Source organism: Pseudomonas sp. I8001 (genome assembly GCF_013385345.1).
GTDB lineage: Bacteria > Pseudomonadota > Gammaproteobacteria > Pseudomonadales > Pseudomonadaceae > Aquipseudomonas.
Genome location: NZ_JACAQC010000011.1, coordinates 1 through 56569, shown reverse-complemented (window position 1 = coordinate 56569; position 56569 = coordinate 1). Strand labels below are relative to the sequence as shown.

Annotated in this window: 54 protein-coding genes (1 of these 54 cut by a window edge); 20 read left to right on the top strand and 34 right to left on the bottom strand. The window is 59.9% G+C overall.

The features are described 5' to 3' along the window. Nucleotides 1–568 carry the 5' portion of a 23S rRNA pseudouridine(1911/1915/1917) synthase RluD gene (rluD, locus tag HX839_RS11305; protein ID WP_003215899.1) on the bottom strand. It extends 395 nt beyond the left edge of the window, so 568 of the gene's 963 nt are visible here — the first part of the coding sequence; the start codon lies at nt 566–568; the stop codon falls past the left edge of the window. 149 nt (nt 569–717) lie between these two features. On the opposite strand from rluD, the gene HX839_RS11300 reads away from it, so the two are divergent. Further along, entirely contained in the window at nt 718–1743 is a 1026-nt protein-coding gene (locus HX839_RS11300) for an outer membrane protein assembly factor BamD (protein WP_102369923.1), read from the top strand. Nucleotides 1744–1869: 126 nt separating this feature from the next. After that, nucleotides 1870–2103: a PP0621 family protein gene (locus tag HX839_RS11295; RefSeq protein ID WP_026078011.1), complete on the top strand. Its 234-nt coding sequence runs from the start codon at nt 1870–1872 to the stop codon at nt 2101–2103. On the opposite strand, the gene thiO is transcribed toward HX839_RS11295, so the two are convergent. The 5 genes from thiO to pilV all read right to left on the bottom strand — a co-directional run bounded on the left by thiO (nt 2090) and on the right by pilV (nt 5391). Beyond that, nucleotides 2090–3199, bottom strand: a complete 1110-nt coding sequence (thiO, locus tag HX839_RS11290; RefSeq protein WP_003215894.1) for a glycine oxidase ThiO — start codon at nt 3197–3199, stop codon at nt 2090–2092. The two genes, HX839_RS11295 and thiO, sit on opposite strands and share 14 nt — an antisense overlap. 62 nt (nt 3200–3261) lie before the next feature. Further along, a complete protein-coding gene (locus tag HX839_RS11285; RefSeq protein ID WP_003215892.1) occupies nt 3262–3663 on the bottom strand; it encodes a type IV pilin protein in 402 nt (133 codons plus the stop codon). Between the two features lie 12 nt (nt 3664–3675). Beyond that, on the bottom strand, nt 3676–4203 hold the full coding sequence (locus HX839_RS11280; RefSeq protein WP_003215890.1) for a PilX N-terminal domain-containing pilus assembly protein: 528 nt from the start codon (nt 4201–4203) through the stop codon (nt 3676–3678). 7 nt (nt 4204–4210) lie between these two features. Further along, nucleotides 4211–4918, bottom strand: a complete 708-nt coding sequence (locus HX839_RS11275; RefSeq protein WP_134327338.1) for a PilW family protein — start codon at nt 4916–4918, stop codon at nt 4211–4213. Further along, on the bottom strand, nt 4915–5391 hold the full coding sequence (gene pilV, locus HX839_RS11270) for a type IV pilus modification protein PilV (protein WP_003215885.1): 477 nt from the start codon (nt 5389–5391) through the stop codon (nt 4915–4917). The genes HX839_RS11275 and pilV overlap by 4 nt, the downstream gene beginning before the upstream one ends. Before the next feature lie 218 nt (nt 5392–5609). Between pilV and HX839_RS11265 the strand changes: the two genes are divergently transcribed. Further along, nucleotides 5610–6191, top strand: coding sequence for a GspH/FimT family pseudopilin (locus HX839_RS11265; RefSeq protein WP_177067055.1), 582 nt, complete (start codon nt 5610–5612; stop codon nt 6189–6191). On the opposite strand, the gene ispH is transcribed toward HX839_RS11265, so the two are convergent. The 6 genes from ispH to murJ form a co-directional block, all read right to left on the bottom strand. Further along, on the bottom strand, nt 6145–7092 hold the full coding sequence (gene ispH, locus HX839_RS11260; protein ID WP_003215881.1) for a 4-hydroxy-3-methylbut-2-enyl diphosphate reductase: 948 nt from the start codon (nt 7090–7092) through the stop codon (nt 6145–6147). The genes HX839_RS11265 and ispH overlap by 47 nt on opposite strands. 116 nt (nt 7093–7208) lie before the next feature. Then, entirely contained in the window at nt 7209–7646 is a 438-nt protein-coding gene (fkpB, locus tag HX839_RS11255; protein ID WP_003215879.1) for an FKBP-type peptidyl-prolyl cis-trans isomerase, read from the bottom strand. A 7-nt stretch (nt 7647–7653) separates the two neighbouring features. Beyond that, nucleotides 7654–8163, bottom strand: a complete 510-nt coding sequence (gene lspA / locus HX839_RS11250; RefSeq protein WP_003215877.1) for a signal peptidase II — start codon at nt 8161–8163, stop codon at nt 7654–7656. Beyond that, on the bottom strand, nt 8156–10987 hold the full coding sequence (ileS, locus tag HX839_RS11245; protein WP_087695246.1) for an isoleucine--tRNA ligase: 2832 nt from the start codon (nt 10985–10987) through the stop codon (nt 8156–8158). Before ileS ends, lspA begins: the two co-directional genes overlap by 8 nt. 13 nt (nt 10988–11000) lie before the next feature. Then, on the bottom strand, nt 11001–11939 hold the full coding sequence (gene ribF / locus HX839_RS11240; protein ID WP_003215874.1) for a bifunctional riboflavin kinase/FAD synthetase: 939 nt from the start codon (nt 11937–11939) through the stop codon (nt 11001–11003). A gap of 118 nt (nt 11940–12057) precedes the next feature. Beyond that, nucleotides 12058–13596, bottom strand: a complete 1539-nt coding sequence (gene murJ, locus HX839_RS11235; protein ID WP_008432837.1) for a murein biosynthesis integral membrane protein MurJ — start codon at nt 13594–13596, stop codon at nt 12058–12060. Nucleotides 13597–13850: 254 nt separating this feature from the next. Here murJ and rpsT point away from each other — a divergent pair, with 254 nt between their 5' ends. Beyond that, entirely contained in the window at nt 13851–14129 is a 279-nt protein-coding gene (gene rpsT, locus HX839_RS11230) for a 30S ribosomal protein S20 (protein ID WP_003215870.1), read from the top strand. Between the two features lie 100 nt (nt 14130–14229). On the opposite strand, the gene HX839_RS11225 is transcribed toward rpsT, so the two are convergent. From HX839_RS11225 to rplU, 5 genes are all read right to left on the bottom strand, one after another. Next, nucleotides 14230–14694 carry a CreA family protein gene (locus HX839_RS11225; protein WP_008432835.1) on the bottom strand — a complete coding sequence of 155 codons (465 nt, stop codon included), beginning with the start codon at nt 14692–14694 and terminating at the stop codon, nt 14230–14232. An 18-nt stretch (nt 14695–14712) separates the two neighbouring features. After that, on the bottom strand, nt 14713–15831 hold the full coding sequence (gene proB / locus HX839_RS11220) for a glutamate 5-kinase (protein WP_003215866.1): 1119 nt from the start codon (nt 15829–15831) through the stop codon (nt 14713–14715). A gap of 123 nt (nt 15832–15954) precedes the next feature. Then, nucleotides 15955–17178: an Obg family GTPase CgtA gene (gene cgtA / locus HX839_RS11215; RefSeq protein WP_003215864.1), complete on the bottom strand. Its 1224-nt coding sequence runs from the start codon at nt 17176–17178 to the stop codon at nt 15955–15957. Nucleotides 17179–17371: 193 nt separating this feature from the next. Beyond that, complete coding sequence (gene rpmA / locus HX839_RS11210) at nt 17372–17647, bottom strand: 50S ribosomal protein L27 (RefSeq protein WP_003215862.1); 276 nt, start codon at nt 17645–17647, stop codon at nt 17372–17374. Nucleotides 17648–17681: 34 nt separating this feature from the next. Next, entirely contained in the window at nt 17682–17996 is a 315-nt protein-coding gene (gene rplU, locus HX839_RS11205; RefSeq protein WP_003176051.1) for a 50S ribosomal protein L21, read from the bottom strand. A 239-nt stretch (nt 17997–18235) separates the two neighbouring features. Between rplU and HX839_RS11200 the strand changes: the two genes are divergently transcribed. The 3 genes from HX839_RS11200 to HX839_RS11190 all read left to right on the top strand — a co-directional run bounded on the left by HX839_RS11200 (nt 18236) and on the right by HX839_RS11190 (nt 20189). Then, nucleotides 18236–19204, top strand: coding sequence for a polyprenyl synthetase family protein (locus HX839_RS11200; RefSeq protein WP_003215860.1), 969 nt, complete (start codon nt 18236–18238; stop codon nt 19202–19204). 188 nt (nt 19205–19392) lie between these two features. After that, entirely contained in the window at nt 19393–19734 is a 342-nt protein-coding gene (locus HX839_RS11195) for a zinc ribbon domain-containing protein YjdM (protein ID WP_003215858.1), read from the top strand. Nucleotides 19735–19931: 197 nt separating this feature from the next. Further along, the gene (locus HX839_RS11190) at nt 19932–20189 is read left to right on the top strand and encodes a hypothetical protein (protein ID WP_003215856.1); all 258 of its coding nucleotides are present in this window, start codon (nt 19932–19934) and stop codon (nt 20187–20189) included. Between the two features lie 54 nt (nt 20190–20243). Here HX839_RS11190 and HX839_RS11185 read toward each other — a convergent pair whose 3' ends face one another. Then, entirely contained in the window at nt 20244–20861 is a 618-nt protein-coding gene (locus tag HX839_RS11185; RefSeq protein ID WP_003215854.1) for an FKBP-type peptidyl-prolyl cis-trans isomerase, read from the bottom strand. A 113-nt stretch (nt 20862–20974) separates the two neighbouring features. Next, nucleotides 20975–21463: a TIGR00645 family protein gene (locus tag HX839_RS11180; protein WP_003215853.1), complete on the bottom strand. Its 489-nt coding sequence runs from the start codon at nt 21461–21463 to the stop codon at nt 20975–20977. Between the two features lie 166 nt (nt 21464–21629). Between HX839_RS11180 and HX839_RS11175 the strand changes: the two genes are divergently transcribed. Further along, the gene (locus tag HX839_RS11175; RefSeq protein WP_003215851.1) at nt 21630–23465 is read left to right on the top strand and encodes a hypothetical protein; all 1836 of its coding nucleotides are present in this window, start codon (nt 21630–21632) and stop codon (nt 23463–23465) included. Nucleotides 23466–23522: 57 nt separating this feature from the next. Here HX839_RS11175 and HX839_RS11170 read toward each other — a convergent pair whose 3' ends face one another. Beyond that, nucleotides 23523–23849, bottom strand: a complete 327-nt coding sequence (locus HX839_RS11170; protein WP_003215849.1) for a hypothetical protein — start codon at nt 23847–23849, stop codon at nt 23523–23525. Nucleotides 23850–24049: 200 nt separating this feature from the next. Continuing rightward, nucleotides 24050–26488, bottom strand: coding sequence for a Lon protease family protein (locus HX839_RS11165; protein WP_003215847.1), 2439 nt, complete (start codon nt 26486–26488; stop codon nt 24050–24052). A 267-nt stretch (nt 26489–26755) separates the two neighbouring features. Here HX839_RS11165 and HX839_RS11160 point away from each other — a divergent pair, with 267 nt between their 5' ends. From HX839_RS11160 to HX839_RS11145, 4 genes are all read left to right on the top strand, one after another. Continuing rightward, complete coding sequence (locus HX839_RS11160; protein ID WP_003215845.1) at nt 26756–27244, top strand: DUF3015 domain-containing protein; 489 nt, start codon at nt 26756–26758, stop codon at nt 27242–27244. Nucleotides 27245–27338: 94 nt separating this feature from the next. Beyond that, on the top strand, nt 27339–29192 hold the full coding sequence (locus tag HX839_RS11155) for a DUF4105 domain-containing protein (protein WP_087695249.1): 1854 nt from the start codon (nt 27339–27341) through the stop codon (nt 29190–29192). A gap of 149 nt (nt 29193–29341) precedes the next feature. Then, the gene (locus HX839_RS11150; protein ID WP_003215840.1) at nt 29342–29638 is read left to right on the top strand and encodes a chorismate mutase; all 297 of its coding nucleotides are present in this window, start codon (nt 29342–29344) and stop codon (nt 29636–29638) included. Between the two features lie 389 nt (nt 29639–30027). Continuing rightward, complete coding sequence (locus tag HX839_RS11145; protein WP_177067054.1) at nt 30028–31113, top strand: type I restriction endonuclease; 1086 nt, start codon at nt 30028–30030, stop codon at nt 31111–31113. A gap of 67 nt (nt 31114–31180) precedes the next feature. On the opposite strand, the gene HX839_RS11140 is transcribed toward HX839_RS11145, so the two are convergent. Next, complete coding sequence (locus HX839_RS11140) at nt 31181–31477, bottom strand: DUF3077 domain-containing protein (protein ID WP_177067053.1); 297 nt, start codon at nt 31475–31477, stop codon at nt 31181–31183. 428 nt (nt 31478–31905) lie between these two features. On the opposite strand from HX839_RS11140, the gene HX839_RS11135 reads away from it, so the two are divergent. After that, on the top strand, nt 31906–32262 hold the full coding sequence (locus HX839_RS11135; RefSeq protein WP_003215838.1) for a hypothetical protein: 357 nt from the start codon (nt 31906–31908) through the stop codon (nt 32260–32262). 70 nt (nt 32263–32332) lie between these two features. Beyond that, the gene (locus HX839_RS11130; protein WP_177067052.1) at nt 32333–32830 is read left to right on the top strand and encodes a GreA/GreB family elongation factor; all 498 of its coding nucleotides are present in this window, start codon (nt 32333–32335) and stop codon (nt 32828–32830) included. On the opposite strand, the gene gdhA is transcribed toward HX839_RS11130, so the two are convergent. Both gdhA and ettA read right to left on the bottom strand, forming a co-directional pair. After that, the gene (gdhA, locus tag HX839_RS11125) at nt 32827–34164 is read right to left on the bottom strand and encodes an NADP-specific glutamate dehydrogenase (protein ID WP_003215835.1); all 1338 of its coding nucleotides are present in this window, start codon (nt 34162–34164) and stop codon (nt 32827–32829) included. The two genes, HX839_RS11130 and gdhA, sit on opposite strands and share 4 nt — an antisense overlap. 349 nt (nt 34165–34513) lie before the next feature. Next, entirely contained in the window at nt 34514–36178 is a 1665-nt protein-coding gene (gene ettA, locus HX839_RS11120) for an energy-dependent translational throttle protein EttA (RefSeq protein ID WP_003215833.1), read from the bottom strand. Nucleotides 36179–36463: 285 nt separating this feature from the next. On the opposite strand from ettA, the gene HX839_RS11115 reads away from it, so the two are divergent. Then, nucleotides 36464–40315 carry a bifunctional diguanylate cyclase/phosphodiesterase gene (locus tag HX839_RS11115; RefSeq protein WP_023659180.1) on the top strand — a complete coding sequence of 1284 codons (3852 nt, stop codon included), beginning with the start codon at nt 36464–36466 and terminating at the stop codon, nt 40313–40315. Between the two features lie 277 nt (nt 40316–40592). Next, the gene (gene glyA / locus HX839_RS11110) at nt 40593–41846 is read left to right on the top strand and encodes a serine hydroxymethyltransferase (protein ID WP_003215829.1); all 1254 of its coding nucleotides are present in this window, start codon (nt 40593–40595) and stop codon (nt 41844–41846) included. A 197-nt stretch (nt 41847–42043) separates the two neighbouring features. On the opposite strand, the gene yjiA is transcribed toward glyA, so the two are convergent. The 3 genes from yjiA to HX839_RS11095 all read right to left on the bottom strand — a co-directional run bounded on the left by yjiA (nt 42044) and on the right by HX839_RS11095 (nt 45430). Next, a complete protein-coding gene (gene yjiA, locus HX839_RS11105; RefSeq protein WP_003215828.1) occupies nt 42044–43003 on the bottom strand; it encodes a GTPase in 960 nt (319 codons plus the stop codon). Nucleotides 43004–43150: 147 nt separating this feature from the next. Next, nucleotides 43151–43348, bottom strand: a complete 198-nt coding sequence (locus tag HX839_RS11100) for a YbdD/YjiX family protein (protein WP_003176208.1) — start codon at nt 43346–43348, stop codon at nt 43151–43153. 15 nt (nt 43349–43363) lie between these two features. After that, nucleotides 43364–45430: a carbon starvation CstA family protein gene (locus HX839_RS11095; RefSeq protein WP_003215826.1), complete on the bottom strand. Its 2067-nt coding sequence runs from the start codon at nt 45428–45430 to the stop codon at nt 43364–43366. Nucleotides 45431–45603: 173 nt separating this feature from the next. On the opposite strand from HX839_RS11095, the gene HX839_RS11090 reads away from it, so the two are divergent. Next, nucleotides 45604–45972: a PilZ domain-containing protein gene (locus HX839_RS11090; protein WP_003215824.1), complete on the top strand. Its 369-nt coding sequence runs from the start codon at nt 45604–45606 to the stop codon at nt 45970–45972. A 115-nt stretch (nt 45973–46087) separates the two neighbouring features. Here the strand turns inward: HX839_RS11090 and radA are convergent, their stop codons facing one another. The 3 genes from radA to katB all read right to left on the bottom strand — a co-directional run bounded on the left by radA (nt 46088) and on the right by katB (nt 49677). Beyond that, the gene (gene radA, locus HX839_RS11085) at nt 46088–47455 is read right to left on the bottom strand and encodes a DNA repair protein RadA (RefSeq protein ID WP_003215821.1); all 1368 of its coding nucleotides are present in this window, start codon (nt 47453–47455) and stop codon (nt 46088–46090) included. Nucleotides 47456–47490: 35 nt separating this feature from the next. After that, entirely contained in the window at nt 47491–48030 is a 540-nt protein-coding gene (locus tag HX839_RS11080) for an ankyrin repeat domain-containing protein (RefSeq protein ID WP_023659179.1), read from the bottom strand. A 105-nt stretch (nt 48031–48135) separates the two neighbouring features. Next, nucleotides 48136–49677 carry a catalase KatB gene (katB, locus tag HX839_RS11075; RefSeq protein ID WP_003215817.1) on the bottom strand — a complete coding sequence of 514 codons (1542 nt, stop codon included), beginning with the start codon at nt 49675–49677 and terminating at the stop codon, nt 48136–48138. 286 nt (nt 49678–49963) lie between these two features. Between katB and mscL the strand changes: the two genes are divergently transcribed. Beyond that, entirely contained in the window at nt 49964–50380 is a 417-nt protein-coding gene (mscL, locus tag HX839_RS11070; RefSeq protein WP_003215816.1) for a large-conductance mechanosensitive channel protein MscL, read from the top strand. A 40-nt stretch (nt 50381–50420) separates the two neighbouring features. On the opposite strand, the gene HX839_RS11065 is transcribed toward mscL, so the two are convergent. Beyond that, a complete protein-coding gene (locus HX839_RS11065; protein ID WP_177021863.1) occupies nt 50421–51197 on the bottom strand; it encodes a ferredoxin--NADP reductase in 777 nt (258 codons plus the stop codon). Between the two features lie 404 nt (nt 51198–51601). Here HX839_RS11065 and HX839_RS11060 point away from each other — a divergent pair, with 404 nt between their 5' ends. Both HX839_RS11060 and HX839_RS11055 read left to right on the top strand, forming a co-directional pair. Beyond that, a complete protein-coding gene (locus tag HX839_RS11060; RefSeq protein WP_177054418.1) occupies nt 51602–52312 on the top strand; it encodes a LuxR family transcriptional regulator in 711 nt (236 codons plus the stop codon). A gap of 128 nt (nt 52313–52440) precedes the next feature. Further along, nucleotides 52441–53565 carry a methyltransferase gene (locus tag HX839_RS11055; protein ID WP_003215811.1) on the top strand — a complete coding sequence of 375 codons (1125 nt, stop codon included), beginning with the start codon at nt 52441–52443 and terminating at the stop codon, nt 53563–53565. A 41-nt stretch (nt 53566–53606) separates the two neighbouring features. On the opposite strand, the gene HX839_RS11050 is transcribed toward HX839_RS11055, so the two are convergent. The 3 genes from HX839_RS11050 to HX839_RS11040 are packed head-to-tail and all read right to left on the bottom strand — an operon-like array spanning nt 53607 to nt 56237. After that, nucleotides 53607–53774, bottom strand: a complete 168-nt coding sequence (locus HX839_RS11050) for a DUF2474 domain-containing protein (RefSeq protein ID WP_003215809.1) — start codon at nt 53772–53774, stop codon at nt 53607–53609. A 12-nt stretch (nt 53775–53786) separates the two neighbouring features. Continuing rightward, a complete protein-coding gene (gene cydB, locus HX839_RS11045; protein WP_008432810.1) occupies nt 53787–54794 on the bottom strand; it encodes a cytochrome d ubiquinol oxidase subunit II in 1008 nt (335 codons plus the stop codon). 3 nt (nt 54795–54797) lie between these two features. Further along, a complete protein-coding gene (locus HX839_RS11040; protein WP_008432808.1) occupies nt 54798–56237 on the bottom strand; it encodes a cytochrome ubiquinol oxidase subunit I in 1440 nt (479 codons plus the stop codon). Nucleotides 56238–56569: the final 332 nt, after the last annotated feature.

The following is a 56569-nucleotide window of genomic DNA, read 5'->3' as shown; positions in this document are numbered from 1 at the left end:
GGCCGATCGGGGCATTGATTTTGCCACCGGCGGTTACCACGCCGATCACGATGCATTCGTAGATCCGGCTGACGCTGCGGCTCTGCAGTTGTGTGACCAGCTGCGTCTGCGCCTGAATGGTCTTGGCTACCACCATGAGGCCGGTGGTGTCCTTGTCCAGGCGGTGCACGATGCCGCAGCGCGGGACATTGATGATGTCCGGCACGTGGTGCAACAAGGCATTGAGCAGCGTGCCATCAGCGTGCCCGGCGGCCGGGTGAACCACCAGGCCGGCAGGTTTGTTGATCACCAGGATGTCGTCGTCTTCATAGACGATGTCCAGTTCAATGTCCTGGGCGATCCATTCTCCCTGGGCTTCCTGCTCGGCAGTCAGCTCAAGAATCGCACCACCATGGACTATGTCTCGCGGGCGGATAACCGCTCCATCCACAGTCAGGCGGCCGTCTTTGATCCAGGCGGAAAGGCGCGAGCGCGAGTGCTCAGCGAATAATTGTGCGGCGACTTGATCGAGGCGTTGGCCGCCCAATTCGGACGGCACCTCTGCGCGAAGTTCAATTTTATCGGACATGCTCAGACTAGGCGTGGCACAGCCTTTGGTTTCGGCTGCGCGCTTGTGGTTAAATACGGCGTCTTTTGCCCCGAGGCTTTCCAAGGGGCGCTCATCATAACAGGACGGCCCCGCCCAAGACAGCGGCCGTCATAGGGACGCAAGCCGCCATGCAAGTGAAACACCTGCTGCTGATCGCCATCCTCGCCATGACTGCTGCTTGCTCGTCAACAAAGGAAGTCGTCGACGAAAACCTGAGCGAGGTCGAGCTGTACCAACAAGCTCAGACCGACCTGAACAACCACAGCTACACCAGCGCCACGGCAAAACTGAAGGCACTGGAGTCGCGGTATCCGTTCGGGCGTTACGCCGACCAGGCCCAGCTCGAGCTGATCTACGCCAACTACAAGAACGCCGAGCCGGAAGCTGCCAAGTCCGCCGCCGAGCGTTTTATCCGCCTGCACCCTCAGCACCCGAACGTGGACTACGCCTACTACCTCAAGGGCCTGACCTCGTTTGACCAGGACGTTGGCCTGCTGGCGCGCTTCCTGCCGCTGGACATGACCAAGCGTGACCCGGGCGCTGCCCGCGACTCCTACAACGAGTTCGCCCAGCTCACCAGCCGCTACCCCAACAGCCGCTACGCGCCGGACGCCAAGCAGCGCATGATCTACCTGCGCAACCTGCTGGCTTCCTACGAGATCCACGTAGCCGACTACTACCTGACCCGCCAGGCGTATGTCGCTGCCGCCAACCGTGGCCGTTACGTAGTGGAAAACTTCCAGGAAACCCCATCGGTGGGTGACGGCCTGGCCGTGATGACCGAGGCTTACCAGCGCCTGCACCTGGACGCCCTGGCGGCCACCAGCCTGGAAACCCTGAAGCTCAACTACCCGGACCACCCAAGCCTGAAGGACGGCCAGTTCGTACCGCAGGTTGCCGAAGCCGACAACCGCTCGTGGTTGAGCAAGTACACCCTGGGCCTGATCGAGTCCCGTCCACCGCTGCCGCCGGGCGAAACCCGCGCCAACCAGGACATCATCAAGCAATACCAGGACGCCAAGGATTCGATTCCATCGGACCTCAAGCCGCGTGACGAAAACGGCGACATCATCGAAGAGCAAGGGCCTCAAGCCCTGGGCAACAACGAAGATCGCTCGTGGTTCAGCTACATGACTTTCGGTATCTTTGACTGATTGTTCGCCGCGATGCAAAAAGGGAGCTCTTCGGAGCTCCCTTTTTTATTGCGCTGCATAATTGCGCTGTGCGCCCATCACGTCCTTGGCTAAACTGCGGGATTCCTTGTCGAGAAGCTGCCCACCATGGTTCGTCTACTGTTCTGGATCGCCGTTATTGCTGCCGCGGTATGGTTTTGGCGCAAATTCAAAAGTCCGGCCGCCAAACAGCAGCGGCCCAGCGAACAGGGCCCGATCCAGATGGTTCGTTGCGCCCACTGTGGCCTTCACCTGCCACAGGATCGAGCCTTGAGCCTGCGCCAGGAATGGTATTGCACCCAGGCGCATCTGGAGCAAGGGCCGAAATCTATCCAGCGTTGATTCGGCCTGCCGGCGCATACGGGGCCGGATCAATGATCGGCTCATGTCCCAGCAACAAATCGGCAAACAGTTGGCAGGACGCCGGCGCCAGCACCAGGCCATTGCGGTAATGCCCGCAGTTGAGCCACAGCCCGTCGAAACCTGGCACCTTGCCAATATACGGAATGCCCTCCGGCGAGCCGGGCCGCAAACCGGCCCAATGCCCCACCACTTCGGCATCGGCCAGGGCCGGAATCAACTCGACGGCAGAGGCTTTCAGGCTTTCCAGTGCAGAGTCGGTGGGCGTCTTGTCGAACCCCTCGTGCTCCAGCGTGCTACCAATCAGAATGTGCCCATCCCGCCGGGGAATCGCATAACGCCCCTTGGCCAGGACCATGCACGACAAGAAGTCCGACGCACACTTGTACAAGATCATCTGCCCCTTGACCGGCTCCACGGGCAACTCAAGCCCCAGGCGGCCCAGCAACTCACCGCTCCAGGCGCCGGCGGCCAGCACTACCTGATCGCCATGGATCGGCCCGAGCGCCGTATTCACCCCAACAACCTTGCCGCCCTGCTGAATAAACCCATCAACCGCACACTGCTCGTGAATCGTCACGCCCGGCAGGGCCAACAAGGCCGCCTTGAGGGATTTGACCAACCGCGGATTACGCACATTGGCCACATCCGCCATATAGATCGCCTGGGAAAACCCGGCACCCAGCACCGGCACAGCGTCATGGGCAGCTGAAACATCCACCTTGCTCAGCGGGCGCCCTTCGCGGGCTGCCCAGGCAAGCGCCTCGGTTTCATCATCCAGGTCCAGCCAATACAGGCCGGTGGTGTGAACTTCCGGGTCAATGCCAGTAGCCGCGAACAGACGCTCTGCCAGTTGCGGGTAAAAATCCTGGGACCAGTGCGCCAGGGCCGTCACGGCCGGGCTGTAGCGCCACGGGTAGAGCGGGGAGACAATGCCGCCGCCGGCCCAGGAAGACTCCTGACCGACCGCCGAACGATCCAGCAACACAACCGCTTGCCCTTGGGTCGCCAGGTTGAACGCCGTCAACAACCCGATTACCCCACCACCCACAACCACTACTTGCTGTTGCTTAGCCATTGTTCGATCCAGCCGATAAAAAGAAAAAGGCACGCCCGGCGCCCAATCGTCCAGCTTCCTCATCATTGCCCCCAGCACGCCTTGCGCGTCATATCAGGCGCGGCTCCCGGATTGCTTCGCGCACCGGTACTGCTCAGGCTGAAGGCGGCACAGGGATCGCCCGCCATCACCGAGTCAATTGCCGGCGTGGCAAGCAGAACGAAATCCTGAGGGTTCAATGCAGGGGTGATTCTATAGCGATCATTGCCGGCGATGACGCCAGTTGCATCAATAAAAGTGCCGTTCCTCGCGTAATAGCGCTCAAGGTACTGTGCCTGCTCACTCAGCAACCCGGCAATTTCCGCGCGATAGACCTTTTTCATATGGCTGAGATACCCGGGATAGGCGACGCCCGCCAGGAGTCCGACGATCGCCACGGCGATCAGTAATTCGATCAGGGTGAAGCCTGTGCAATCCTTGCCCATCGTGCTGCTCACCTATTGAAGTTGTCGCCACATGATTCGTCGAAAACGCTCGCCGGGCCCGCTGCCCACACGGGCATACACAGACTCCAGGACGGAGCGTGAGTGCCCACTGACGCCCACTGATGTCACGCGATAGACCGTGGCCTGGGCCTCTGCCGGGAGTTGAGCCAAACCCGTTCCCGGCCCCAGATTTTGAATACCGTAGACGCCATCTTTCATCCCTATCCAGGTCACAGTCGATACGGGATTCGTCCCCGGCCCCACTACCGAAACCGATTCGGCAGGTGGCGCGCACGCGGCCGTCGAGTGGCAAGGGCGCAGGGCGAAACCTGACGCCTGCACCAAAGACTCGCCAAGCCTGAGGCCGCTTTCGGCCTGCTGAAACGACTGGTTGCGCTGCCGAAGGCTGCCGGTAATTTTTTCTTGCGAGATTGCTCCCTGCATCGAAGACACTCCGAGGAGTGCCAACAGCAGCAGGAATACCAGGCTGATCAGCAAAACCATGCCTGCCTGCCTCGAACGAGAGAGGTAATAACCCATGGGCACGCTACTCCAGGCGATTACGTAGTGCCGCGACCACGCTGTAGGCCTGGTCTTTCACCAACCCATTTGGATCCTGAAGTGTCAGCAGAATCCGCACGCTGCGGATGAGCGACTCATCGCCGGGGTTGGGGTCATATCGGCTGACAACCGTTGAGCCTGGCTTCTCGGCCACGCCGAAACTGATATCGAATGCCCCCACGTTATCCACCAGCACCGCTTTGCTCGGGGCCGCCAGCGTGCTGAACTTCAGCTGCCCGCCCTCAAAGGTGTAGGTCAGCTTGCGCAGTGGGAAGTGGATTTGCCCGGGCGTCGCTGCCGGCGGGCTTCCAACATAGGCGTGGGCAGAGCCGGTGCAATCGGAAAGCACCGTCCAGTCCGGCTTGCTGCCACCCTCCCCGACGTCGGCGGTCACCAGCGTCAGGGACCGGGAACTGCCGGTGGTACTCCATCCAATGGGACGATCAAAACCTGCGGGAGCGTTGCTGATTGATGCAGCGGACAAGCAGCCAAACATGCCCGCCTGGCGTATTTCCTGTATCAGCTTGCCAAGGGCGAACCGTGCATCATCCTGCAACAGCGAAGCCGCACTCTGGCTGGCATAAGTGGTTCGGGAGCTGAGTGCAATCTGGGTCACCCCCAGGATCAACATCAGGCCGAGGGCCAATGCCAGCAGCATCTCCACCAGGCTGAAACCGCACACTGGACCTCTCATGGCAACACCCTCGGGTCGACTGCAACCCGGCTGGTCAGGGTGAACGTTTCCCGGGTGCCTTGAGCCTTCGCTCCACGGGAGTCGTCCCAACTGATGCTGATGGTCACCTCTCGCTGATTGACCGCAACCGACCCCTTGGCGCTTTCCCCGGCGAACCCGACGATATTCGCTTCAAAGTCGTGCAGGTCCAGATCACGCACACTCGCGACCGAGGTGCTGGAGGGCGCGCGTTCACCCTGGCCCCAGGAGTAATCAGCACCCGAATTGGCGCGGATCCGGTCGAGCATGTCGTAGGCAATGAAACTGGCCTGACTGGTCATCCTGGAACTGTCGGTGTATTTCAATGCATTGAGCTGAATGACTGCCGCCCCTAGCAGGCCGACAGCGAGGATCAGCACAGATACTAGGACCTCGATCAGGGTCATTCCGGCCTGGGTCGGTTGCGGGTGGGGCGTTACGGGAAAAGCGTTCATTACCATCGCCATCCATGTCGAAGGTCATCAGAAAGCAGCGCAAACCTGCTGTGCGACGCAAGACTAGCGCCGGTATTGCCTGGGCGCTGCCCCCCGGAACAAAGCGAAATACTTTGGACAGAATGGCCACCATTCGACCCGCCGGACTGGACGCTATAACTATGTCTGCCATCCGGCACCGACCGAAAAAGCACACCGCGTCCACGGAGGGACGGCACATGAAACAACGAGGTTTCTCGCTGATTGAGCTGGTTCTGGGCCTGTTCCTGAGCGGCATCCTGGCCAATCTGGCAGTGCCGAGCCTCAAGGGGCTGCTCGAGTCGCAACGACGCCAGAGCGCCGCCGAATCCCTTGCCGGCGGACTGCGTTATGCCCGCACAGAAGCCATCGCACGCAATCGCACGGTGGTTATCCATGCATTGGACGATGACTGGAGCCGGGGTTGGAGGGTGATACTGGACCTGAACGGTCGCGGCCATCTGGACGACAAAAACCCGGTGCTGCTGGAGCGCCAGGACAGTGGGCAGATACCGATTGTGGGGAATACGCCGGTGAGAACCCAGATACGCTTCAGCAGCCTGGGTGAACCGCTGCTGTCAGCAGGGGCATTCAGCGCCGGCACCGTCCACGTGTGTGCGACGGACCAGCAACTGAGCCTGTATCAAATAGTGCTGGCCGCCAGCGGGCGTATCAGCCTGCGCAGTAACAAGACCGAGCAGGCTTTGTGCCGGGGCTATGCCGGTACTCCGGGCCTCAGAGCAGCGAACGAACCCGCAGCTCCTTGGGCATGGAGAAAGTGATGTTCTCTTCACGGCCAGCCAGTTCATCAGCGCCCGTGGCGCCCCAGGCCTGCAGTTGCTGAATAACGCCACGCACCAGGACTTCCGGGGCCGAGGCTCCGGCAGTGATGCCAATGCGTTCGACACCGTCGAACCAGCTGCGCTGCATGTCTTCGGCACCATCGATCAGGTAGGCCGGGGTGGCCATGCGCTCGGCCAGTTCGCGCAGGCGGTTGGAGTTGGAGCTGTTGGGGCTCCCCACCACCAGCACAACATCGCATTCGTCGGCCAATTGCTTGACCGCATCCTGGCGGTTCTGGGTGGCGTAGCAGATGTCATCCTTGCGTGGACCGCCGATGGCCGGGAAGCGCGAGCGCAAGGCATCGATGACGCGGCTGGTGTCGTCCATGGACAAGGTGGTCTGGGTAACGAAAGCCAGCTTTTCAGGGTTGTGCACCTGCAATGCAGCGACGTCTTTTTCGTCTTCCACCAGGTAGATCGCACCACCATTGCTGCCATCGTACTGGCCCATGGTGCCTTCGACTTCCGGGTGACCGGCGTGGCCGATCAGGATGCATTCACGACCATCACGGCTGTAGCGCGCGACCTCGATGTGCACCTTGGTCACCAGCGGGCAGGTGGCGTCGAACACTTTCAGGCCACGGCCTGCTGCTTCGGTGCGTACCGCCTGGGAAACGCCGTGAGCGCTGAAGATGACGATAACGTCGTCCGGCACCTGGTCCAGTTCTTCAACGAAGATGGCCCCGCGGCTGCGCAGGTCTTCGACCACAAACTTGTTGTGGACGACTTCATGGCGCACGTAAATCGGCGGCCCGAAAACTTCCAGGGCGCGGTTGACGATTTCAATCGCCCGGTCCACGCCGGCGCAGAAGCCACGGGGGTTGGCGAGTTTGATTTGCATGCTGTGCCTCGTGTCTTGCCCTGTAGGATCGAGCTTGTGTGGCGAGGGCGCTTGCTCCCGCTGGGCTGCGAAGCAGCCCCAACAAGCTCGCCCCTGCAGTAGGCCGATTTCGTTAGTTACAGCGCTTTAACGTCGATGATTTCAACATCAAAGGTCAAGGTTTTCCCGGCCAACGGGTGGTTGAAGTCGATGGTCACTTGCGCGTCATCAAAGGCTTTCACCACACCCGGCAGCTCGGTATTCGCCGCATCGTTGAAGATCACCAGCAAGCCTTCCGACAGCTCCATGTCCTGGAACTGCGAACGCGGGATGATCTGCACGTTTTGCGGGTTGGGCTGGCCAAAGGCGTTTTCCGGCAGGATCTGCAGGTTGCGCTTGTCGCCGGCCTTGAAACCGAACAGTGCCGCTTCGAAACCCGGCAGCAGGTTGCCGTCGCCGACCTTGAAGGTCGCCGGGGCCTTGTCGAACGTGCTGTCGACCGTGTCGCCATTCTCCAGGCGCAATGCGAAATGCAAGGTGACTTCCGTGTTCTGGCCAATGCGTTGCTCAGCCAATACCTGTTCAGTCATGAACGGTCTCTCCGGTTTTCTTGCTTTTGAACATATCCAACGCCAGCATGATTGCACCGACGGTGATGGCGCTGTCGGCAAAGTTGAACGCCGGGAAGTACCAGCGGTTCTGCCAATGCACCAGAATAAAGTCGATCACATGGCCCAGGGCAATGCGGTCGTAGAGGTTGCCCAATGCGCCACCCAGCACCAGCGCCAACGCAACGGCCAGCCAGGTGTCGTTACGCCCCAGGCGCTTGAGCCAGACTACCAGCACGGCACTGACCACCACGGCGATCAGGGCAAACAGCCAGCGCTGCCAGCCGGAGCTGTCAGCCAGGAAGCTGAACGCAGCGCCGGTGTTGTAGGCCAGGGTCCAGCTGAAGTAGTCGGGAATCACCACGATCTGCTGGTACATCTCCAGGGCGCCTTCGAAGTGAGCCTTGCTGAGCTGGTCAATGACCAGCACCAGCACGCTCAACACGAGCAAGCCCAGGCGTCCAAAACGACTGGCTTCAGGCATAGTGACGAACCTCGCCAGCGCCAGAGATGTTGTCGACACAGCGACCGCAGATTTCCGGATGCTCAGGGTTCACGCCGACATCTTCACGGCAGTGCCAGCAACGGGCGCACTTGGCGAAGGAGGACTTGACCACCTTGAGCTTGAGACCCGGGACTTCGGTCGCGACGGCATCTGCAGGCGCCTGGGCAAACGGCGCCAGGCTGGCGGTCGAGGTGATCAGGACGAAGCGCAGTTCGTTGCTCAGCTTGGCCAGGTCAGCGGTCAGGCCTTCCTCGGCAAACAGCGTGACCTCGGCCTGCAGGTTACCGCCAACGGCCTTCGCCGCGCGCTGCACTTCCAGCTCCTTGTTCACGGCAACCTTGACGGCCATTACGCCTTCCCAGTACTCGCGGCCCAGCTCGAAGTCGGCCGGCAATTCGGTCAGGCCTTCGTACCAGGTGTTGAGCATCACGGACTCGTTCCGCTCGCCCGGCAGGTATTCCCACAGTTCGTCGGCGGTGAATGCCAGGATCGGGGCGATCCAGCGCACCAGCGCTTCAGAGATGTGGTACAGCGCGGTCTGCGCCGAACGGCGGGCCTTGCTGTTGGCGCCGGTGGTGTACTGGCGGTCCTTGATGATGTCGAGGTAGAAACCACCCAGCTCCTGTACGCAGAAGTTGTGGATCTTCGAGTAGACGTTCCAGAAGCGGTATTCGCCGTAGTGCTCTTGCAGCTCGCGCTGCAGCAACAGGGTACGGTCCACGGCCCAACGGTCCAGGGCGAGCATTTCCTCGGCCGGCAGGATGTCGGTGGCCGGGTTGAAACCGGTCAGGTTCGACAGCATGAAGCGTGCGGTATTACGGATCCGGCGGTAGGCATCGGCGCTGCGCTGCAGGATCTGCTCGGAAACGGCCATCTCGCCCGAGTAATCGGTAGAGGCAACCCACAGGCGCATGATGTCGGCGCCCAGGGTGTCGTTGACCTTTTGCGGCGCGATCACGTTGCCCAGGGACTTGGACATCTTGCGACCGTTCTCGTCGACGGTGAAACCGTGGGTCAGCAGCTCGCGGTACGGGGCGTGATCGTCGATCGCGCAACCGGTCAGCAACGAGGAGTGGAACCAGCCACGGTGTTGGTCCGAACCTTCCAGGTACAGGTCGGCACGCGGGCCGGTCTCGTGGCCCATCGGGTGCGAGCCGCGCAGTACGTGCCAGTGGGTGGTACCCGAGTCGAACCAGACGTCGAGGGTGTCGCTGATCTTGTCGTACAGCGGCGCTTCGTCGCCCAGCAACTCGGCGGCGTCCAGCTTGAACCAGGCTTCGATGCCCTCTTGTTCAACGCGCTGGGCAACCTCTTCCATCAGCTCGACGGTACGTGGGTGCAACTCGCCGCTTTCCTTGTTCAGGAAGAACGGAATCGGCACGCCCCAGTTGCGCTGGCGGGAGATGCACCAGTCCGGACGGTTGGCGATCATCGAGTGCAGGCGCGCCTGGCCCCAGGCCGGAACGAACTTGGTGTCTTCGATCGCCTTGATCGCACGCTTGCGCAGGGTTTCGCCGCGGGTAGGCTCTTTGTCCATGCCGATAAACCACTGCGCAGTGGCGCGGTAGATCAGCGGGGTCTTGTGACGCCAGCAGTGCATGTAGCTGTGGGTGATGGTTTCGGTGTGCAGCAGCGCACCGACTTCCGCCAGCTTGTCGACGATCGCCGGGTTGGCCTTGAAGATGAACTGGCCACCGAAGAATTCCAGGGACGGCACGTACACGCCGTTGCTTTGCACGGGATTGATGATGTCGTCGTTGACCAGGCCGTACTGCTTGCAGATCACGAAGTCGTCTACGCCATAGGCAGGCGAGCAGTGAACCACGCCGGTGCCGGCGCCCAGTTCAACGTACTCGGCCAGGTAGATTGGCGACAGGCGGTCGTAGAACGGGTGACGGAAGTTGATCAGTTCCAGCGCGGACCCGGTAGTGGTCGCGATCACCGAGCCTTGCAGGTTGTAGCGGGCCAGGCACGCCTCCACCAGCTCTTCAGCCAGCACCAGCAGTTTGTCACCGACGTCCACCAGGGCGTAGGTGAATTCCGGGTGCACGTTCAGCGCCTGGTTGGCCGGGATGGTCCACGGGGTGGTGGTCCAGATCACGATGGAGGCTGGCTTGGCCAGGCTCGCCAGGCCGAAGGCTTGCGCCAGTTTGGCTTCGTCGGCGATCGGGAAGGCCACGTCGATGGTCGAGGACTTCTTGTCTTCGTACTCGACTTCGGCTTCAGCCAGGGCCGAGCCGCAATCGAAGCACCAGTTCACGGGCTTGAGGCCCTTGAACACGAAACCGCCCTTGACGATTTCGGCCAAGGCGCGGATTTCACCGGCCTCGTTCTTGAAGTTCATGGTCTTGTACGGGTTGGCCCAGTCGCCCAACACACCCAGGCGGATGAATTCGGACTTCTGCCCTTCGATCTGCTCGGTGGCGTAGGCACGGCACAGTTCGCGGGTTTTATCCGCGCCCAGGTTCTTGCCGTAGGTCACTTCGACCTTGTGTTCGATCGGCAGGCCGTGGCAGTCCCAGCCCGGGACATAAGGCGCGTCGAAACCCGAAAGGGTTTTCGAGCGGATGATCATGTCCTTGAGAATCTTGTTCAGCGCATGACCGATGTGAATCGTGCCGTTGGCATAAGGAGGGCCGTCGTGCAGGACGAATTTCGGACGATCCTTGCCAATCTCGCGCAACTTTCCGTACAGGCCAATACTGTCCCAGCGCTGCAGGATCTGCGGTTCGCGCTGTGGCAGGCCGGCCTTCATTGGGAAGGCGGTGTCCGGAAGGTTTAGCGTGGCTTTATAGTCGGTCATTTAAGGCTCTTCATTAGCGATGGGCGCTAGGTGCGGCTAGTGCACGGGCGGCGGCGACATCCGCATTGATCGCCGTTTTCAACGCCTCCAGGGAGGCGAAACGCTGCTCTTCACGCAGCTTTTGGTGGAAAGCCACCGTCAAACGCCGGTCATACAAATCACCGGCAAAATCCAAAAGGTGAACTTCCAGGTGGGCTTTGCCATCACCTGCAACCGTGGGCCTGACGCCTATGTTGGCGACTCCGGGCCACGATTGGCCGTCGATGTCGACACTCACCAGGTAAACCCCGGTCAGTGGCACACGACGGCGCTTGAGCTGCACGTTGGCGGTTGGCGTACCCAGTTGGCGCGCCAGCTTCTGGCCGTGCAGCACCCGCCCGGCAATCCGGAACGGGCGACCGAGCAAACGCTCGGCCAAGGCGAAGTCGGCAGCGGCCAGGGCGTTACGCACCTGGGTACTGCTCACGCGCAGGCCGTCCAGTTCGACGGTTTGCGCGGCTTCGACGGTAAAACCCTGGGTGACGCCGGCCTGCTGCAGGAAATCGAAATCCCCTACCCGGTCGCAACCGAAACGGAAGTCGTCGCCGACCTCCAGATGCTGCACGCCGAGGCCGTCCACCAGGATACGGTCGACGAACTCGGCGGCGCTGAGGCTGCGCAAGCGCTGGTTGAAAGCCAGGCAGAGGACGCGGTCCACACCTTCTTCAGCCAGCAGTTGCAGCTTGTCCCGCAGGCGGGCCAGACGCGCCGGCGCCGTCTGCGGGGTAAAGAATTCGCGCGGCTGTGGTTCAAAAATCACCACGCAGCTGGGCACGCCCAACTCAACCGCACGCTCACGCAGGCGGGCCAGGATAGCCTGGTGGCCACGGTGAACACCGTCAAAGTTGCCAATAGTGGCGACGCAGCCCCGATGCTGGGGGCGCAGGTTGTGGAGACCTCGAACCAGCTGCATAACGCGCTTCTTGCTCATAAAGTGGTCGATTATAACCACACCCGGCCCCGGACGACAGGCAACAGCGCAGGCCATTTGCGCGAATCGATAAAACAACCGTCTTATCGACGAAAAGTCTCTAGCTCAGCGACTTGCGATTGAAATCCCGCAAGCGGAAGCCCATCAGCAGCAACATGCCGAAGTACACCAGCACACCAGCCGCCACCAACGCTCCCAGGCGCATGAAGCGCTCGAGCATATGGCCCTGCTCCCAGGCCGGCATGAAGTGCATCAGGCCCAGCAGTACCGCGGCCATCGTCCCCACCGCCACCACCAACTTGAGCGCAAACGAGCCCCAGCCCGCCTGAGGCTGGAACATTTTCTGTTTACGCAGCTGATAAAACAGCAGCCCGGCGTTGATGCAGGCCCCCACACTGATCGCCAGCGCCAGCCCGGCATGCTTCAGCGGACCGATGAACGCCAGGTTAAGCAGCTGGGTAACCACCAGGGTGAAGATCGCGATCTTTACCGGGGTACGGATGTTTTGTTGAGCATAAAAGCCGGGAGCCAGCACCTTGATCACGATAATGCCCAGCAGCCCAACGGAATAGGCGATCAGCGCACGCTGGGTCATCGAGGCGTCAAACGCAGTGAACTGGCCGTACTGGAACAGCGCGACCGTCAGTGGCTCGGCGAGCAACCCCAGGGCCACGGCACACGGCAGCACCAGCACGAAGCACAGGCGCAGGCCCCAGTCGAGAATCCGCGAATATTCGTGGCGGTCTTTGCTGGCATAGGTACGCGACAGCGTTGGCAGCAGGATGGTGCCGAGTGCCACGCCGAGCACGCCGGACGGCAATTCCATCAGACGGTCGGCGTAGTACATCCACGACACCGAACCCGAGACTAGCAGCGAGGCGAAGGCGGTGTTGATGATCAGGGAAATCTGGCTGACGGAAACCCCGAGGATGGCCGGCAGCATGTTGCGCATCACCCGCCAGACGCCGGTGTCCTTGAGATTCAAACGCGGCAGCACGAGCATGCCGATTTTCTTCAGGTGCGGCAGCTGGTACAGCAGTTGTGCCAGGCCACCAGCCAGGACCGCCCAGCCGAGGGCCATCACAGGCGGATCGAAATACGGTGTCAGGAACAGCGCAAAAATAATCATGCTGACGTTAAGCAGGGTCGGCACGAAGGCCGGCACCGAGAAACGGTTCCAGGTATTGAGGATCGCCCCGGCCAGGGACGACAGGGAAATCAGCAATATATAAGGAAAGGTCACCCGCAACAGATCAGTGGTCAGGGCGAATTTTTCCGGTGTATTGGCAAAACCGGGGGCCGTGGCCCAGATCACCCAGGGCGCGGCGAGCATCCCGGCGATCGTCACCAGCGTCAGCACCAACGTCAGCAAACCCGAAACATAGGCAATGAAGGTGCGGGTCGCCTCCTCGCCTTGCTGGGCCTTGTACTCCGCCAGAATCGGCACGAATGCCTGGGAAAAAGCCCCCTCGGCGAAGATCCGCCGCAGCAGGTTGGGCAGTTTAAAGGCAATGAAGAAGGCATCCGTGGCCATGCTGGCGCCAAAAATACGTGCCAGCAGCGTGTCACGCACAAACCCCAGAACCCGGGAAATCATAGTGATAGAGCTGACAGCGGCCAACGATTTGAGCAGATTCATTGAAAGAGTTTTTGCCTATAGATAAAGAGCAGGCGAACAAACGGCCCACATATGCGATACTCCGCGCCTGCAACAAGCACAGAGCCAAAGCTCGCGAGTTTACAGGTCAAGCGCCGGAAATAAATCACCCGCCTCTTAAGATCGACCACTCAGCAGTTCGCATCACACGCCCTTGACAAGACTTCAACTCATCGGCATGATTCGCGGCCTATTTTGTTTGCTATTTCCTAAAAAGTCTTTCGAGGAGCTCGACGGTGGCCAACACACCTTCCGCCAAAAAACGTGCAAAACAGGCTGAGAAGCGTCGCAGCCACAACGCCAGCCTGCGTTCCATGGTTCGTACCTACATCAAGAATGTAGTTAAAGCCATTGACGCAAAAGACGCTGAAAAAGCTCAAGCTGCTTACGTTCTGGCTGTGCCAGTTATCGACCGTATGGCCGATAAAGGCATCATCCACAAGAACAAAGCTGCTCGCCATAAAGGTCGTCTGAATGGCCACATCAAGGCTCTGAACCTTGCTGCTGCAGCCTAAGCGATAAGCTTGTTAAAAAACCGACCCCAGGGTCGGTTTTTTATTGCCTGCGATTTGGGAAAGCCAAAAAAAGAGCCGGCATGCCGGCTCTGCTTCAGATTTATTGCGCTGTGGGCCACGGCAGGATCGGAATCGCCGTCACCGCATTCTGCGGGCTGCCTTCGATCAAGCGGTCGCTGTAGACCAGATACACCAGGGTATTGCGCTTCTTGTCGAGGAAACGCACCACCTGCATGGTCTTGAAGACCAGGGACGTGCGCTCCTTGAACACCTCATCCCCATCCTTCAGCTCGCCCTTGAAGCGAATCGCACCTACCTGGCGACAGGCAATCGACGCCTCGGCGCGATCCTCCGCCAGACCCAACCCACCCTTTACCCCGCCCGTCTTGGCGCGAGACAGGTAGCAGGTCACGCCATCCACCTTCGGGTCATCAAAGGCCTCGACCACGATCCGGTCATTGGGGCCGACAAACTTGAACACCGTCGACACCTGGCCAATCTCTTCGGCCGACGCCAGCAACGGCATCGCCAGCAGCAAACCGAGCAATCCCTTCATTACGCGCATCGAGAATTCCTTTTTTACTTAAACCAGAATCAGGTTATCCCGGTGAACCAGCTCCGGCTCAGCCATGTAACCCAACAGACCGACAATCGCCTCAGACGACTGCCCGATGATTTTCTGCGCCTCAAGGGCGCTGTAGTTGGCAAGGCCACGGGCAATCTCACGACCGTCCGGCGCCACGCACACCACCATTTCGCCACGGCGGAAGCTGCCCTGGACCAGTTTTACACCCACCGGCAGCAAGCTTTTGTTGCCTTGGGACAACGCTGAAACCGCACCAGCATCCAACACCAGGGTACCGCGCGTCTGAAGATGCCCCGCCAGCCACTGCTTGCGCGCCGCCAGCATGCCACGCTCAGGCGACAGCAGCGTACCGATGCGCTCGCCCGCCTTGAGACGATCCAGCACCCGCTCAATCCGACCGCCAACGATGATGGTATGCGCGCCGGAACGCGCCGCCAGCCGTGCCGCACGCAGCTTGGTCTGCATGCCACCACGCCCCAGGGCACCGCCGACACTGCCAGCCACCGCATCCAGCGCCGGATCATCGGCACGCGCCTCATAAATCAGCTGGGCCTCAGGGTTATTGCGCGGGTCAGCGTCGAACATGCCGTCGCGATCCGTGAGGATCACCAGCAAATCAGCCTCAACCAGGTTGGCCACCAGCGCTGCCAGGGTGTCGTTGTCACCGAAGCGAATCTCGTCGGTCACCACGGTGTCATTCTCGTTGATCACCGGGATCACCTTGAGTTCAACCAGGGCGCGCAGGGTGCTGCGGGCATTCAGGTAGCGCTTGCGGTCGGACAAGTCGTCATGGGTCAGCAGAATCTGCGCCGTGTGGCGCCCGTGCTCGGCAAAGCTGGACTCCCAGGCCTGTACCAGGCCCATCTGACCAATCGCGGCGGCAGCCTGCAGCTCATGCATCGCGCTGGGTCGCGCGGTCCAGCCGAGGCGGCTCATGCCGGCGGCAACCGCCCCGGACGACACCAACACCAACTCGACGCCGGCCTCATGCAAGGCCACCATCTGGTCCACCCAGACACTCATGGCCGCACGATCCAGCCCCTTGCCATCCGCCGTCAGCAGCGCGCTACCGATCTTAACGACCCAACGCTGCGCACCTGTCACCTTGCTCCGCATCATCTTCAACCTTAGATAGAGGGCCGCGCGACCCAGCGCCGCCCATAACGTTATTCGTGACTACCGATTTCCAGATACCAAAACGCCGCTCGATTGAGCGGCGCTTAAGTTTACTGCAACGAATCAGTCGCGCACGTAAATGATTTCCGGACCATCTTCATCATCCACGTCTTCCTCGTCCCAATCATCGTCACCGATATCATGGACCGACTTGACGCCACTGCGACGCAGGGCACGCTGATCATCCAGCGCCTGCAACTGGGCACGAGCCTCGTCTTCGATGCGCTGATCCAGTTCAGCCAGCTCGGCCTTGTAGACAGGGTCGGCGGCCAGGCGATCGGCACGGTCTTCGAGGTAACGCATGATGTCGCGAGTCAGGCGCTCAGTGCCTTCTTTGGCAATGGCCGAGATCACGTAGACCGGACCGGTCCATTCCAGGCGATCAACGATCTCCTTGACGCGCTCTTCGTGCTCTTCCTCGAGGATCTGGTCGCACTTGTTCAGCACCAACCAGCGATCACGCTCAGCCAGGGACGGGCTGAACTTGGTCAGCTCGCTGACGATCACTTCAGCAGCGTCCGGTGCACTGGTGTCATCCAGCGGCGCCATGTCGACGAGGTGCAGCAGCAAACGGGTGCGGGACAAGTGCTTGAGGAAACGGATCCCCAGGCCTGCGCCGTCGGAAGCGCCTTCGATCAGGCCCGGAATGTCCGCAACCACGAAGCTTTTCCAGCGGTCGACGCTGACCACACCCAGGTTCGGCACCAGGGTAGTGAACGGGTAATCGGCGACTTTCGGCTTGGCAGCAGACACCGAGCGAATGAACGTACTTTTGCCGGCGTTCGGCAAGCCCAGCAGGCCCACATCAGCCAGTACCTTCATTTCCAGCTTCAGGTCACGCTGCTCGCCTGGCTTGCCCGGCGTGGTCTGGCGTGGCGCACGGTTGGTACTGGACTTGAAACGGGTGTTGCCCAGACCGTGCCAGCCGCCATGAGCCACCAGCAGGCGCTGACCGGCTTTGGTCAGGTCACCAATGACTTCCTGGGTTGCGGAGTCGATCACGGTGGTGCCGACCGGAACCCGCAGCACCAACTCTTCGCCTTTTTTACCGGTGCAGTCAGTGCTGCCGCCGTTGGAGCCACGCTCGGCATCAAAGTGCCGGGTGTAACGGTAGTCCACCAGGGTGTTGAGGTTTTCGTCGGCGATCATGTAGACCGAGCCGCCATCACCACCATCACCACCGTTAGGACCACCGTTTTCGATGAATTTTTCCCGACGGAAACTCATGCAACCGTTACCGCCGTCGCCAGCTTTTACTCGGATCGAAACTTCATCAACGAACTTCATAACAAAACGCCTCTCGTCGCACGGACGAGCTTAAGAAACCAAGACATAAGACTCTTGCAAAAATGAGCGCAGCGACCTCAAGCAACGACCGCAAATCCACTGCTTTCGCCCATCACAAACAGCTTTGCAAGAGACTCACCCCACAAACGAAAAAGCCCCGTCGCGAGACAGGGCTTTTCCAGCAACTACGTAATTATGCCGCGACGACTTCAGTCTTCGGGACAATGCTCACGTAACGGCGGTTGAAAGCGCCTTTTACTTCAAACTTGATCACGCCGTCGATTTTAGCGAACAGAGTGTGATCTTTACCCATGCCAACACCGTAACCGGCGTGGAATTGGGTGCCGCGCTGACGCACGATGATGTTGCCCGGAATGATAACCTGGCCGCCATACATCTTCACGCCAAGGCGTTTGGCTTCTGAGTCGCGACCGTTACGGGTACTACCACCAGCTTTTTTGTGTGCCATGAGTCAATTCTCCTAGTGAGGAATTAGGCTGAAATTAAGCCTGAATACCGGTGATTTTGATCTCGGTGTACCACTGGCGGTGGCCCATACGCTTCATGTGGTGCTTACGACGACGGAACTTGATGATGCGGACTTTATCGTGACGACCTTGGGAGATCACTTCAGCCACAACGGTAGCGCCTGCAACAACTGGAGCGCCGATGTTCACGTCATCGCCATTGGCGACCAACAGAACGCGATCAAAAGTAACGGATTCGCCAGTAGCGATTTCCAGCTTCTCGATCTTCAGGTATTCACCTGGGGCGACCTTGTATTGCTTGCCACCAGTAACAATTACTGCGTACGACATGGTATTTCTCCGATAATCCTGCTCACCCAGCGCTTTATAAGAAGAGGTATTGGCTGGCATGGCTGCATGGGATGGACGTCCCGAATGCAATTGCGTAAGGCAGGTGCTGCCCAGGAAGTTCAGGGTGCGCGATTGTACGCAAGCTATGGAGGGGTTGCAAGTAGCCGTCTATCGCGCCTTGACACTACGGGACGTGGGTCCTAGCATGCCGCGCAACCCTTCTGGAGCGACTGTCGCTGATGCAACCCCAAGCTTTCTACCGCGCGGTGGCGGACGATTTTAGCGCCGTCGACGGCATCATCAAGAAGCAGCTGACTTCTAAAGTGCCGCTGGTCTCCAAAATTGGCGACTACATTACGTCGGCCGGCGGTAAACGCCTGCGTCCTTTATTAGTGTTGCTGTGTGGCAAGGCCCTGGGCCGCGAAGGCGATGACCTGCGCCTGCTGGCCGCGACCATCGAGTTCCTGCACACCGCCACCCTGCTGCACGACGACGTGGTCGACATGTCCGGCATGCGCCGTGGTCGCGAGACGGCCAACGCGATGTGGGGCAACGCGCCGAGCGTGCTGGTGGGCGACTTCCTGTACTCGCGCTCGTTCGAAATGATGGTCGAGCTGGGCTCGATGCCGGTGATGAAGATTCTTTCACAGGCCACGCGCATCATCGCCGAAGGCGAAGTGTTGCAGCTGTCGAAGGTTCGCGACGCCAGCACCACCGAAGAAACCTACATGGAAGTGATTCGCGGCAAAACCGCGATGCTCTTCGAAGCCTCGACCCACAGCGCCGCCGCCCTGTGCGAAGCGACGCCCGAGCAGAGCGAAGCCCTGCGCACGTTCGGCGATCACCTGGGCGTGGCCTTCCAGCTCGTGGACGACCTGCTGGACTATCGCGGCGACGCCGAAACCCTGGGCAAGAACGTCGGTGACGACCTGGCCGAGGGCAAGCCGACCTTGCCACTGATCTACACCATGCGCGAAGGCACGCCGGAACAGGCCGCCCTGGTGCGCAAGGCGATCCAGAAAGGCGGGATCGAAGACCTGGAAAGCATCCGCGAAGCCGTGGAAGCCTCGGGTTCCCTCGAATACACCGCGCAACTGGCCCGTGACTACGTGGCTCGCGCGATCCAATGCCTGGAAGCCCTTCCAGCCAGCGAATACCGGGACGCCCTGGTTGAGCTGAGTGAGTTCGCGGTCGCCCGTACTCACTGATTCTGCTCTGCTCCATGCAGGAGCTGGCTTGCCTGCGATTGCATCACCGCGGTGTAACAGACAAACCGAGGTGCCTGCATCGCAGGCAAGCCAGCTCCCACAGCGTTCTCTGGCGTTGCTGCCCCCTGCCCGGCTAAAACCCTATACAATGTGCGCTTTTTAGCCATCCTGAAACCAAAGGAGCTTTAGTGAGCACGTTGCCACCCTGCCCGAAATGCAATTCCGAATACACCTACGAAGATGGCGCCCAGCTGATTTGCCCGGAATGCGCCCATGAGTGGGCCGTCGGCGGCGAAGCCGAGGCGGCCAGCGATGAATCCGTGAAGAAAGACTCTGTGGGCAACGTCCTGCAGGACGGCGACACCATCACCGTGATCAAGGACCTCAAGGTCAAGGGCACGTCCCTGGTGGTCAAGGTCGGCACCAAGGTCAAGAACATCCGCCTGTGCGATGGCGACCACGATATCGACTGCAAAATCGACGGTATCGGCCCGATGAAACTCAAGTCCGAGTTCGTCCGCAAGGTCTGAATATGCTGCCTCCATCCCGTGCCCTGCACGGGATGGCGCTTCACCCTCCCCGCGTCACTTCCGCACTGGCGGCAAAAGGCCAGGCCTTTTGATCAAAAACAATATCCACACAGAAAAGTCCGGAAATGGCCAATAGGGACTTGCTATTCTACGAATAAGAATTATTCTCATTGAAACCCATCAAGGAGATACTTCCCATGACTTATTTGATCGATGCCTGGCTGGACCGTCCACACCCTTACTTGCGAATCCTCCATCGGGAAACCGGGGAAGTCTGCGCGGTGCTGGAAGAAGAGGCGTTAAGCGAACTGCAGGATCAGGGCGACCTGGACGTCAATGGCCTGAGTTCCAGTGAGCCCGGGGTGCTGAAGGAAGTGGTGAGAAATCTGTTTCTGTTCTGCTATGCCCGAGCGTTGCGCCCGGTGACGGATCTCAATGGCAAGTTTCATCCATGAGCAACCGCGCAAAACACTGCAGGAGCGAGCAGGCTCGCTCCTGCAGGTAAGGTCTTACAGAACGTCGAGCAGCTCGACGTCAAACACCAGAACGCTGTGCGGCGGGATGCTGCCAACGCCTTGAGCGCCGTAAGCCAGTTCGCTCGGCACGTACAGGCGCCATTTGCTGCCGGCATTCATCAGTTGCAGCGCTTCGGTCCAGCCGGCGATCACGCCGCCAACCGGGAATTCCGCAGGCTGGCCGCGCTCGTAGGAGCTGTCGAACACAGTGCCGTCGATCAGGGTGCCGTGGTAGTGAGTACGCACCTGGTCTTCACGGGTCGGCTTGGCGCCGCTACCTGCAGTCAGCACTTCAAATTGCAGGCCGGAAGCCAGGGTGGTGATGCCGTCACGCTTGGCGTTTTCAGCCAGGAAAGCCAGGCCTTCGCCAGCAGCAGCTTCAGCCTTTGCAGCGGCTTCGGCTTGCATGATTTCGCGGATGACCTTGAAGCTGGCGGCCATTTGCTCCTGGTCCACACGGCTAGGCTTGCCGGCAAAAGCGTCGGTCAGGCCAGCCAGGATCGCGTCCAGGCTCACGCCCGGTGGCGGGTTGTCGCGCAGCTGGTCGCCCAACTGACGGCCAATGCCGTAGCTCACGCGGGTTTCGTCGGTGGACAGATTAACTTCGGACATGGAAAGGCTCCGCTGTAGGACGACACAGGTGCCGTCCAAACTAAAAGGGCGAGCAGACTAGCACACAAGCCACGCCCTTGATGAGCCCCGCGCAGGAGAGCGCCAGGGGCAGATTAATGCTTGGTAACCTTGTCCAGGTAGCCCATGGCAAACGCCGACACCACGAAGGTCATGTGAATGATCACGTACCATTTCAGGTGCTCGGGATCGACGTTCTTGGCGTCCATGAACACCCGCAGCAGATGGATCGACGAAATCGCCACGATGGACGCCGCGACCTTCATCTTCAGCGACGAGGAGTCCATGGTCCCCAGCCAGTTGAGCTTCTCCTTGCTTTCGTCGATGTCCAGCTGGGAGACGAAGTTCTCGTAGCCGCTGATCATCACCATCACCAGCAGGCCGCCCACCAGGGCCATGTCGATCAACGACAGCAGCACCAGGATCACATCCGACTCGCTCATGGTGAACACGATGGGAATCACATGAAACACTTCCTGGAAGAACTTCAGGCCCAGCGCCAGCAGCCCCAGGGACAGCCCGAAATAGATCGGCGCCAACAGCCAGCGTGAGGCATACATTGCATTTTCGATAAAGCGTTCCATTGAATCTCACACAGCTTGGCTAAAAATGGCGGCGAGTATACCAGCCGCACCCAAACCCCAGAAACCGTCGAGAAAACTGATCTGTACGGCATCTGTTAAGGAATTTTTCTGCTAGTGTCGAGCTCATCAACTCGGCTCGATGATGTCGGACAGGAAAACTCAGATAATGGATGTGCGATCCCCTTTGGCCAGCCTTGGCCTGTGTGCGGCGTTGCTGATGGGCAGCGGTTGTTCCCCAAGCGATGAACACAAGCAAGCCAGTCTCGAAGAGAAAACCGCCAAGTTCGAACAATCCCTGGACGCCATCCAGGACCCCAAGCTCAAGGACGCCGTGTCCGAGCTTGGAGGCTCGCTGCTGTTGCTGGAACGGGCACGGGCCAAGCTCGCCACCAAGCCCATCGAGGCCGAGTACAGCGAAGACGCCCTGGCGCTGCTCAAGCATTACCCTACGCCGCAGGCCCTGGTCGATACCTACATCAATGGCCTGTTTGTCCTGCGCAAGGCGTCCCATTCGGACTACCTGACGGACCTGCAGCCGATCTTCCCGTTCAACTTCAACATGCCCGACCAGTTCCCCTTCCCACACGGCCTGGAATGGCAGTCGGTGACCCTGAGCAACAACAAGGTCATCCCGTTCCAGCCGGAATGGTCGGAAACCGACCCGGGCATCCAGTTGAGCCCCACCAGTTCCAACCTGACCAACCCCGATGACCTGACGGTGACCTACCCGTTCGTCGAAGGCGTCGAGACGGAGAACAAAAGCCAGCCGCAGCCCGTCACCCTCAAGGGCAAGGTGGAAGTGATTGCCCCGCGTAAAGTCTTCACCTTCGACTTGTCGAAAAAGGACGTGGGCCGCAAGCGCACCGAAGAAAACGTCACCGTCACCCTGCTGGCCCTGGAAAAGAACTACGCCGAGATCGAACTGACCAACAGCGCCCCGCTGGCGCCGGAAGTCGCGGACGAATCGCCGAACCCGTTGCTGGTGCAGGCTCGTGACACCACCGGGCAATTTCTCTCGCGCTCGGGCTCGATCAACGAAAACGCCGCGCAACTGGCGTTCTACGAGAAGCAACTGGCCGAAATGCAGAAGCAGAAGGCCTGGTCCGACGCCTTCGAGAAACAGCTGGAAGACGAGCAGAAAGCCTTCGAGCTCAAGCAGAACAGCCACTACACCAAGGTGTACTTCAATGGCCTGATCGACAATGTGCAAGTCAGCGTGCTCGACTTTTCCCAGGCCACGGTGACCCGCAAGGACCTGGACCTGCCCGTACGGCGCTTCGACAAGAACAGCCTGGAAAAAACCGTACAGCCGTTGCCGATGCCCGTCACCGTGTATGACGACCAGGCCGCAGATTGGCTCAAGGACGCCACCCTGTCCGAAGACCAACTGAAGAAAAGCGTCACCATCAACCAGTCGGTGGATGACGCCAGTGCGGCGCACGTTGAGTTCGATCACCCCTACACCTTCAACGACGACCTGCTGGGCGAGGACCGCGGCGGCGGCGATGCCCCGGTGACGTTCCTCACCGCCAACGACGAAGGCAAGCTTGGCGAGCCGATCGAACTGCCCGCCGAAGCCTACGAGGTCGACCCGGGGCGCGGCACCATCACCTATGACCTGAACCTGTTCCCTGAAAACCCGGGGTTTGCCGTCGGATCGATGCCGCTGTTCCTGGCGACCATCGAGAAAGGCAGCCTCACTGCCGGGCAACTGCCCAAGGGCCTGGAGCTGAAGGACAACGCGCTGATTGTCGACCAGAAGCTGTTCCCCTCTGACAGCTGGCGGTTCTATGCCAAGGACGCCAGCGGCAACTACCTGAAGGAAATTCTCGGCGTCAGCCACCGCGCCGAGGAATACGGCACGGCGCTCTTCGACGTGCATTACTTCTACGGCCAGCCGACGACATTGGAAACCTACCAGCGCACCGGCCTGGACACGGTGCAGTATGGGTTTGAGGTGAAGCTGGACAAACCCGAGGCGGCCCCTGCCCCCAAGCCATAGCCCCTCCCCCGCCCCCGTAGCAGCTGTCGAGCGCCAGCTGCTACGGGGGGAGTGCGGTCAGCGGATATCGCTTAGCACCGTCTGCCGCCCACCGTTGAGTTGTCGCAAGTGCGCCTGCAGGTGCAGGCACCAGATCTGCGGGTCGTCAGCCAGCTCGTAGCCGTGCAGGGTCAGGCTTTCAACAATCGAATCGAGGATGGTTTGTGCCACGAAAGGTCCGTGGAACGGGCCTTGGGACTTGATGGTGGAGGGTTGTTCGCCGGTCATTCCGGCGGCAAACAACAAGGTCCACATCCCGGTATCCCCCGCGAGAGGGCGAATGGAACATTCGATACGGGTGACCAGGCCCAGGCACTGGCGGGTGAGGCAGAGGTTGCGCGACATGGCGGCGACCCTCGGTAGATCCGGTATTCAGCCTCGCAAGGCAAGACTGTTTCTATCCAGCGACTCCTGTGGCTATCCCTTGAGCTGAGAATAGAAGAAACCCGGTACAAACCAAGGCTGGGGGACCAACGGACGACTGCCGTCACGACGGCGTCAAAAATATGCCGAAGGGACCTGGAACCAGGCCCCTTCGGCATTGATTACACCGGCTTGGTCTCAGCCAGTGCTTCCTGCGCCAACTCCTTCTCGGCTTCCTTCAGGTCATCTTCGCTGATCATCTCGGCGATCGCCCGCAGACGCTCCACCACCCGCGCATTGACGCTGCCTTCGGGGAACTGCCCCTCCTCGTCGGGCGAACCCGCAGGCTCACCCACCAGCAGGCTCAAGGCCTCGTCGGCCTGACGCACGGCATAGACGTGGAATTGCCCCTGCCGCACGGCCTGCAACACCTTCTCATCGAGCATCAGTGTCGCGACGTTGGCCTGGGGAATGATCGCCCCCTGCTCGCCGGTCAGCCCGCGGGCCTCGCAAAGACGGAAGAAACCTTCGATCTTCTCGTTGACCCCGCCGACCGCCTGCACCTCACCAAACTGGTTGATCGAGCCGGTAATGGCAAAGCACTGCTTGAGCGGCGTCTTCGACAGGGCCGAGATCAAGGTGCAGGCTTCGCCCAGGGACGCGCTGTCGCCGTCGACATAGCCGTAGGACTGCTCAAGGGCGATACTCGCCGAGATCGCCAACGGGAATTCCTGGGCATAACGGCTGCCTAGGTAACCGGTGAGGATCATCACGCCCTTGGAGTGAATCGGCTGGCCGAGGTTAACTTCACGCTCGATATCGACGATGCCGCTGCCGCCCGGGTACACCGTGGCAGAAATCCGCGCCGGCACACCAAACGCCGAGTCACCCACCTCCAGCACCGTCAGCCCGTTGCACTTGCCCACCGCCGCGCCGGCGGTGTCGATCAGGATCACTCCGGCGAGCATGTCGTCGAGAATCCGCGCCGACACCCGCCCGGTGCGCGTGGCCTTGGCCTTGAGTGCGCGCTCGATGTGCCCGGAGTCGGTGCGCTCATCACCGGCCAGGTGACGAATGAAGTCCGCCTCGCTGACCAGCTGGAACAAATCACCGATACGCGCCGACAAGCGGCCCTGGTTCTCCGCCAACCGCGCGCTGTAGGTCGCCAGCCGCGCCACCGCATCGGAGGTCAACGGCGCCATGCCTTCTTCCGAGGTGCGGGTTTTCAGCAACTGGGCGAACTGCTCCAGGCTTTCATCCACCATCGGGATGTCTTCGTCAAAATCCACCAGTACCCGGAACATCTCCTGGAAGTCCGGATCCGCGTCCTGCAACGCGTAGTACAACTGGCGGGAGCCGATGATGATCACCTTGAGCTGCAACGGGATCACTTGCGGGTTGAGGGTCACCGTGGCCAGGCGGCCCAGTTCGCCCAGCGGTGATTCCATCTTCAGCTTGCGCGATTGCAGGGCACGCTTGAGGGCGTCCCATACAAACGGCTCGCTGAGCATCTTCTCGGCTTCAAGGATCAGGAAACCACCGTTGGCACGGTGCAGCGCACCCGGGCGCAATTGGCGATAGGTGGTGTAGAGCGCGCCCTGGTCGGTGCTGTATTCAATACGGCCGAACAGGTTGTCGTAGGTCGGATGCGGCTCGAAGACCACCGGCGCGCCACCGTTAATCGGATGCCCCACCACCAGGCTCGGGCAGTACTGTTCTTCCAGCAACTTGCGGGCCTGGGCGTCGGTTTTCGCATCGTCCACCAACTGCTCGACCACGGTTTTCAGCAGGTAGACCTGCATCGCCTGCAAGTAGCCGCAGACGGCCGCGTTCTCCGCATATTTTTCGGACAACGGCGCCAGCAGTGGCTGCAAGGCCAGCGTGATGGTTTCTTCGTTGAACTGGCGCATCTGGTTATTGGACTCGCGCTTCCACTGGGGCAGGCTGGCGAGTTCTTCGTTGAGGCGTTCTTCCAGTTCGGAAATATCGGTGTGGAAACGCTCGCGGTCGGCTTCGGGCAACTGCGAGAACTCGGCCTCGTCCAGGGCCTTGCCGTCGAGCATCGGGGTAAACGCAATGTTGGTGCTGTCACGGTACAGCGCCACGTCTTTTTCCAGGGCCAGGCGCTCGATGACGTCCAGGGCACGGTCGTAACGCTGGTTGAAGGCACGGTCGATGGCGCTTTTGCGCTGTTGATACGTCGGGTGTTCAAACACCGCCGGGAAGGTCGCGACCAGGTTGTCGATCAGGCCGTTGATATCGGAGATGAACGCGGCAGCACCGCCCGCAGGCAGTTCCAGCGCGCGGGGTTCGCGAGGCTCATCGAAATTATTGACGTAGACCCAGTCGGCCGGGGTCTGCAGGCGCTTGCCTTCGGCCTTGAGGTAGCGTTTGACGAACGAAAAGCGCCCGGTACCGGGCTCGCCCATCACAAATACGTTGTAACCGGGGCGTGGCATGGCCACACCAAACTGCAAGGCTTCGACCGCACGTTCCTGGCCAAGCACACCGCGAAAGGGCTCCAAATCATTGGTGGTCGAGAAGCTGAACTGTTCAGCGGAAAAAGGACGAGTCAGCGCTTCGGGCGCTAGACGCAAGCTGGCAGCAACAGGATCAGGCATCGGGCTTCCTTACATCAGGCGGGGCAGATGACGGCATTCTGGCGCCGGGTTGGGCCGGCTGGCAAGGACGGCTTGGGGAAAGCATAGACCCGTGTTCGGGGCTGTAAAAAAACCGAGTGTTTCCGGCTTGTTTCATAAAAAGTCACGGAACCCTTGGATCATGCCTAAACTCCAACCTGCTGCGGGTTGGACTAATAACCGACCCCTAGGGTGCTGTCAGGCACCTGAACCCTTGTCCATTGGTTTGCACACAAAGAGAACAAAGCTATGAAACGGATCCTTCTCGGTACTCTCTTCACCGTCGTCTCCCTCAATGCAATGGCAGAAGCGCCAGGTGGCCCGAACTGCGGTTGGGGCAACATGTTGTTCGAAGGCCAACGCGGCACTCCGGCTCACTTCCTGGCCTCCACCACCAACGGTACCTCGGGTAACGCCACGTTCGGCATGACCTCGGGCACCAACGGCTGCAGCACCAACAGCGCACTGACCTACGGTGGCAAATCGTGGATTGCCATGAATGGCATGATGAACGAGCTGTCCGAAGACATGGCCAAGGGTAACGGCGAAGCGCTGACTACCTACGCTGTAGTACTGGGCGTTGCTCCTGAAGATCGCGAGCACTTTGCCGCTGTGACTCACGAGCACTTCCAGCAAATCTTCAGCAAGGCTGACGTAACCGCTGATGACGTGCACAACAACACCCTGGCTGTACTGAAAAGCGACACCCGTCTGGCGAAATACGCTACCCAGGCTTAAGCTCGACCCGCCCGTGCCTTTCGAGGCACGGGTTTTTATTATTTTTGGACCTGCCTCCCCTTTGGGTCTTTTTATCTCGACTTAAGTTGCCCACATGCTCAAACGCCTTGCCTACCTGGCACTCTTCGCCTGCGCCCCGCTGTATGCGGCGCCGCACCTTGATGATCAACGTTTGCAGCAACTGGCCAACGACCCGTTCTGGCTTTCGCTGGGGCACTACGAATCCGGCAAGTTCAAAGGCTGGCGCAGCTATGTCAGCGACAAGAAATTCTTCCTCGCTCCCGATGGCGCCCACCATCCGGACCAGGAGCTGAAGGCCACTGTCGAGGCGCTGTATGCCCCGGCCAGCCTCGGCGAAAAGCACGCCCAATGCGTTTACCCGGCACGTACACGCTGGCTCAAGGACCAGTTGCACCTGAGCGACTTGCCGGCGCTGGACTGCAAGGAGTTCAAGCAATGGTTCAAGGACGTCGCCCCCCACAGCGCGGTGATGATCTTCCCGGCGGCCTACCTCAACAGCCCGTCATCGATGTTCGGCCATACCCTGCTGCGCATCGACCAGGCTGACGTGCAGAGCAACAACACCGCCCTGCTCAGCTACGCGATCAACTTTGGCGCCTATATCGAAGGCTCGGACAACAGCATCCTCTACGCCTGGAAGGGCCTGATGGGCGGCTACCCGGGCCTGTTCGCGCTGGTGCCCTACCAGGAAAAACTCTCGGAATACCGTAGCCTGGAGAACCGCGACCTGTGGGAATACCGCCTGAACCTGACCCAGGTCGAGACCGAGCGCATGGTCGAGCACGTGTGGGAACTCAAGCAGATCCAATTCGACTACTTCTTCTTCGACGAAAACTGCTCCTATCGCCTGCTGGAACTGCTGCAAGTGGCCCGCCCAAGCCTGCGGCTGACCGAACAATTCCCGCTGACCGCGATCCCTACCGACACGGTAAAAGCCGTGAAAGAAGCCGGCCTGGTGGAGAAAATCGATTACCGCCCTTCCCGTGAACGGGAGCTGCTGGAACGCGCCAAGCCGCTGGACAGCGACGAGCAGCAATGGGTGCTGAAGATCAGCGACGACCAGAAACAACTGCAGGACCCGGCGTTCAAGGCTATCGCCAAAGACCGCCAGGCCCTGATCATCGACGCCGCCTACCGCCTTGGCCGCTACCGCGCCAACGGCCTGGAGCGCGACACCGAACGCTCCCAGCGCAGCTTCGAACTGCTGCGGGCGATCAACCAGAACCCGGCGCCGGACCTGAAGATCGAACGCCCCGGCCTGCCCGAAGACGGCCACGAATCCCGCACCTGGCAAGCCGGCATCGGCACCCGGGGCGACAAGGCCTTCGGCGAATACGGCCTGCGCATGGCCTACCACGACCTGAACGACAACGCCGAAGGTTTTCCCTTGGGCGCGCAGATTGAAATCCTGCAAATGAAACTGCGCCAGTACGAAGGCAACCACTGGCAATTGCAGCAACTGGATCTGGCAACCATCCGCTCACTGACCCCACGCAACGAGCTGCTGCAGCCGTGGTCGTGGCAAGTCACCGGCGGCCTGGAGCGCGTACCGGGCAAGCATGACGACGAGACACTCGTCAGCCACGTCAACGGTGGCGCGGGCGGCACCTGGCAACTGCGCGACGACATGCTTGGCTTCGCCCTCGGCACCGTGCGCGTGGAGCACAACAGCGACTTCGGTGAAGCCATCTCCCCGGCTGCCGGGTTCAATACAGGTGTGTTGTGGCGCAACCCGCTGGGCAACCTGAGCCTGGAAGCCAAGGGTGACTTCTTCACCAATGGCGAGGTGCGGCGCAGTATCAGCCTGAATCAACAGTGGGAATTGTCGCGCAACCTGGGGCTGAGACTGAGTGCGCAGCGGGAATACAGCCACCTCGCGACACCGGTGAACGAAGTGATGCTGGAAGTGAAGTGGTATCACTATTAATCCCTGAGCCGTAGATCGTTCCCACGCTCCGCGAGGGAATGCATCCTGTGACGCTCTGCGTCACGACCTTTAAAAGCGGACGCAGAGCGTCCAGGGCGGCATTCCCACGCAGAGCGTGGGAACGATCACTAAAAGGAGCTTCAACCGACATGGCCGTCAACTGCACCAGCCTTGAACAAGTCCGGGAAAACATCGACCGTCTTGATCGCCAGATCGTCGCACTATTGGCCGAACGGGGCGGCTTTGTTTCCCAGGCTGCGCGGTTCAAAAAAGACAGCGATGGCGTCAAGGCACCGCAGCGGGTTGAGCAGGTAATTGCCAAGGTTCGCGATCTCGCTGATACCGCTGGCGCCAATCCGGACGTCACAGAGCACGTCTACCGGGCGATGATTGCAGCGTTCATCCAGCAAGAACTCGCAGAGCACGCCGCGCTGACACCAGACTGAACCACACAATAACCTTGTGGCGAGGGAGCTTGCTCCCGCTGGGCTGCGCAGCAGCCCCAAAACCAGACACCTCACCCTCTCTGGAATATCTCAACACCCTGAACAGGGGCCGCTTCGCGCCCCAGCGGGAGCAAGCTCCCTCGCCACAGGGTCAGCGCCCGCCTAGAAGTAGCAATTCCTCCCTAGGGATCCTTCTCGACTAAGAAATTTTCTTGCCCCTCCCAACTCATTGAAAAATAAGGACGAAAATTCATACATTTTTTTAGCTTTTTTCATCCGGCGCGAATCGGCTCTATTCCATTCTCTTTATCAGAATTAATGTCTAGTATCGGATGGCAATCAAATTGCCACCACGTCTATACACGGATCTGAATAGGTAAGAGGCTCATATGGATTTTTTTGAAAAGCTCACCAGTCTGGCGGCTAAAGTCCGACTACAAGGCCCCGCAATTCAAACAGAAGAAGCCACAAAAAACGCTTTTGTAATGCCGTTTATAAATACAGTTTTGGGCTACGACGTATTTGATCCACAGGAAGTAACGCCTGAATTTGTCTGCGACATTGGGACGAAAAAAGGTGAAAAAATCGATTACGCCATTATGAAAAACGGAGAGGTTCAGATACTTATCGAATGCAAAAAAATCGGTGAGTCACTCAGCATCAATCACGCGTCACAGCTATTTCGCTATTTCCACGTCACAAGCGCGAGGATTTCGATTCTCACCAATGGCCAGGTCTATCGTTTTTTCACTGATCTGGACGCACCCAATAAAATGGATGAAAAACCATTTTTAGAGTTGGATTTGCTAGATATTGACGAATACTCAGTACCAGAGCTGACCAAGCTGACGAAGTCCGCCTTCGATGTAGATTCGATCATCAATGCGGCCGGAGAGCTGAAATACGTCAGCCAAATCAAAAAAGTGATCGCCGCACAAGTCATCAAGCCAGATGACGATTTCGTCAAAGTTTTCGCCTCTCGCGTGTACGAAGGGGTGATTACACAGAAAGTTCGCGAGCAGTTTTTTGAATTAACTCGAAAGGCGTTAAGTCAGTTCCTCAACGATCAGATCAATGATCGACTTAAGTCAGCGATGAGTGGCTCTATCCAGCCGGCGCTGGCCTCACTGCCCACGTCTCCCGCCGCTAATACCGAAGCTACAGAGCGTGACGAGTCAGAGGATAAAATACTCACCACCCTTGAGGAACTTGAGGGATATCACATAGTAAGAGCTGTCGTACGCTCGGTGGTGGATGCCAAACGAATTGTGCAACGTGATACGCAGAGCTATTTTGGGATATTGCTGGACGACAATAATCGCAAGCCGATTTGTCGCCTTCATTTCAACCGCAGTCAGAAATACATTGGGATTTTTGACGAGGAGAAAAATGAAACACGACATCCGATTTCGTCGATTGACGATATTTACGAGTACTCAGACCACCTGAAGAAAACTGTGGGTTACTACGACTGAAGACCGGATGATGAGGGCTGCTACGCAGCCCTACGCGGGCAAGCCCGCTCACCACAGGGATAAATATTTATCTCTCGGTGGCAGGCGTCATCGCTTGAGCGAGATCGTCTACAACTGCCTTGCCCATCTCGCATAGATAATGCGCTGCCCACGCATATTGCTCACCCCGTACATCCATGGCGGCCTCCATTGCGAGTGTCTTGGAGTAGTGAAGCAGTGTGGATACATGTTCAAGCGCTTCACCAATGGGCATGCCTGCGTTGACGCGGAACAGAGGTTTCTCATTTTCGCCATAGTCGCCGAAGGTAACTAGACCGAGCGTAATGATTGAGGACAGCGGTGGATCGGGGACGATTTTAGCCATGATGTCTCTTCTAAGTGAAAAAAGGGACCACCGCGACATGTCGCTAAACATAAAGGGGTGGCAGCTGTACGCAGGTTAGCGAACCGGTCACCTAGACACCCGGCAGATCCGAAGATCTCCCGCGCACAGCCGCCATAGCACGATATGGCCGGCAAAAAACCGCCTGCCAAGTATGTAAAGAGGTTGCGTCTTGGTGGTTCGGGCCGCTAAACCCGTTCACTGTTTTCACAGCGAAGTCAGGAGGCTAGTGACCCAAACTCTAAGGCGCAATAGTGTTGAGATTCTCTAGGAATCGTCCTGCAATTTAAAGGGAATCGTCGTTGATGGCCCTTTAACTCAACACCTTTCTCACGTCCCTTTCACATCTATCCAACGACTCCACTTCTAAACTTCCCCGCATCAGCCGTTCAACGGCCAGGGAGCAAGCGATGTGGCGGTACGCTGTAGTGCTGGGCCTGTTGGCCCTGCTGTCGGGTTGCCAATCAACCCATGAGGATTTGCTGGCCAAGGGTTATCCACCCGCCTTCGCCGATGGCTATGACGACGGTTGCAGCAGCGGCCGCCAGGCTGCCGGGGTGATCACCGGGGAATTTCGCAAGAACGTCCCGCGCTACCTGAAAGACCGCACCTACGCCGAAGGCTGGGATGATGGCTTTCGCCAATGCAAGGCCATGCGCGAGAACGAAGACCTGAACGACTACAAGAATCGCCACTGGGACGACCGCGAACGCGCCTGGCAACAGGAAAAAGACCGCGACGCTGCCAGGGCCTTTCGCTCGCAATAGGTCGCTTCCAGACATCCAGCGAAACTTAACCCCTGCGACCATGGCCCAAACTCCATAGCAGGAGAACGTCATGAGTCGAGCTTTCGTCAACGAAGACAGCGCCGCTGCCCAGGCCAGCCAACCGGTGGAACGCCAGGTCAGCGCGCAACCCAATCACCTCACTGCCCGCGGACTTGCACAATTGCAGGCCAGGGTCGCGCAGTTGCAGCATGAGCACAGCGAAGAATCCGCCAAGGGCGAGCAGGCCGATAAACAGCGCCAGGCCGACCTTGAGCGGGATTTGCGTTACTTCAACCAGCGCCTGCAAAGCGCACAGGTGGTGGCGCCGGCAACCTCCACCGACAAGGTGCAAATCGGCAGCTGGGTGACCTTTGCCAACGAACAGGACGAAGAGCAGCGCATTCAGTTAGTGGGCGAAGACCAGGCCGACGCCACGGTGGGCCTGATCAACTGGGGTTCCCCACTGGGCCGCGCTCTGCTGGGTGCACAGGTGGGCGACGAGGTGCTGTGGAGGCGCCCCGTCGGTGATCAGTTGATCGAAATCCTGCGCATCGACCCCGAGGGTTAAACGATGCCCTGGGCCAGCATTGCATCCGCAACCTTCACGAAGCCTGCAATGTTGGCGCCCTTCACGTAGTTGACCCGGCCGTTCTCTTCGCCGTAGTGCACGCACGCATGGTGGATCGACTGCATGATGTTGTGCAGCTTGCTGTCCACTTCACCGGCGGTCCACAGCAGGCGCATGGCGTTCTGCGACATCTCCAGCCCGCTCACCGCCACCCCGCCGGCATTGGACGCCTTGCCTGGCGCGAACAGGATGCCGGCCTCGATAAAGATATCCACCGCCTCCAGGGTGGTCGGCATGTTGGCGCCTTCGGCCACGCAGACGCAGCCATTGCGCAACAGGGTGCGCGCCGCTTCGGCGTCCAGTTCATTCTGAGTGGCGCAGGGCAACGCGATGTCGCAGGCCAGCTCCCATGGTGCTTTGCCGGCGCGGAATTCCAGGCCAAAACGCGATGCCAGCTCGCTGATGCGCCCGCGCTGTACGTTTTTCAGTTCAAGCAGTGCCGACCATTGTTCTTCGGTCAAACCGCTTTCGCAGTACAGAGTGCCTTCGGAGTCGGACAAGGAAATCACCTTGCCGCCCAGGTCCATGACCTTGCGCGCCGCGTACTGGGCGACGTTGCCGGAGCCGGAGATGGCCACGCGCTTGCCTTCGACCCGCTCGCCGTTGCGCTTGAGCATTTCTTCAGCGAAGTACACGCAGCCAAAACCGGTGGCCTCCGGGCGAATCAGGCTGCCGCCGTAGCTCATGCCCTTGCCGGTCAGCACCGAGGTGAACTGGTTGCTCAGGCGCTTATACTGGCCGAACAGGAAGCCGATCTCCCGGGCGCCCACGCCAATATCACCGGCGGGCACGTCCACGTCCGAGCCGATATGGCGATACAGCTCGCTCATGAACGCCTGGCAGAAACGCATCACCTCGGCGTCGCTCTTGCCCTTGGGATCGAAGTCCGAGCCGCCCTTGCCGCCGCCCATGGGCAGCGAGGTCAGGGAGTTCTTGAAGGTTTGTTCGAAGGCGAGAAATTTCAGCACGCCCAGGTTCACCGACGGGTGGAAGCGCAGGCCGCCTTTGTAGGGGCCGATGGCGCTGTTCATCTGGATCCGGAACCCGCGGTTGACCCGTACTTTGCCTTGGTCATCTTCCCACGACACCCGGAACACAATCGCACGCTCCGGCTCGCAGATGCGCTCCAGGATGCCCGAGTTCAGGTAGTGGGGATTGGCTTCAAGAAACGGCCACAAACTGCGCAGGACTTCTTCCACGGCCTGGTGGAATTCCGGCTGGTCGGGGTCGCGTTTCTTGAGGCGGGCAAGGAAGGATTCAACGGATTCGATCATGAAAAGTCTCGGCAAATTTATTGTCGTTAAAGGAGATTTGTCCCGGACTTTATCAATTCATGTCGCACCGCGACAGGGCAAAATGTCGCTTTTGTGAATTTAAATGGTGCATTAGATATAAATACAGGCGTTTTTTGCACCTTAATGAGGATTTCAATCCAGGCCTTGCACCAACAGTTAATCCGCTATCGCAGGCAAGCCAGCTCCCACATTTGATCCAGTACATCCATGACAATGCGGTCAACTGTGGGAGCTGGCTTGCCTGCGATGCAGACGACGCGGTCCACCTGAAAACACGCAAAAAAAAGCGGAACCCGAAGGCTCCGCTTGTTCAAACCACCAACCCGGATCAGGCCAGCTTCTTGTGCCGTACACGATGCGGCTGGGCAGCAGCTTCGCCGAGGCGTTTCTTGCGATCGGCTTCGTATTCGGTGTAGTTGCCTTCGAAGAACACCGCCTGGGAGTCGTCTTCGTACGCCAGGATGTGAGTGGCCACGCGGTCAAGGAACCACCGATCGTGAGAGATCACAATGGCGGCGCCCGGGAAGTCCAGCAGGGCTTCTTCCAGGGAACGCAGGGTTTCAACGTCGAGGTCGTTTGACGGTTCGTCGAGCAGCAATACGTTGCCGCCTTCTTTCAGGGTCAGGGCCAGGTGCAAGCGACCGCGCTCACCACCGGACAGGTCCTTGACGAACTTCTGCTGGTCGCCGCCCTTGAAGTTGAAGCGACCCACGTAGGTGCGCGACGGGATTTCGTAGTTGCCGATACGGATCTGGTCGGAACCGTCGGAAATCTGCTGGAACACCGTCTTGCTGCCGTCGAGGTCGTCGCGGCTCTGGTCAACGCAAGCCAGCTGCACGGTTTCGCCGACTTCGATGGTGCCCGAGTCCGGTTGTTCCTTACCCATCAGCATGCGGAACAGTGTGGATTTACCCGCACCGTTACCGCCGATCACGCCAACGATGGCGCCTTTTGGCATGGAGAACGACAGGTTGTCGATCAACACGCGGTCGCCGTAGCCCTTGCAGACGTTCTTGAACTCGATGACCTTGTCACCCAGGCGCGGACCGGCCGGGATGTAGATTTCGTTGGTCTCGGAACGCTTCTGGAATTCCTGGGACTGCATCTCTTCGAAACGCGCCAGACGGGCCTTGGATTTCGACTGACGCGCCTTGGCGCCTTTACGCACCCATTCCAGCTCGTCTTTCATGGCCTTTTCATGGGCCGACTGTTGCTTGGATTCGGCGGCCAGACGGTCGGACTTGGCTTCCAGCCAACCGGAGTAGTTGCCCTCGTAAGGGATACCGGCGCCACGGTCGAGCTCGAGGATCCAGCCAGCAACGTTGTCCAGGAAGTACCGGTCGTGCGTGATCGCAACCACGGTGCCCGGGAAGTCGTGCAGGAAATGCTCCAGCCAGGCGACGGAATCGGCGTCCAGGTGGTTGGTCGGTTCGTCGAGCAGCAGCATGTCGGGGGCCGACAGCAGCAGGCGGCACAGGGCCACACGACGCTTTTCACCACCGGACAGGTGTTCAACCTTGGCGTCCCACGCCGGCAGGCGCAGCGCGTCGGCGGCGACTTCCAGCTGGCGGTCCAGGTTGTGACCGTCGGCGGCTTGCAGGATGGCTTCGAGCTTGGCCTGTTCTGCCGCCAGTTTGTCGAAGTCGGCGTCTTCTTCAGCGTAGGCCGCGTAGACCTCGTCCAGGCGGGCCTGCGCGTTCTTGATCACGCTGACCGCTTCCTCGACCACTTCACGCACGGTCTTGGTCGGGTCCAGGATAGGTTCCTGTGGCAGGTAGCCGATGTTCAGGTCGGGCATCGGGCGGGCTTCGCCGTCGAACTCGGTGTCGACGCCGGCCATGATTTTCAACAGGGTGGATTTACCCGAACCGTTGAGGCCGAGCACGCCGATCTTGGCGCCCGGGAAGAAGGACAGAGAAATGTTTTTCAGGATTTCCCGCTTCGGCGGAACAACTTTTCCCAGCCGATGCATGGTGAAGACGTATTGAGCCATGGTGAACCTAGCGTCAGTGACTGATGAATTAAGCGGGCGAAACCCGTGCCAGGCCATGCGCCGCGCGGGCCGTTGATGTCTATCAATGCCTGCGTGCGGTAGATGCCTGATTGTCTGGGGCTGGAACGCCCTCGCGTAACCGGCAAAGCTACCTGAATGCGGGTGGGCAGTCCAGCCAGGCAGGGCTGGCACTTTGCCACAACACAAGGCATGCTAGCCGCCCTCCGGGCGTCCGGCTTATAGTGCACGTCGCGCGCCAGTCCAGCCAAACCGCAGGATCACAGTTTGTCCAACGTAACGCCGCCAACTCCCCTGCGCGCCGCTCATATAGCGCCGGGAGCGCCCCTGCACGGAACCCTGAAGGGCGCATTGGCGACGCTGGTCCTGTTGCTGCTCGCGTTATTGTTCTGGCAACTGCTGGACCAGTTGCAGCAAAACCAGAAAAACCAGCAGCAATACACCATCGACTACAGCGCCGACCTGGCCGAACAGATCAGCCTGAACATGGCCCTCAGTGCGCAGATCGCGCTGAACCTGCTGCCGATCGTCGAACCGCCGCGGGACGCCGAACAGCAACAAATCCTGATGCGCACCTTGCAACGCTCCCTGCCGGAGTTGCGCAGCGTCGCCCTGCTCGCCCCCAGCGGCGCGATGATCAGTGACAGCGCCAGCGACAGCCAGGACAGCGCCTGGCTCGAAGAACTGGTCAAGCGCAGCCACGCCCAGTCCTATTACCTGAGCAACAACAACGACGGCACCGTCATCTACCTGCTGCTGCACCAGCCCAGCGGCGGCACCAAGATGTACTGGGCCTTGCGCCTGGCCCCCAATTACCTGGCCAACCTGACCCGCCAGGATGGCCAGGGCCAGCGCCCGATGTGGGTCATCGAAAACCGCCTCAACCACCGGGTGGTCAGCCGTGACAGCGGGATGCCGGCCCAATGGGCCACCGCGTTGACCCCGGACGAGTTGAACAAAAGTGTACTGGTCACGCCCCTGAGCAAGAGCGACTGGCAACTGCGCGGCCTGTTCGACCGCGCCGCCGTGCTGGAGCAACTGCTGCCGGCCTTTATCGGCAAATGCCTGCTGGGCCTGGCCTTCTCGCTGATCCCGGTGATCGTGCTGCTGAACATGCGCCGCCGCCAGCGCCAGGTGCACGAGGGGCGCCGGCGCTACCAGGATATTTTCGAAGGCACCGGCGTGGCGCTGTGCGTGCTCGACCTGTCGGGCCTGCGCGCGTTCTTCGATAGAGCCCGACTGCAAACCCGCGAGCAGTTGCAACAGTTGCTGCAAGACAACCCGGAACAGCGCCAGCAACTGCTCAAGGAACTGCGCATCACCGAGGTCAACCAGGTGGCGGTGCGCCTGCTGAATGTTGCCTCTTGCGAGCAGGCCTGGGAACGCCTGATCGACGCCTGCCCGTCGAGCCCGACCGCCATCGGCAACCAGGTGATCGACGCGGTGCTGACCCAGCAGAAGCAGCTTGAACTGGAAATCCAGCTCAGCGATATCGAAGGCAACGACCAATACCTGTGGCTGGTGATGCGCCTGCCGGAACAACAGGACGACTTCAAGGCCGTGATCCTGAGCATCAGCGACATCACCAGCCGCAAGCTGATCGAGTTGTCACTGGTGGAGCGCGAGAGTTTCTGGTCGGACGTGGTGCGCACCGTGCCCGATCACCTGTATGTGCAGGACGTGATCAGCCAGCGGATGATTTTCAGCAACCACCACCTGGGCCACACCCTGGGCTACAACAAGCCCGAGCTGCAGCAGATGGGCGAGTACTTCTGGGAGATCCTGCTGCACCCCGAAGACGCCGAGCGTTACCACGACCTGCGCCTGCAACAGCGCCAGGCCGGCTACCTGAGCCAGTTGCAGTGCCAGTTGCGCTTTCGCCACCGCAACAACCAATGGCGGCGCTTCGACATCCGCGAACAGGCCCTGGCCCGTGACAAGACTGACCAGGTGACGCGCATCATCGGCGTCGCCAAGGACATCACCGACCAGATCGAAGCCAGTGAATCCCTGCGTGACAGCGAACAGCGCTACCGCATGCTGGCGGAAAGCATCAGCGACGTAATCTTCTCCACCGACAGCAAGCTGGCCCTCAACTACGTCAGCCCTTCGGTGAACGCGGTGCTGGGCTATGACGTCGACTGGATCTTCGAAAACGGCTGGCAATCGACCATCGCCAACCCGCAGCAACTGACCGGTATCTACTCCCTGGTGGAGCAAGTCAGCCGCGCCCTGGACCAACCCGAATCCCTCGCGGCCTTGCGCAACGACGTGCAGACCCAACTGTTCCTGTTCGACTGCCTGCGGGCCGACGGGCGCAAGATCCCCATCGAACTGCGCCTGGTGCTGGTGTGGGACGAACACGGCGCGTTCGAGGGCATCCTTGGCGTGGGTCGCGATATCAGCCAGCAGCGCCGTGCGGAAAAAGACCTGCGCATGGCGGCCACGGTATTCGAGCACTCCACCTCGGCGATCCTGATCACCGACCCGGCCGGCTACATCGTGCAGGCCAACGAGGCGTTCAGCCGGGTCAGCGGTTATGCGGTGGCGGACGTGCTCGACCAGTTGCCGAACATGCTCACCGTCGACGAACAGCAGGAAGCCCACCTGCGCTACGTGCTCAAGCAACTGCACCAGCACAGCACCTGGGAAGGCGAAGTGTGGCTCAAGCGCCGTAACGGCGAGCATTACCCGGCCTGGGTCGGCATCACGGCGGTGTTCGACGACGAAGGCGACCTGGCCAGCTACGTGTGCTTCTTCAGTGACATCAGCGAACGCAAGGCCAGCGAGCAGCGCATCCATCGCCTGGCCTACTACGACGCCCTGACCCACCTGCCCAACCGCACACTGTTCCAGGACCGCCTGCACACCGCGCTGCAATCGGCGGAACGGCAGAAGTCGTGGGTGGTGCTGATGTTCCTTGACCTCGACCGCTTCAAGCCGATCAACGACTCCCTGGGCCACGCCGCCGGCGACCGCATGCTCAAGGAAATGGCCACCCGCCTGCTGGGCTGCGTCGCCGAAGACGACACCGTGGCACGCATGGGCGGCGACGAATTCACCTTGCTGCTGCAACCGCGGGTCAACCGTGAGATGGCGCTGAACCGGGCGATTCACGTGGCCGAGCAGATTCTGGCCAGCCTGGTGAAGCCGTTTGTGCTGGAGGGCCGCGAGTTCTTCGTCACCGCCAGTATCGGCATCGCCCTGAGCCCGCAGGACGGCAACGAACTCAGCCAGTTGATGAAAAACGCCGACACGGCGATGTACCACGCCAAGGAGCGGGGCAAGAACAACTTCCAGTTCTACCAGGCCGACATGAACGCCAGCGCCCTGGAACGCCTGGAACTGGAAAGCGACCTGCGCCACGCCCTGGAACAGAACGAATTCGTGCTGTATTACCAGCCGCAGTTCAGCGGCGACGGCAAACGTTTGACCGGTGCCGAAGCCCTGCTGCGCTGGCGCCATCCGCGTCGCGGACTGGTGCCGCCGGGGGACTTCATCCCGGTGTTGGAGGAGTTGGGGCTGGTGGTGGACGTGGGTGACTGGGTGATCAGCGAAGCCTGCCGCCAACTCAAGACCTGGCACCAGAACAAGGTGCGGGTACCCAAGGTCTCGGTCAACATTTCGGCCCGGCAGTTCTCCGACGGACAACTGGGCGAGCGCATCGCCACCATCCTCAAGGACACCGGCCTGCCGCCGGCGTGCCTGGAGCTGGAGCTGACCGAAAGTATCCTGATGCGCGAGGTCAACGAAGCGATGCAGATCCTCGCCAGCCTGAAAAACCTCGGCCTGAGCATCGCGGTAGATGACTTCGGCACCGGTTATTCATCGCTGAACTACCTCAAGCAGTTCCCCATCGACGTGCTGAAGATCGACCGCACCTTTGTCGACGGCCTGCCGTCGGGTGAGCAGGATGCGCAGATTGCCCGGGCGATTATCGCCATGGCCCACAGCCTGAACCTGGCGGTGATCGCCGAGGGTGTGGAAACCCATGAGCAGCTGGACTTCCTGCGGGAGCACGGTTGCGATGAGGTGCAGGGCTACCTGTTCGGGCGACCGATGCCGGCGAACCGGTTTGAGGCGCAGTTCAGCAATGATGCGCTGTTTATGTTTGACTGAGAGCGTGTGATGCCGCTTTTTGTGGCGAGGGGGCTTGTCCCCCGTTGGGCTGCGAAGCGGCCCCAAAACCTGGCACCTCGATCTACCTGAATAAACGCGTGAGCCCTGAATGGGGCTGCTGCGCAGCCCAACGGGGGACAAGCCCCCTCGCCACAAGGGCACCGCTCATCCCTAAGTGAATCCCGCTTGTCCGCGACATGATGTCCTTTCATATGCCATCTAAAACCCATTGGGTTAGAATGCGCTTCTTTTCTGCCCCCGATCCTTGAGGACCGCCATGTTCAGCCGTGATTTGACTATTGCCAAGTACGACGCCGATCTCTTTGCCGCCATGGAGCAAGAAGCTCAGCGCCAGGAAGAGCACATTGAGCTGATCGCTTCGGAAAACTACACCAGCCCCGCCGTGATGGAGGCTCAAGGTTCGGTTCTGACCAACAAGTACGCCGAAGGCTACCCGGGCAAGCGCTACTACGGCGGTTGCGAGTTCGTCGACATCGTTGAGCAACTGGCCATCGACCGCGCCAAGGAACTGTTCGGCGCCGATTACGCCAACGTCCAGCCACACGCCGGCTCCCAAGCCAACAGCGCCGTGTACCTGGCCCTGCTGCAAGCGGGCGACACCATCCTGGGCATGAGCCTGGCCCACGGCGGTCACCTGACCCACGGCGCCAGCGTTTCCTCCTCCGGCAAGCTGTACAACGCCGTTCAGTACGGCATCGACGGCAACGGCCTGATCGACTACGACGAAGTCGAGCGCCTGGCCGTTGAGCACAAGCCAAAAATGATCGTGGCCGGTTTCTCTGCCTACTCGCAGATCCTGGATTTCCCACGCTTCCGCGAAATCGCTGACAAGGTCGGCGCCTACCTGTTCGTCGACATGGCCCACGTGGCCGGTCTGGTCGCCGCTGGCGTCTACCCGAACCCGGTGCCGTTCGCTGACGTCGTGACCACCACCACCCACAAGACCCTGCGCGGTCCACGTGGCGGCCTGATCCTGGCTCGCGCCAACGCCGAGATCGAGAAGAAGCTGAACTCCGCGGTATTCCCGGGCGGCCAGGGTGGCCCGCTGGAGCACGTGATCGCCGCCAAAGCGATCTGCTTCAAGGAAGCCCTGCAGCCTGAGTTCAAGACCTACCAGCAGCAAGTGGTGAAAAACGCCAAGGCCATGGCCGGCGTGTTCATCGAGCGCGGTTTTGACGTGGTGTCCGGCGGTACTGAGAACCACCTGTTCCTGCTGTCGCTGATCAAGCAGGACATCTCCGGTAAAGACGCTGACGCCGCTCTGGGCAAAGCCTTCATCACCGTGAACAAGAACTCGGTACCGAACGACCCACGTTCGCCGTTCGTCACCTCCGGCCTGCGCTTCGGCACCCCGGCTGTGACCACTCGTGGCTTCAAGGAAGCAGAGTGCAAGGAACTGGCTGGCTGGATCTGCGACATCCTGGCTGACCTGAACAACGAAGCAGTGATTGATTCTGTTCGTGAGAAGGTCAAGGCCATCTGCAAGAAGCTGCCGGTATACGGCGCTTGATTGCAGTTGCTTGAATGAAAAGCCCGGCTCTTGAGCCGGGCTTTTTTATGCCTGAAAACGCTGCTTTCTCAATTTGAAATGACATCAAATGTGGGAGCGGGCTTGCTCGCGAAAGCGCTGTGTCAGTTGATGCATGGGCTGACTGATACACCGCTTTCGCGAGCAAGCCCGCTCCCACATTTTGACTGCGTTTCAAGTCAGGATTGGTAAACCCGCGCAAAGCCTTCGCGAATCTTCTCTTCCGGCAACTCGTCAGCAATAAACACAATCACACTTTCCCGCGCTTCGCCTTCGGCCCATTCGGTGTCCCAATCGAACCCGTAGAGCTTCAGCACGCCCTGGAACACCATGCGCCGGTCTTCCCCGGCAATGTTCAGCACGCCTTTGTAGCGCAGCAATTGCTTGCCGTGGTCTTCCAGCAGCTCGTTCATGAACTCGCTGAGTTTGTCGATATCCAGCGGCTGGTCAGTGCGCAGCACCAGGCTGGAAATACGGTCGATGGACGGCGCCTGGCTCACCGGGCGCAGGCTCATGCCGGCGTTGAGGTTGAAGCCGCGCACATCCAGCAGTTCGGCGAGGTCGATCTTGCCGTGTTCCACCACACGAATCGGCGCCCGGCGGTTGATACGGGTCAGGCGCTCGCTGAGGGCGTCGAAGGTGGCATCGTCCACCAGGTCGCGCTTGCTCACCAGCAGGCGGTCGGCAAACCCGATCTGCGCCTGGGCGATGGTCTGGGTCAGGTGGTGCTCGGCGTGGGCCGCGTCCACCAGGGTGATGATGCCGTCGAGGATGTAGCGCTCGCGCAGTTCTTCATCGATGAAAAAGGTCTGGGCCACGGGGGCCGGGTCGGCCAGGCCGGTGCACTCGATCACCAGGCGGTCGAACGCGATCTCGCCGCTGTCCAGGCGCTCCAGCAACAGGTACAGGGCCTTGGTCAGGTCAGTGTGGATGGTGCAGCACACGCAGCCATTGGACAGGGTCATGACTTGCACCGGCTCGCTGCCCAGCAATTGGGTGTCGATACCGGCGTCGCTGAATTCATTTTCGATCACGGCGATTTTCAAGCCGTGCTCGGCCTTGAGCAGGTGACGCAACAAGGTGGTCTTGCCAGCGCCGAGGAAGCCGCTGAGGACGGTGACGGGAATGGGAGAGGACAAAGAATTCTCCTTGAAGAAACACAAAACAAATGTGGGAGCGGGCTTGCTCGCGAAGGCGGCGTGTCAGTCAGCACATGCATCACTGAAAGACCGCCTTCGCGAGCAAGCCCGCTCCCACAAGGGATCACCGCAGCCCGAACTACCGGGCTAGCAGCACTTGGGCCCACCCTTGCCGCCGTAACGGGCTTCCTGGCGTTCCCGGAAGAACGCCTTGTAGTCCATCATCGGTTTGTCCGGGTGTTTGGTTTGCATATGCTCGACGTAGGTGTCGTAGTCGGGCATGCCGACCATCAGGCGCGCGGCCTGACCGAGGTATTTACCGAGGCGACTGATGTCATTGAACATGATTGCAATCCTCTATCAAGCGTCCGGGATGGCCTGGTATGGCGCTTCTTTATCCGTACGTTCCTTTTTGCCCCAGGCAGCAATGCCGACCTTGAGCGCATAGAACAGGATGCTGAAGACCACGAACAGGAACAGCGCCGTCAGCGTTGCGTTGGTGTAGGCGTTCCAGATCACGTGTTGCATCTGGTCGATGCTCTTGGCCGGTGCGAGGATCTGGCCGCCGGCCAGGGCATCGCTGTATTTCTTGGCCAGCGACAGGAAGCCGATCGCCGGGTTGGCGTCGAACAGCTTGATGAAGCCTGCGGTCACGGTGCAGATCAGCAGCCATACGGCTGGCAGCATGGTCACCCAGATGTAGCGCTGGCGTTTCATTTTGATCAGCACAACCGTGGCGAGCATCAGCGCGATACCGGCCAGCATCTGGTTGGAGATACCGAACAGCGGCCACAAGGTGTTGATGCCGCCCAGTGGGTCGATCACGCCCTGGTACAGCAGGTAACCCCACATCGCCACGCAACCTGCGGTAGCGATCAGGTTGGCCGTCCAGGACTCGGTACGCTTGAGCGCCGGCACGAAGGAGCCGAGCAAATCCTGCAGCATGAAGCGACCGGCACGGGTACCGGCGTCGACCGCAGTCAGGATGAACAGCGCTTCGAACAGGATCGCAAAGTGGTACCAGAACGCCATGGTGTTTTCACCCGGCAGGACGCTGTGCAGGATCTGCGCGATACCCACCGCCAGGGTCGGCGCACCACCGGCACGGGCCAGGATGGTGGACTCACCAATGTCATGGGCCACCGCCTGCAACGCTTCCGGGGTAATTGCAAAACCCCAGCTGCTGACGGTTTGCGCCACAGCCACCACGTCACCGCCGACAATCGCGGCCGGGCTGTTCATGGCGAAGTACACCCCTGGCTCGATCACCGAAGCGGCAACCATCGCCATGATGGCCACGAACGACTCCATCAACATGCCGCCGTAGCCGATGTAACGGGCGTGCCCTTCACTGGCCAGCAACTTGGGCGTGGTGCCCGAGGAGATCAGTGCGTGGAAACCCGAGACCGCGCCACAGGCGATGGTGATGAACAGGAACGGGAACAGGCCGCCCTTCCACACCGGGCCGGTGCCATCGATGAACTGGGTCAGCGCCGGCATTTTCAGGTCGGGCATGGTCACCAGGATGCCAATCGCCAGGGCGATGATGGTGCCGATTTTCAGGAACGTAGACAGGTAGTCCCGTGGTGCGAGGATCAGCCACACTGGCAACACGGCAGCCACGAAGCCATAACCCACCAGCATCCAGGTGATCTGGATGCCGGTGAAGCTGAAGGCCTTGGCCCAGACCGGGTCAGCGGCAATCTGCCCGCCCAGCCAGATCGAACCCAGCAGCAACAGCACGCCGACAATCGAGATTTCACCGATGCGGCCCGGGCGGATGTAGCGCATGTAAATGCCCATGAACATCGCGATCGGAATGGTTGCCATCACCGTGAAGATGCCCCACGGGCTTTCGGCCAGGGCCTTGACCACGATCAGCGCCAGCACCGCGAGGATGATGATCATGATCAGGAAGCAGCCGAACAGCGCGATGGTCCCGGGCACACGGCCCATTTCTTCGCGGACCATGTCCCCCAGGGAACGGCCGTTGCGACGAGTGGACAGGAACAGGACCATGAAGTCCTGCACCGCCCCCGCCAGCACCACGCCGGCGATCAGCCACAACGTGCCGGGCAGGTAGCCCATCTGCGCCGCCAGTACCGGGCCGACCAAAGGCCCTGCGCCGGCGATTGCCGCGAAGTGGTGACCAAAAAGGATGTGTTTGTTGGTCGGCACATAGTCCAGACCGTCGTTGTTCAGCACAGCGGGGGTAGCCCGCAGTGGATCGAGCTGCATCACATGGTTAGCGATGAACAGACTGTAGTAACGGTAAGCAACCAGATAAATGGCCACTGCTGCGACCACGATCCACAAGGCGTTGATCGCCTCGCCGCGGCGCAAGGCCACTACGCCCAGGGCGCACGCTCCTACGATTGCCAGCAGCAGCCAGGGTAGATGGCGTAGCAGGCTATTATTATTTTTCATTTTTATATTCCAGCCAGGGTGGACAGAAAGACAGCCATCCCGAGTTTAGCGCTACTGGCCTTAAAGGCCACCCCCCTACGTTGGTCTAGAGCCTTGCCGGAGCGAAAAAAGCAGAAAAAACCGTCCCATGATGGCGCACGGCTACAATTCCTTTATCCACAGAGGGTTTCACCATGAGCGAACAGCCTTCAGACCGACGCCGTTTCCGACGCATTGCCTTCGACGCCAGGACCGAGCTCACGCAAGACGGCCATGTCTGGTCGGTGCAATTGGTAGATTTGTCGCTCAAGGGCTTGCTGGTGCAACGGCCGCAAGAATGGCACGGCCATCGCTACGAATCGTTCGATGTGGACATTCATCTCGACGCCGAGACCGACGTGAAGATGCAGGTGCGGCTAACCCACGACGATCATGGGCAGCTCGGCTTTGTGTGCGAACACATCGACCTCGACTCCATCAGCCACCTGCGGCGGATAATCGAGCTGAACCTCGGTGATCAGGCAGAGCTGGAGCGGGAATTCGCCGCCTTGCTGGAGACCTGAACATGTGGGAGCTGGCTTGCCTGCGATGGCGGTGTGTCAGTTTGCATATCAATCAGCTGATACACCGCCATCGCGGGCAAGCCCGGCTCCTACAGGGGTGATGGGTGGCTGGCGACTATTCGAACAGGGCATCCAGCGCCTGCTCCAGGCGCGTCACCCCGATCACTTGCAGCCCCGGTGGCATTTCTTTCGGCGCATTGCCCTTGGGCACGATGGCGCGCTTGAAGCCGTGCTTGGCCGCTTCCTTCAAACGCTCCTGGCCACTGGGCACCGGGCGCACTTCACCCGACAGGCCCACTTCGCCAAACACCAGCAAATCATGGGGCAACGGCCGGTTGCGCAGGCTGGACATCACCGCCGCCATCAACGCCAGGTCAGACGCGGTTTCCAGCACCTTGACCCCGCCCACCACGTTGAGGAATACATCCTGGTCATGGGTGGGAATGCCGCCGTGGCGGTGCAATACCGCCAGCAACATCGCCAGCCGGTTCTGGTCCAGGCCCAGGGTGACACGACGCGGGTTGGCCAAGTGGCTGTCGTCCACCAGCGCCTGGACTTCCACCAGCATCGGCCGGGTGCCTTCCCACGTTGCCATCACCACACTGCCTGGGACTTCTTCCTGGGCGCGGGTAAGAAAAATCGCTGACGGGTTGGAGACCTCTTTCAAGCCCCGGTCAGTCATGGCGAACACACCCAGCTCGTTGACTGCGCCAAAACGGTTCTTCACCGCCCGCAACAAACGCAACCGCCCATCGGACTCGCCTTCGAAATACAGCACGGTGTCGACCATGTGTTCCAGCACTCGTGGGCCGGCCAGCGCGCCTTCTTTCGTCACGTGGCCCACCAGGAAAATCGCCGTACCGCTCTGTTTCGCATAGCGCACCAGCAGCGCGGCACTTTCCCGCACCTGGGACACGCCACCCGGTGCCGATTGCAGTTGTTCGGTGAAAATCGTCTGGATCGAATCGATCACCATCACCTTGGGCTTTTCCAGGCGCGCGGTGGCGATGATGCTTTCGATGCAGGTTTCGGTCATCACCCGCAGTTGGTCCTGAGGCAAGCCCAGGCGGCGCGCACGCATGGCCACCTGCTGCTGGGATTCTTCGCCGGTGACATACAGCGCCGGCATGCGGCTGGCGATGCTGCACAGGGTTTGCAGCAGGATCGTGGACTTACCGATGCCCGGGTCACCGCCGATCAGCACCACCGAGCCATCCACCAGGCCGCCGCCCAGCACCCGGTCCAGTTCACCGGAAGCGGTGGAGAAACGCGGGATTTCTTCGACGCTGACTTCGGCCAGGGTCTTGATCTGGGTTTGTTGCCCGGTCCAGCCGGAACGGCCACTGGGGGCCACGGCGCCGCCACTCTCGATCATGGTTTCGGTCAGGGTGTTCCACGCACCGCATTCCGTGCACTGGCCGGCCCACTTGGGAAAGGTCGCGCCGCACTCCGTGCAGCCATACATGCGCTTGGCCTTTGCCATTTGAGAACCTCCAACCGAAAAACCGCGATGATAGCTCAGCGCGGCGCCGGGGTACGGATTTCACCGCTGGCCAAACGTGAAGCGCTGTTACCGATCGGGTCTTCGGCATTCAGATCGGCGCCCTTGGCTTTCAGTTCATCCAGCAGTTCCACGCGTTTGAACAGCCCGGCATACATGGCCGCCGTTTGTCCGGCGCCGTTGCGCTGGTCGGGGTTGCAGTCGGTGGCGAGCAGGCGCTGGGCGATTTTCAGCTCACCCTTGAAGATCGCGCCCATCAACGCGGTGTTGCCGCGTTTGTCCTGCACGCAGGCATCGGCGCCGGCGGCGAGCAATCGGTCCACGTAGGCACTTTCACCGTGATAGGCGGCGAGAATCAGCGCCGTGTAGCCTTTTTCATCCTGGGTGTTCAGCGAATAGCCGGATTCGATGAAGGTGTTGAGCATGTCCACGTCGCCACGGCGGGCGGCGTCGAAGTAGTAATCCTGCAGTTGTGCCTTAAGCGCGGCCGGGTCAGCTTGTTCGGCCAATACGCTGAACGACAAACACGCAAGGACAGCGCCTATAAAGATTCGCATGGCAAATTCTCAGTGATGTGCCACCTGTAGGAGCCGGCTTGCCGGCGATGGCGTACTTGTGGGCGTTATCGCCGGCAAGCCGGCTCCTACAGGGAGCGTGGGCGGTTAGTCGGTCAGCTTTTCGGCCAATGCCTTGACGCGGGCCAGGTCGCCCTTGGCCACTTTGGTCACGCCTGTGCCGTACTCCGGATCCGCCTTGTAGAGGAACGACAGGATGATGTGCTTGCTCTCGTCATCGGTGGTGGCCAGGGAGCCGCCGAAGTTGTCGATCAAGTCCTGACGCTCTTTCTTGTTGAACGAGCGGTACAGGTCGCCGGCTTGCTTGAAGTTCTGCTCACGCTGGATCTTCGCTTGCTGCGTACTGCCCGACAGGGCCGACTGGCTGTACCGCGCGGTTTGCGGCTCTTCCCGTGGCAGCAGGCGGCTTGGCTGGTAGTTCACGCCAGTGGTGGTCTTGCCGAAATTCATCGCGCCGTCCTGGTTACCGTTGTTGACGGTCACCCGGGGTGCGTTGATCGGCAGTTGCAGGGCGTTTGGCCCCAGGCGGTACATTTGCGTATCGGCATAGGAGAACACCCGGCCCTGCAGCAGGCGGTCTTCCGACGGCTCGATGCCCGGCACCAGGTTGGCCGGCGCCATGGCGACTTGCTCGGTTTCCTGGAAGACGTTGGCCGGGTTGCGGTTCAGCACCATCTGCCCGACTTTGCGCTCTGGCACGTCCGGCCAGATCTTGGTGGCATCCAACGGGTCGAAATCAAACTTGGCCAGGTCTTCCGGTTTCAGCACTTGCACATACAGGTCCCACTTGGGGAAGTCTCCCTTATTGATGTGCGTGACCAAATCATTGGTCATATGGCTGTAGTCACGGCCCTGTACTTCAGTCACTTGTTTAGGATCGAGGTTCTTGATGCCTTGCAGGCTCTTCCAGTGGAACTTGACGTAGTGCACTTCGCCCTTGGCGTTAATCAACTTGTAGGCATGTACACCGTTACCGTCCATTTCCCGGTAACTGGCTGGAGTACCGGAGTCCGAGTACAACTCGGTCAACGTACGAGTGGACTCCGGAACATGGGAGAAGAAGTCAAAGCGACGGGAATCATCGTCCAGGTTAGTGCGCGGATCTGGTTTAAAGGCGTGAACCATGTCCGGAAACTTGATCGCATCGCGAATAAAGAACGTCGGGAAGTTATTACCGACCAGGTCCCAATTACCTTCGGCGGTGTAGAACTTGGTGGCGAAGCCGCGCGGGTCACGCAGGGTTTCCGGCGAATGGTTGCCGTGAACGACCGCAGAGAAGCGCACAAATACCGGCGTGGCTTCACCGGCGGCAAACACCTTGGCCTTGGTCAGGTCGCTGAGGTTATCGGTGACGGTGAAAGTACCGTGAGCGCCGGTGCCACGGGCGTGCACAACGCGCTCCGGAATACGCTCGCGATCAAAGCGCTGCAACTTCTGGATCAGTTGCACGTCTTGCAACAGGACCGGGCCATTCGCACCGGCGGTTTGCGAGTTCTGATTGTCACCGACCGCCGCGCCATTATCGCGCGTGAGGTTGGCGGCGTGTACGGACAGCGAAAGAAGACTGGCGCTCACTGCAAACAGCACCTGTCGCGCAGAAATAGGCCCGCGGCTAATAGGGTTTTTCATCGAGGTATCCTCTGGTTTTTTTAGTGCACATTGAGTTGTGCTTGCCAGAGGCTAGTGACCCGCGAGTCAGAAGATAAATAGAAAAGCCGTACCACCCCGATAAAGAAAATAGTGTGGTAACCCACTGAAATAGCGGGTATTCCGCGCGCGATTGGTGGCACTTTGCAAACTATTTGCGATTTAATGTGTCGATAAAAACGGACACTGTTAGCAGTTGTGTCGAGCAAGCCTCGCCACACTGTCTTACACTGGCTTCTACCTCCTCATCTGTAACAAGGAATAACCTATGGGCGTGTTAAGTGAGTTCAAGGCCTTCGCGGTCAAAGGTAATGTGGTCGACATGGCGGTCGGTATTATCATCGGCGCCGCCTTCGGCAAAATTGTTTCATCCTTTGTAGGCGACGTGGTGATGCCACCTATCGGCCTGTTGATCGGGGGTGTCGACTTCGGCGACCTGGCCGTAACGCTTAAAGCCGCCCAGGGCGATGCGCCGGCCGTCGTACTGGCGTACGGCAAATTCATCCAGAGTGTGATCGACTTTGTGATCGTTGCGTTTGCGATCTTCATGGGCGTGAAGGCCATCAACCGCCTGAAGCGTGAAGAGGCCGTGGCACCTAGCCTGCCGCCGGTCCCGACCAAGGAAGAAGTGCTGCTGGGGGAGATCCGCGATCTGCTCAAGGCACAGAACAGCAAGCCCGAGTAAGCTCGGCAAAAAGTAAAGGCGCCTGCAGGGCGCCTTTGTTTTACCAGTAGTTTTCTACCGCGACCTGCCCCGGACGGCGGGTCAGGCTCAGTTGCATGTCGCGCTGTTTCAGCAACTGACGCGTGTCGTCGATCATCTGCGGGTTACCGCAAATCATCACCCTGGAATGCTCGGGGGTCAGCTCGATGCCTGCGGCGCGCTCCAATTCGCCGTTCTCGATCAGGGTGGTAATCCGCCCATTCAGCGCGCCCGGATGTTGCTCGCGGGTGACAATGGGAATGTAGGTGAGCTTGTGGGCGTATTCTGCCAGGTACTCACGTTCGCCCAGTTCATGGATCAACGACTGGTAAGCCAGCTCCCTTGCTTCGCGGGCACTATAGACGAGGATAATCCGCTCGAATTTCTCCCACACTTCGAAGTCCTGCAGAATCGAGAGAAACGGCGCAATACCGGTCCCGGTGCCCAACAGCCACAGATCACGACCATCCACAAACCGGTCCAGGGTCAGAAAGCCCGTGGCCTGGCGTTCCACCAGCAGGGTATCGCCCTCGCGCAGGCGGCTCAGCTCACTGGTGAACTCGCCACCCGGCACGACGATAGAGAAGAAATCCAGGTGCTCGTCAAAGGGCGAGGACACCACCGAATAAGCACGCCACACAATGCTGCCATCGGCCTTGGTCACCCCCAGGCGCACGAATTGCCCGGCGCAAAAGCGAAAGCCCGGGTCTCGGGTAGTGCGCAGGGTAAACAGGCTGGGAGTCAGCGATTTCACGTCGAGCAGGGTCTGGCGGGTGTATTTTTCAGCACTGGCCGTCATGGGAAACTCCATTTGCAGAGGCCCCTAGTGTCCCCCAAAGCGCCGCCTGGAAACACCGATGGTTTGTGCTGGAATTGCCGCTGCCCATTGTGGCAACCGCTGGGCGGTACTAAATATTTGGCTATTAGTCGCCTTCCAACAAGCCATTAGATGAGGGATTGTAACTAAATATTAACAAGGCGCATTTAGAGCAAGTTCTTAAAACTAATAGAAAAAAATCTTATCGAACGCCTGAAACCTGTACACCGCAGCCAGGTTGTACAAATGTTATTGGCCTAACGCCCGCTTGAACATAACTAAATTTTCATTTCGAGCTGTAGCCGTTGTCCTACACTATTTTTCACGCTGTAAACGGGGGCCTTGGAAGTACCCCATGTAAGAACCGTTCACATGGAGAGTTACCGATGGTCAACTGGCACAACACTCGCCTGCCCAAACTCGAAGGGGAAAGCGAAATAACCAGTATGTACGAAGCTGCCCTCAACCTTACCTACGAGCTTGGCTTCCAATACTGCGCATTCACCCTTAGTTCTCATCTACCCAACAACCAAACGAAAACCGTCAACCTCAACAACTATTCCAATGAATGGAATACGCTGTACAGACAAGAGCACTACTTTGATCTCGACCCTGTGGTTGCGCATTGCAAACGCTCGGTTCTACCGATCGTATGGGACGAGAAAACCTTTTCTTCGGTACCGGACTTATGGGCCCATGCCCAGTCCAACGGACTGAATTTCGGATGGACCCAATCGGTTCATGACTTCCAGGGTGTTTTCAGCATGTTGAGCCTGGGGCGTGCCACCGGCCCAGTGGGCCCTGAAGAACTCTATGAAAAAGCCGGGCAAGTGCTCTGGATTTGCCACGCCATGCACGCGGTGGTGGCCAAAAAATACGCAGACAATCCCAGCCCGCAAGCGCCCAGCAAATTGACCCCGCGGGAAACCGAAATCCTGCAATGGTCGGCCTTGGGCAAGACCGCCTCGGACATCGCCACCATCCTGTGCCTGTCCGAACGCACGGTCGGCTTCCATATCAGCAGTGCGATGAAGAAACTGGGGGTCAGTAACAAGATTGCCGCAGTGATCACGGCAGTCAAATGCGGGTTGTTTTAAACACCGCATGTAATCCAGGGGAAAAAAACGTAACATTTGCGGCCAGTTCCGGGTGATGACGCGAGCCCCTGATGCGCCTCGCGTCGCCGCTCACCCCGATGGTTCGCTTACCCAGAGTCTCCCCCGCCATGCCCCTGCTCGACAGCCCCTTCGCCCAACTCGACCTGATCCGTCAGCCAGAACAGCACAACGACCCGCTGCAAGCGTTTGATGCAGCCGATGAGTATTTGCTCAGCTACCTGGCGGAACAACAGCTGACGACGGCGACCCGCGTACTCGTGCTCAACGACAGTTTCGGCGCGCTGGCGGCCAGCCTCGAAGGGCATGTGCAGGTCACCTCCAGTGGTGACTCGTTCCTCGGCGCCCTGGGCCTGGAGAAAAACCTGGCGCGCAACGGCAAGGCTTTCGACGCGGTAACGTTCCTGCCCGCCAGCCAGACACCTGCCGGGCCGTTCGACCGCGTACTGATCCGCGTGCCGAAAACCCTGGCCCTGCTCGAAGAACAATTGATTCGCCTGCAAGGTCAACTGGCACCCGGCGCCGAAGTGATTGCCGGGGCGATGGTCAAGCACCTGCCACGGGCTGCCGGCGAACTGCTGGAGCGCTACATCGGCCCGATGCACGCCTCACTGGCGGTAAAAAAGGCCCGACTGCTGATCGCCACCCTGGCCGATCGGCCACACGCCGTATCGCCCTACCCTACGCGCTACAGCCTGGAAACCCCGGCCATCGAACTGCTCAACCACGCCAACGTGTTCTGCCGCGAAGGCCTGGACATCGGCACCCGGGCCTTCCTGCCGCACCTGCCACAAAACCTGGGCGGCGCCCGCGTAGCCGACCTGGGTTGCGGTAATGGCGTCCTGGCGATTGCCAGCGCGCTGCAAAACCCCGAGGCGCAGTACACGCTGGTCGACGAGTCTTATATGGCGGTGCAATCGGCGGCCGAGAACTGGCGCGCGGCGCTGGGCGAACGTGACGTGCTGATTCGCCCCGGCGACGGCCTGGCCGATCAGGAAGCGCAGTCACTGGATGTGGTGCTGTGCAACCCGCCGTTCCACCAGCAGCAAGTGGTGGGAGACTTCCTCGCCTGGCGCATGTTCCAGCAAGCGCGGGAAGCGTTGGTGGTGGGCGGCGCCCTGTACATCGTCGGCAACCGTCACTTGGGTTATCACACCAAGTTGGCGCGGTTGTTCCGTGGCGTCGAGCAAGTGGCGACCACGCCGAAGTTCGTGGTCCTCAAGGCGCGCAAATAAAAAAGCCCTCCATAAAGGAGGGCAATAGTTACAACGGGATGTCAGTGGGTGGTCAGGCCCGCGGCATTCATGAACATGCGCATCAGGCTGGCCACCACGAACAGGGCCAGGACGCTGCCGGTCCAGATCATCGCCAGCCAGCCCAGGCGCTGCCAGAGCGGCTTTTTCTCGGCCTGTTCGATGTCGTGCAACGAAGGTTTGCCGGACATGAGTCAATCCTCCTAGTGATAACCGTCTTCGTGGGTGACCTTGCCGCGGAACACGTAGTAGCTCCAGAAGGTGTAGCCCAGGATGAACGGAATGATGAACAAGGTGCCCACCAGCATGAAGCCCTGGCTTTGCGGCGGTGCGGCGGCGTCCCAGATCGAGACTGACGGCGGGATGATGTTCGGCCACAGGCTGATCCCCAAGCCACTGTAGCCAAGGAAGATCAGCACCAGTGTCAGCAGGAACGGCGTGTAGTGCGCATTGCGGGCCACGGCGCGAATCAGGCCGTACATGGTCACCAACACCAGGATCGGCACCGGCAGGAACCAGAACAGGTTCGGCAGGGTGAACCAGCGCGAGGCGATTTCCGGGTGGGCCAGCGGCGTCCAGAGGCTGACGATACCGATCACCGCCAGCACCACGAAGGCCAGGGGCCGAGCCAGGTTGTGCATCTTCTCCTGCAAGCTGCCTTCGGTCTTCATGATCAGCCAGGTGCAGCCCAGCAGCGCATACGCCACGATCAAGGCCACGCCGCAGAACATCGTGAACGGCGTCAGCCAGTCCAGGGAGCCACCGGCAAACTGCCGGTCGACCACCGGGATGCCATCAATGAACGCCCCCAGCGCCACGCCCTGGAAGAACGTCGCTGCCAGCGAGCCGCCGATGAAGGCCTTGTCCCACAGGTGACGCTTGTCGTCCTTGGCCTTGAAGCGGAACTCAAACGCCACGCCGCGAAAGATCAGCCCGATCAGCATCAGCATCAGTGGCAGGTACAGCGCCGAGAGCACCACCGAATAGGCCAGCGGGAACGCGCCAAACAACGCCGCGCCGCCGAGTACCAGCCAGGTTTCGTTGCCGTCCCACACGGGGGCGACGGTGTTCATCATCACGTCACGGTCGGTCTTGCCCGGGATGAACGGGAAGAGAATGCCGATCCCCAGGTCGAAGCCATCCATGACCACGTACATCATAATGCCGAAGATGATGATCACGGCCCAGATCAGCGGAAGATCAATACCCATGGCTCAGTTCCCCTTGTTCAAGGTGTCGCCGTGATCGGCATCGGCACTGTCATCAGCCGCCGACAACGGACGGGCCGGTGTGCGTTTCTGCCCAGGACCACCGTGAGTAGGCTCGGTGCTTTCGTGGGTCACAGGCCCTTTGCGCACCAGGCGCATCATGTAGCCCAGGCCCGCGCCGAACAGCGCGAAGTACACCACCACAAACAACACCAACGTAATGCTCATCTGCGCAAAACTGTGGTTGGACGAAGCGTCTGCCGTGCGCATCAGCCCGTAGACCACCCACGGCTGACGGCCGATCTCGGTGGTGAACCAGCCAGCGAGAATCGCGATCAGGCCGGACGGGCCCATCCACAGCGCCAGGTACAGGAACGGCTTGGATGTGTACATTTTGTCGCCACGGCGCAGCCAGAGGCTGAACAGGCCGGTGAAGATCATCAGGAAGCCCAGGCCCACCATGACCCGGAACGACCAGAACACGATGGTCGAGTTGGGACGGTCCTCAGGCGGAAACTCCTTGAGGGCCGGCACCTGCTTGTCCAGGGAGTGGGTCAGGATCAGGCTGCCCAGGTACGGAATTTCTACTGCGAACTTGGTTTTTTCAGCCTTCATGTCCGGCCAGCCGAACAGGATCAGCGGCGTGGGCTCGTTGCCGATATTTTCCCAGTGGCCTTCAATCGCGGCGATCTTCGCCGGCTGATGCTTGAGGGTATTCAGGCCGTGGAAGTCACCGATGACCGCCTGGATCGGTGCAACGATCAGCGCCATCCACATTGCCATCGACAGCATGGTGCGGATCGCCGGGTTGTCCTTGCCGCGCAGCAAGTGCCAGGCCGCCGAGGAGCCGACGAAGAACGCGGTAGCGACGAACGCGGCCGTGGCCATGTGCATCAGGCGGTAGGGGAACGACGGGTTGAAGATCACGGCCAGCCAGTCGGTTGGAATCACCCGGCCATCAATGATTTCAAAGCCCTGTGGCGTCTGCATCCAGCTGTTGGAGGCAAGAATCCAGAAAGTCGAGATCAGCGTGCCGACGGCCACCATCACCGTGGCAAAGAAGTGCAGCTTGCGCCCGACCTTGTTCCAGCCGAACAGCATGACCCCAAGGAAGCCGGCTTCGAGGAAGAACGCCGTGAGCACCTCATAAGTCAGCAACGGCCCGGTGACGGCACCGGCGAAGTCCGAGAAGCGGCTCCAGTTGGTGCCGAACTGATAGGCCATGACCAGACCGGAGACCACGCCCATGCCGAAGTTGACGGCAAAGATCTTCGACCAGAAATGGTAGAGGTCACGGTAGGTGTCGTTGTGGGTCTTGAGCCACAGGCCTTCCAGCACCGCAAGGTAACTGGCCAGGCCGATGGTGATGGCCGGGAACAGGATATGGAATGAGATGGTGAACGCGAATTGAATTCGGGCGAGATCTAGCGCCTCCAAACCGAACATAAGTCTTCCTCTGTCAGGTAATACCGAATGCTGGCTGGAGGCCTGCACCCACTGCCCCCACGGATATGGAGTGTGGCGAATTCAAATTCGTTTCTTTTTATAACCAACCACGCAGGGATTCTGGCCTTGCGGCCGCCAGAGCAATCCCGGCGAAGGTTTTGATCTGGGTCAAGCATTGCTGAAAGAGTAGTCCCATTTTCGCGAGAGCAAGGCGTGGTCTTTTGCCGCGTGACAGGTTGCCTCAGTGGTCACTGGGTGTTGTCTTTGGTGAGATTGGGCGTGTTTTGGGTGTATATCCGTTATTTGGGTGATGGCTGGTATTGGTTCCGCTC

Excerpts from the sequence above, each read along its gene's own strand:
- pilV (WP_003215885.1), bottom strand. The coding sequence starts at position 5,391 with ATGAACGCTTTTCCCGTAACGCCCCACCCGCAACCGACCCAGGCCGGA.
- HX839_RS11150 (WP_003215840.1), top strand. The coding sequence starts at position 29,342 with ATGGCCGTCAACTGCACCAGCCTTGAACAAGTCCGGGAAAACATCGAC.
- HX839_RS11140 (WP_177067053.1), bottom strand. The coding sequence starts at position 31,477 with ATGGCTAAAATCGTCCCCGATCCACCGCTGTCCTCAATCATTACGCTC.
- radA (WP_003215821.1), bottom strand. The coding sequence starts at position 47,455 with ATGGCAAAGGCCAAGCGCATGTATGGCTGCACGGAGTGCGGCGCGACC.
- katB (WP_003215817.1), bottom strand. The coding sequence starts at position 49,677 with ATGAAAAACCCTATTAGCCGCGGGCCTATTTCTGCGCGACAGGTGCTG.
- HX839_RS11165 (WP_003215847.1), bottom strand. The coding sequence starts at position 26,488 with ATGCCTGATCCTGTTGCTGCCAGCTTGCGTCTAGCGCCCGAAGCGCTG.
- ispH (WP_003215881.1), bottom strand. The coding sequence starts at position 7,092 with ATGCAAATCAAACTCGCCAACCCCCGTGGCTTCTGCGCCGGCGTGGAC.
- lspA (WP_003215877.1), bottom strand. The coding sequence starts at position 8,163 with ATGCCTGAAGCCAGTCGTTTTGGACGCCTGGGCTTGCTCGTGTTGAGC.
- HX839_RS11145 (WP_177067054.1), top strand. The coding sequence starts at position 30,028 with ATGGATTTTTTTGAAAAGCTCACCAGTCTGGCGGCTAAAGTCCGACTA.
- HX839_RS11185 (WP_003215854.1), bottom strand. The coding sequence starts at position 20,861 with ATGTCCGAAGTTAATCTGTCCACCGACGAAACCCGCGTGAGCTACGGC.
- HX839_RS11175 (WP_003215851.1), top strand. The coding sequence starts at position 21,630 with ATGGATGTGCGATCCCCTTTGGCCAGCCTTGGCCTGTGTGCGGCGTTG.
- mscL (WP_003215816.1), top strand. The coding sequence starts at position 49,964 with ATGGGCGTGTTAAGTGAGTTCAAGGCCTTCGCGGTCAAAGGTAATGTG.
- HX839_RS11180 (WP_003215853.1), bottom strand. The coding sequence starts at position 21,463 with ATGGAACGCTTTATCGAAAATGCAATGTATGCCTCACGCTGGCTGTTG.
- HX839_RS11135 (WP_003215838.1), top strand. The coding sequence starts at position 31,906 with ATGTGGCGGTACGCTGTAGTGCTGGGCCTGTTGGCCCTGCTGTCGGGT.
- HX839_RS11275 (WP_134327338.1), bottom strand. The coding sequence starts at position 4,918 with ATGAGAGGTCCAGTGTGCGGTTTCAGCCTGGTGGAGATGCTGCTGGCA.
- HX839_RS11265 (WP_177067055.1), top strand. The coding sequence starts at position 5,610 with ATGAAACAACGAGGTTTCTCGCTGATTGAGCTGGTTCTGGGCCTGTTC.
- ettA (WP_003215833.1), bottom strand. The coding sequence starts at position 36,178 with ATGGCTCAATACGTCTTCACCATGCATCGGCTGGGAAAAGTTGTTCCG.
- cydB (WP_008432810.1), bottom strand. The coding sequence starts at position 54,794 with ATGGGTATTGATCTTCCGCTGATCTGGGCCGTGATCATCATCTTCGGC.
- HX839_RS11055 (WP_003215811.1), top strand. The coding sequence starts at position 52,441 with ATGCCCCTGCTCGACAGCCCCTTCGCCCAACTCGACCTGATCCGTCAG.
- glyA (WP_003215829.1), top strand. The coding sequence starts at position 40,593 with ATGTTCAGCCGTGATTTGACTATTGCCAAGTACGACGCCGATCTCTTT.
- HX839_RS11225 (WP_008432835.1), bottom strand. The coding sequence starts at position 14,694 with ATGCGCGTAATGAAGGGATTGCTCGGTTTGCTGCTGGCGATGCCGTTG.
- HX839_RS11300 (WP_102369923.1), top strand. The coding sequence starts at position 718 with ATGCAAGTGAAACACCTGCTGCTGATCGCCATCCTCGCCATGACTGCT.
- thiO (WP_003215894.1), bottom strand. The coding sequence starts at position 3,199 with ATGGCTAAGCAACAGCAAGTAGTGGTTGTGGGTGGTGGGGTAATCGGG.
- HX839_RS11130 (WP_177067052.1), top strand. The coding sequence starts at position 32,333 with ATGAGTCGAGCTTTCGTCAACGAAGACAGCGCCGCTGCCCAGGCCAGC.
- gdhA (WP_003215835.1), bottom strand. The coding sequence starts at position 34,164 with ATGATCGAATCCGTTGAATCCTTCCTTGCCCGCCTCAAGAAACGCGAC.
- rpmA (WP_003215862.1), bottom strand. The coding sequence starts at position 17,647 with ATGGCACACAAAAAAGCTGGTGGTAGTACCCGTAACGGTCGCGACTCA.
- HX839_RS11090 (WP_003215824.1), top strand. The coding sequence starts at position 45,604 with ATGAGCGAACAGCCTTCAGACCGACGCCGTTTCCGACGCATTGCCTTC.
- HX839_RS11095 (WP_003215826.1), bottom strand. The coding sequence starts at position 45,430 with ATGAAAAATAATAATAGCCTGCTACGCCATCTACCCTGGCTGCTGCTG.
- HX839_RS11080 (WP_023659179.1), bottom strand. The coding sequence starts at position 48,030 with ATGCGAATCTTTATAGGCGCTGTCCTTGCGTGTTTGTCGTTCAGCGTA.
- HX839_RS11060 (WP_177054418.1), top strand. The coding sequence starts at position 51,602 with ATGGTCAACTGGCACAACACTCGCCTGCCCAAACTCGAAGGGGAAAGC.
- ribF (WP_003215874.1), bottom strand. The coding sequence starts at position 11,939 with ATGCAGCTGGTTCGAGGTCTCCACAACCTGCGCCCCCAGCATCGGGGC.
- HX839_RS11160 (WP_003215845.1), top strand. The coding sequence starts at position 26,756 with ATGAAACGGATCCTTCTCGGTACTCTCTTCACCGTCGTCTCCCTCAAT.
- HX839_RS11040 (WP_008432808.1), bottom strand. The coding sequence starts at position 56,237 with ATGTTCGGTTTGGAGGCGCTAGATCTCGCCCGAATTCAATTCGCGTTC.
- HX839_RS11295 (WP_026078011.1), top strand. The coding sequence starts at position 1,870 with ATGGTTCGTCTACTGTTCTGGATCGCCGTTATTGCTGCCGCGGTATGG.
- murJ (WP_008432837.1), bottom strand. The coding sequence starts at position 13,596 with ATGAATCTGCTCAAATCGTTGGCCGCTGTCAGCTCTATCACTATGATT.
- HX839_RS11065 (WP_177021863.1), bottom strand. The coding sequence starts at position 51,197 with ATGACGGCCAGTGCTGAAAAATACACCCGCCAGACCCTGCTCGACGTG.
- HX839_RS11100 (WP_003176208.1), bottom strand. The coding sequence starts at position 43,348 with ATGTTCAATGACATCAGTCGCCTCGGTAAATACCTCGGTCAGGCCGCG.
- HX839_RS11155 (WP_087695249.1), top strand. The coding sequence starts at position 27,339 with ATGCTCAAACGCCTTGCCTACCTGGCACTCTTCGCCTGCGCCCCGCTG.
- cgtA (WP_003215864.1), bottom strand. The coding sequence starts at position 17,178 with ATGAAGTTCGTTGATGAAGTTTCGATCCGAGTAAAAGCTGGCGACGGC.
- HX839_RS11200 (WP_003215860.1), top strand. The coding sequence starts at position 18,236 with ATGCAACCCCAAGCTTTCTACCGCGCGGTGGCGGACGATTTTAGCGCC.
- HX839_RS11050 (WP_003215809.1), bottom strand. The coding sequence starts at position 53,774 with ATGTCCGGCAAACCTTCGTTGCACGACATCGAACAGGCCGAGAAAAAG.
- HX839_RS11280 (WP_003215890.1), bottom strand. The coding sequence starts at position 4,203 with ATGGGTTATTACCTCTCTCGTTCGAGGCAGGCAGGCATGGTTTTGCTG.
- proB (WP_003215866.1), bottom strand. The coding sequence starts at position 15,831 with ATGCGGAGCAAGGTGACAGGTGCGCAGCGTTGGGTCGTTAAGATCGGT.
- HX839_RS11170 (WP_003215849.1), bottom strand. The coding sequence starts at position 23,849 with ATGTCGCGCAACCTCTGCCTCACCCGCCAGTGCCTGGGCCTGGTCACC.
- rplU (WP_003176051.1), bottom strand. The coding sequence starts at position 17,996 with ATGTCGTACGCAGTAATTGTTACTGGTGGCAAGCAATACAAGGTCGCC.
- HX839_RS11190 (WP_003215856.1), top strand. The coding sequence starts at position 19,932 with ATGACTTATTTGATCGATGCCTGGCTGGACCGTCCACACCCTTACTTG.
- HX839_RS11285 (WP_003215892.1), bottom strand. The coding sequence starts at position 3,663 with ATGGGCAAGGATTGCACAGGCTTCACCCTGATCGAATTACTGATCGCC.
- ileS (WP_087695246.1), bottom strand. The coding sequence starts at position 10,987 with ATGACCGACTATAAAGCCACGCTAAACCTTCCGGACACCGCCTTCCCA.